This window comes from Azohydromonas aeria, assembly GCF_009760915.1.
Classification (GTDB): Bacteria; Pseudomonadota; Gammaproteobacteria; order Burkholderiales; family Burkholderiaceae_C; genus Azohydromonas; species Azohydromonas aeria.
This window is the reverse complement of record NZ_VIDQ01000002.1, coordinates 226,702-283,501: the sequence shown is the minus strand read 5'-3', so window position 1 is coordinate 283,501 and position 56,800 is coordinate 226,702. Positions and strand designations below refer to the sequence as shown.

Genomic DNA, 56,800 nt, shown 5'->3' with positions numbered 1-56,800 from the left:
GGTGAATCGGTTGCGGTGCGCCTTTGATGGGTTGAATCTTAGGAAGCGCCTTGCTCCAAGTCCAAGACGCATTTAGACTGAATCGATACCTAAAAGGCATGCAATGGAACTGCGCCACCTGCGCTACTTCGTCGCCGTCGCCGACGAGCAAAGCTTCACGCGTGCGGCCGAGCGGCTGCACATCTCGCAGCCGCCGCTGAGCCGCCAGATTCAGGACTTGGAAGAGGAACTGGGCACGCCGCTGTTCGAGCGCGGATCACGGCCTCTGAAGCTGACCGAGCCCGGCCGCTTCTTCTACAGCCACGCCACGCGGCTGCTGGAGCAGGCGGCGCAGGCGGCACGGGCCACGCGGCGCGTCGCGCGCATGGAGCGGCGGCTGGTGATCGGCTTCGTAGGCTCGACGATGTACGGTGCGCTGCCGCGCCTGGTGCGCCTTTTCCGTGCCGAGCGGCCGCAGACCGAGATCGCGTTGGAGGAGATGTCCACCATCGACCAGATCGAGGCCCTCAAGGCCGGGCGCATCGACGTCGGCTTTGGGCGCATCCGGCTCGACGACCCGGCGATCAAGCGCGAGCTGCTGCGCGAGGAGCGCCTGGTGGCTGCCATACCCCAGGAGCATGCACTTGCCATTCCGGATAAACCCTTGGTTCTGGCTGCGCTGGAGAACCAGGAAATACTGGTTTACCCCAAGAGACCCCGGCCCAGTTATGCCGACCAGGTGCTGGCGCTGTTCCGCGACCAGGGCATGCAGCCGGCCGCCGTGCACGAGGTGCAGGAAATCCAGACCGCGCTGGGGCTGGTGGCCGCGGGCATGGGCATTTGCGTGGTGCCGACGGGGGTGAGCCGGCTGCGGCCAGACGAGGTGGTGTACCGGCCGCTGAGCGACGCGCAGGCGGTGTCGCCGATCATCATGAGCACGCGGGTGCACGACCAGAACGAGGACATCGTGCTGTTGCGCGCGCTCATCGAGCGCATCTACCAGGAGCAGGCCGAGGCGCGCCGGCGCGCTGCCGCCGAGGCGGCGGTCCAGGGCGGGGTCAGCGGCTGACGGCCCGGCTGGCCGCTTCGGCGGCGGGCGCCGGCGCGGGGGCCGTCCGTTTCCAGCCCAGCACGGCATGGGCGCAGCCGCCGATCACCACGCCCCAGAACGCGGCGCCCAGGCCCCACAGGCTCATGCCGCTGGCCGTGACGAGGAAGGTGACGATGGCCGCCTCGCGGTGCTCCGGGTCACTGACAGCGCCCTGCACGTTGGCTGTGATGGCGCCGATCAGCGCCAGCCCGGCCAGCACCGCCACGAACGCCGGGGGCAGCACGGTGAAGAGGCCGATGATGGTGCCGGCCAGGCAGCCGCCCACGAGGTAGAAGACGCCGTTGGCGATGCCGGCCACGTAGCGCCGGGCCGGGTCTTCATGCGCCTCCCGCCCCGTGCACAACGCCGCGGTGATGGCGGCCAGCACGGTGGTGATGCCGCCAAACGGCGCCGTGAGCAGCGACGCCGCGCCCGTGGCCACCAGTATCGGCCGGGCCGGCGTCGCGTAGCCAGCGCCGCGCAGGATGGCCATGCCCGGCAGGAACTGGCCCGCCAGGCTCACCACGGCAAGCGGCACGGCCAGGCTCAGCGTCGAGGCCCAGCTCCAGGCGGGCGTGATGAGCACGGGCCGTGTCAGCTCCAGGCGCAGCGCGCTCCAGTCCACGCCGCCCAGGCCGGCGGTGAGCGCGATGCCCAGCGCCAGCACCATCAGCAGGTGGTAGCGCGGCCAGAAGCGCCGCGCCACGAGGTAGGCCCCCACCATGCACAGCGTGGGCAGCGGCATCGCTTCCACGGCCTTGAAGGCGCGAGCGCCGAACTGGAACAGGATGCCGGCCATCATCCCGCAGCACACGCCGCGGGGGATGCGCCGCATCAGCCAGTCGAATCCGCCGGTGAGGCCCACGGCCAGGATCAGCCCCGCCGCCGTGATGTACGCCCCCACCGCCTCGGGCAGCGACAGCGCCGGAAACAGCGTGATGAGCAGCGCCGTGCCCGGGGCCGACCACGCGGTGATGACCGGCACTTTGAGCCACCAGCTCAGTGCGATGCCGGAGACGGCCGCGCCGATCGAGATGGCCCAGACCCAGGACGCCGTCATGTCCGGCGTGACGTGGGCCGCCCGCGCCGCCTGGAAGAAGATCAGCAGTGGGCCGGCGTAGGAGATGAGCACGGCCAGGAAGCCGGCCGTGACGGCGGGAACGGACCAGTCGCGTCGAAGCATGGTGCGGTGTGGTTGGCGTGAAGCAAAACGCCCGCGTGGCGCGGGCGCTGATGGGGTTCGGCCGGGGCCGGCGCTCAGGCCTGCGCCTGGCGCAGCCAGTCGTCCAGCGCGGCGCGGAAGGCCTGCGGCTGCTCCAGCACGCTCAGGTGCGAGGCCTGGGGCAGCACTTTCAACTGCGCGCCGGGAATGCCCCGGGCGATGGTCTGCGCCATCTCCGGCGGCGTGCCCTGGTCCAGAGCGCCGGCGATGACGAGCGTGGGGACCGCGATGCCCGGCAGTCGCGCCGTGGTGTCGATGTCTGCGATCGCCTGGCAGCACGCCACGTAGGCCGCCGCATCGCAGCGGAGCACCCGCGCGCGCCAATGCGCCACGACCTCCGGATGCTCGGCGTGGAAGCCCGTGTGGAACCAGCGCTGCAGCGCGCCGTCCACGATGGCTTCCAGGCCCCCGCGCTCGATGCCGGCGATGCGCTGCGCCCAGCCGGCCTGGGCTTCCTGCGGATACGCAGACGTGGTGTTGGCCAGCACCAGCGCCCGCACCTTGTCCGGGTAGCGCAGCGCCAGCTCCTGGCCGACCATGCCGCCCATCGACAGGCCGACCCAGACCACCGGCCCGGCCACGACCTCGTCGATCAGCCGCGCCGCGTCGTCGGCCAGTTCGGCCATGGTGTAGGGCCCCGGAGGCGCCTCGCTGCCGCCATGGCCGCGCTGGTCGTAGCGCAGCACGCGGCCATGCCGGGCCAGGTGCGGGACCAGCCCGTCCCACATCATCAGGTCGCAACCCAGTGCGTGGGCCAGCACGAAGGTGAGCGGCGACTGCGACGACACGCCATCGCCGGCGGCACGCAATTCGTAGTGCAGGCGGGGCGCGCTGGTCGTGAAGCCCGCCACGGCATTCTTGCCCTGGGCCATCACACCCGCTCCAGCACCACGGCAATGCCCTGGCCCACGCCGACGCACATGGTGCACAGCGCGTAGCGCCCGCCGCGGCTGTGGAGCTGGTTCACGGCGGTGGTCACCAGCCGCGCGCCGCTGGCGCCCAGCGGGTGGCCCAGCGCGATGGCGCCGCCCCACGGGTTCACGCGCGGATCGTCGTCGCGCAGGCCCAGATCGCGCAGCACGGCCAGCCCCTGCGCCGCGAAGGCCTCGTTGAGCTCGATCACGTCCATCTGCGCCAGGCTCAAGCCCGTGAGCGCCAGCACCTTGCGCGTGGCCGGCGCCGGCCCGATGCCCATGATGCGTGGCGCCACGCCGGCCGTGGCCATGCCCACCACGCGCGCCCGCGGCGTCAGGCCCTGGCGGGCGGCGGCCTCTTCCGAAGCCAGGATCAGCGCGCAGGCGCCGTCGTTGACGCCGGAGGCATTGCCCGCCGTCACGGTGCCGTCCGGGCGCACCACGCCCTTGAGCTTGGCCAGCGCCTCCAGGCTGGTCTGGCGTGGGTGCTCGTCCTTCGAGACGACCAGTGCCTCGCCCTTCTTCTGCGGCACCGTCACCGGCGTGATCTCGGCGTCCAGAAGGCCGGCTTCCTGCGCCGCCACGGCCTTGAGCTGGCTGGCCAGCGCCATCTTGTCCTGGTCCTCGCGACCGATACCGAACTCGGTGGCGACGTTCTCCGCCGTTTCGGGCATGGAGTCCACGCCGTAGCGCTCCTTCATGAGCCGGTTGACGAAGCGCCAGCCGATGGTCGTGTCGTACACGGCGTTGTCGCGGCTGAAGGCACTCGTCGCCTTAGGCATCACGAAGGGCGCGCGGCTCATGCTCTCCACGCCGCCGGCGAGCATCAGCTCGGCCTCGCCAGCCTTGATGGCGCGCGCGGCGGTACCGATGGCATCCATGCCCGAGCCGCACAGGCGGTTGAGGGTAGAGCCGGGCAGGCTCTGCGGCAGGCCGGCCAGCAGCAGCGACATGCGCGCGACGTTGCGGTTGTCCTCGCCGGCCTGGTTGGCGCAGCCGTAGATCACGTCAGTGAAGGCCTCCCAGTCGAGGTCGGGATGGCGCGCGGCCAGCGCCTTGAGCGGCACGGCGCCCAGGTCGTCGGCGCGCACGGACGAGAGGCTGCCGCCGTAGCGGCCGAAGGGCGTGCGCAGCGCGTCGCAGATGAAGGCGTGTCGGGTCATGCTTGTCTCCAGGAATGCGGTGGGTCAGGCCTGCTTGAGCGTCACGCCGGGCGTGAGCGCCTGCAGGTCGCGCAGGGTCAGGCCGGGTGCCAGGTCGATCACGGTGGCAACGCCCTCGGCCAGGTCGATCACCGCCAGGTCGGTGTAGAGGCGGCTGACGCAGCCCAGGCCCGTGAGCGGGTAGCTGCATTCGCTCACCAGCTTGGCCTGCCCCCCCTTGGTCAGGTACTCCATCATCACGAAGGTTTTCTTCGCGCCGATGGCCAGGTCCATGGCGCCGCCGACAGCAGGAATCGCGTCGCCGGCGCCGGTGTGCCAGTTGGCGAGGTCACCGCCGGCAGAAACCTGGAATGCACCCAGCACGCACACGTCGAGGTGGCCGCCGCGCATCATCGCGAAGCTGTCGGCATGGTGGAAGAAGCAGCCGCCCGGCAGCAGCGTCACGGGCTGCTTGCCGGCGTTGATGAGGTCGTAGTCCTCCTCGCCGGCGGCGGGCGCGGGCCCCATACCGATGACGCCGTTCTCGGAGTGCAGCACCACTTCCCTGTCTGCCGAGAGGTGGTTCGCCACGGCGGTGGGCAGCCCGATGCCGAGGTTGACGACGGCGCCGTCCGGGATGTCGCGTGCGACGCGCGCGGCCATGTCGTCACGCGTCCAGCGGGAGATGGCGGCAAGGGCAGGAGAGGCTTGTTGGCTCATGGTGGTTCCTTGGTGGCTCAGGCCGCGCGCTTGAAGCCGCCGGCCGTGGTGGCGACACGGTCGATGGGCACGATGCGCTGCACGAACAGGCCCGGCGTGACGACGCTCTCCGGGTCGAGGCTGCCGAGCTCGACGACCTCGTGCACGGTGGCGACGGTGGTCCGGGCCGCCATGGCCATGACGGGCCCGAAGTTGCGCGCCGTCATGCGGTAGCTCAGGTTGCCCCAGCGGTCGCCCTTTTCCGCCTTGATGAGCGCGAAGTCGGCATGGATGGGCGACTCCAGCACGTAGCCGCGGCCGTCGATCACGCGCGTCTCCTTGCCTTCGGCCAGCGCGGTGCCGTAGCCCGTGGGCGTGAAGAAGCCGCCAATGCCCGCCCCCGCGGCGCGGATGCGCTCGGCCAGGTTGCCCTGCGGCACCAACTCCAGCTCGACTTCGCCGGCGCGGTAGAGCGCGTCGAAATGGTGGCTGTCGGCCTGGCGCGGGAAGGAGCAGATGATCCTGCGCACCCGCCTGAGCGCCAGCAGCCGCGCCAGCCCCGCGTCGCCGTTGCCGGCGTTGTTGTTGACGATGACGAGGTCGCGTGCGCCGGTGTCGATGAGCGCGTCGATGAGCTCGTTGGGTTGCCCGGCGGTGCCGAAGCCGCCGACCATGACGGTGGCGCCGTCGCGCACGTCGGCCAGCGCGGCCGCGGCGGAGGAAACGATCTTGTCGATCATGGGAGTGCTCGAAAGGTAGAAGACGGAAGTACAGCCGTCGGCTTGACCTCCGGCTTTCAAGGTGTTCTAATAGCGAACATATATTCGTTAGTCGAACACACGGCGCGAAGGCTACGGCCCTGGAGCCTTGCCTGTCAAGGCATGGCCGCATCGCCCGTGAGCCCGTGAACCGACGAGGAGAACCACCATGGCCACGCGCAAGGCGGCGTCCGGCGCCGAAGAAGGGAGCGAGGATCTCAAGCCCAGCGACAGCTACGTGCAGTCCTTCGCGCGGGGGCTGGAGGTGCTGCGCAGCTTCGGCGCCGGGGTACCGGCGCAGACGCTCTCGGAAGCAGCGGAGCGCGTGGGCCTCACGCGGGCCGGCGCACGCCGCATCCTGCTGACGCTGCAGACGCTGGGCTACGTCGAGCAGGACGCTCGCCAGTTCCGCCTCACGCCCAAGGTGATGGAGCTGGGCTTCGCCTACCTCAGCGCGCAGCCCTGGTGGCACTTGGCGCAGCCGCTGATGGAGGAGCTGACGCAGCAGCTCAAGGAGTCCACCTCGGCGGCCGTGCTAGACGGCGAGCAGATCGTCTACGTGCTGCGCGTGCCCGTGCACAAGATCATGTCGATCAACCTGGGCGTGGGCTCGCGGCTACCAGCGCACTGCACCTCGATGGGCCGCGTGCTGCTGGCCCACCTCCACGAGGACGAGCGCGAGCGCCGCGTGCTGGCGATGGCGCTGGAGCCCCTCACGCCCAAGACCGTCACCGACCCCGAGAAGCTGCTGCGCACCCTGGTACAGGTGCGGCGCCAGGGCTGGGCGCTGGTGAACGAGGAGCTGGAATTGGGGCTGATGTCGATGGCCGTGCCGATCCGCGACCGTGCCGGCCGGGCAGTGGCCGCGATCAACGTCAGCAGCCGGCCCCATCAACAGTCATCCGCGGAGATGCAGAGACGCTGCCTGCCCGCGCTGCAGTCGATGGCCGAGCGCATCAGCGCAATGCTCCCCAGCTAAAAAGAATGCGGTTGCATCGCTGACCGTTGTTTAAGAGTACAAAGGCTGGCCGTGCGATACGGCGCGGCGCCACTGGATGGTAGATACCCGTTGCGGTTCGGAGTCAGTATGCCTTGCTGATCGGTCGCTTGCTTCCCGGGTTTCTCCGTCAGCCAAGCACTCCAACGAACTTTGGATAAACGCATTGCGGTCGTTGACGCAACTCCCGCCCAAGTATTCGCGGTAGACATAGTCGCCATCGAGCAGAACGAGGTCCGACGGAAGCACGCGCTGCGATTCCGTCCGGTTTGCAATGGCATGGCTCATATAGTCTGTCCATACCGGCAATGCCAGCGTGCCGCCGGTGGCCCGGCCCAGGCTGCGGGGTTGGGCATACCCCATCCAGACAACCGTAGCAACCCCGGACGAGTAGCCAGCAAACCAGACATCCCGGGCATCGTTGGATGTTCCTGTCTTGCCCGCCAGATCACTGCGATTGAGCACCGCGGCGCGCCGTCCGGTCCCATCGCGCACCACGTCACGCAGCATGCTATCCATGACGTAGGCGTTGCGTTTCGATATCACCCGTGATCGCCGAGCTTCGGTTGCGGCCTCGTACAGCACACTGCCACTGCGCTGGCTGACCTTGTTGATCAGGCGAGGCTCGATGCGATCGCCGCCGTTGGCGAACACGGCATAAGCCTGCGTGAGCTGTAGAGGGGTGACCGCACCCGCCCCGAGTGCGAGCGGCAGGATCGGCGGATTGAGCTCCGAAATGAATCCGAAACGAGTGGAGAACTGCTGCACGTAGTCCATGCCAGCCGCCTGCATCAGGTTGACGGCGACCACGTTCTTGGAACGGGTCAAACCCCGCCTTGCAGAAATGAAGCCTTCGTAGTTGTCGCCGTAGTTGCGGGGACTCCATGCCTTGCGGCCGCGGGCCTGTGGGGTGACCAGGCGCTGGGTGTCGTCGATAAGCGTGCCCGGAAAGTAACCCTTCTCAAGCGCGGCGGAATAGACGAATGGCTTGAAAGTCGAGCCCGGCTGCCGGATCGCTTGAACTGCATGGTTGAATTCGTTGAGAGCAAAGTCGAAGCCTCCTGCAAGCGCCAGGATCTCGCCAGAATGCACGTCCACGGAAACCAGTGCGCCTTCCATCTGCGGCAGTTGGCTCAAGCTCCACCCTTTGACGTCGTCGTGCGTGGCGCGGATCACGGACCCTGGCGTAATGCGGTTTCGAGCCGGTGTCTCGGGCCTGAGCGCTGCGATAGCGCTGCGTCCCAGCTTCTTGGACGGGATAAAGACTGAAGTGCCGTCACGCAATGCCGCCGTGATGCCGGTGGAAGCGGACGCCTGCAGCACGATGGCCGCACGCAGGTCTCCGCTGTCACGGTGGGATGCGAGCGCTGCCCGGATTCCCAAGCGATCGCCAATGGCGGGAACTTGCTCCACGCGCCCTTCCGGGCCCCCATAGGGTTGCATGCCTTGCGCATTGACCAAGCCGGTGCGCAGGGCGCGGGTTGCAGCATGCTGCTCACCCACACTGATGGTTGTTACCACATCCAGGCCGAGCGCATAGGCATCGTCACCATACCGGTCGACGACCAGCTTTCGCGCCTGCTCGACGGCATAGGCAGCAGCAGGGTCCATCGATCTGTGCTGTTTCCGCAGTGCCAGCTTCTCGGCGCGCGCCTGCTGGTATGCCTGCTCGTCGATATGCCCAAGCTCCCTCATGCGTCTGAGGATATGTTGCTGGCGGGTGATTGCACGGTCTCGGTTGACAACCGGGTTGTAGGCGGAAGGCGCCTTCGGCAGTCCGGCCAGCATTGCCGCCTCGGCCACCGTCAGCTCGTCGAGCGTCTTGGCGAAATAGACGGATGCGGCAGCAGCAAAACCATAGGCCCGCTCTCCCAGATAGACCTGGTTCATGTACAGCTCAAGAATCTTGTCCTTGCTATAGACGGACTCGAGCTTGTAGGCCAGCAGGATCTCCATCATCTTGCGATGGTACGTTTTCTCACGGCTCAAGAAGAAGACACGCGCGACCTGCATGGTGATGGTGCTGCCGCCCTGGGCATGGTGGCCGGCGGCAAAGTTGCTGACAGCCGCACGCACCAGCCCCGTCAAGTCGACGGCACCATGCGTGTAGTAGTCCGAATCCTCGATCGCCAGCAGGGCTTGCCGGAGCTTGAGCGGCATGCGGTCGATCGGCACAACTTCGCGCCGCTCCTCCCCGTATTCCGCGAGCAAGCTGCCGTCCCTGGCGTAGACACGCATCGGCAGCATGGGCTCGTAGTCCGCCAAATGGTTGACGTCGGGCAGCACCCGCCACAGCTGGTAGACGCCATAAGCCGCGCCGACTGTGCCCCCGAGACACAATCCCAGGCCCAAGCCGAGGACGAGTCTGACGCCAGGGCGGAGGCGTGATATCAGGCCCGGCACGGTTTTCTGGCTCATACCTTCAGTTCCTGGCAGTTGGCGACTGCACCTCATTGCGTAAAACATGGCTTGCAGGGATCTCTGCAACGACTTTGGCCTTCACCGGCACTCCTCCAATGGCATGGGTGGGATCGCCGATCGCCTCAGCGCTGGAGCCCGAAGGGAGCAGCCGCCCACCTAGGCGGATTTCGTCGACGGCGCATCTACATCCGTGACGTCCCATGAACATGGCAGTGAATCTTGGGACGGAGCGAATGTCGTTTGCAGCAGCTCGACCGTCAGCCTGCCTTGTTACCAGCTCTGCCGATACGAGAAAACCGGCAGTTGCCAGCCGCGCCAGATGGCCAGAAGGCGAAGTGCCAAACCGGCGGCGAAGCTGATGGCCGTGTTCAGGTCGCAGGCAACCCCAAGCGTGCTCAGGCCGATAAACAGGACACATGTGGCGAGCGAGACGACGGCATAGAGTTCGCGTCTGAACACCACGGGTATTTGATTGCACAGCACATCACGGGCGACTCCGCCACAGATGCCGGTGATCATGCCGGACATGATTATCACGGGGGCGGTATAGCCCATCTCCATGGCAACGCTGCAGCCGATGAGCGAAAAGGCAATTAGGCCCATGGCGTCCAGCGCGAGGAAGAAGCGCTTCAGACGGACCATATATGGCGCCACCACAATGGTCGCCAGTCCGGCGCAGACGACCAGGCCGATGTATTCGGGGTGCTGCGTCCAGCCGACGGGGAAGTGGCCAAGGATCAGGTCGCGGATAGTGCCGCCGCCCAGCGCGGTGACGAAGGCGACCACGGCAACGCCAAAGATGTCCATGTTGCGACGCCCGGCTGCAAGCGCGCCAGACATCGCCTCCGCCGCAATGGCGACAACGTAAATGAAAGTCAGCAAAACTCGGGACGGCTAAAAGCGACGCTCGGCTTGGTCCGAGCATCGAGGCGCCTCTCCCTCTGTCCTTTTACCTGAGAGTTTGGGCTATCGCAGACAGCCTGCCCCTTCGGTGGGCCGACGCTTCAAGAGCGTGTCGTGGCCTCTCTCCAGTTGGCGAATTGCTTCTGCGGTTTGGTGTGCCTGAGCGATTATGGGAGCTTGCGCCTTCGGCGGAGGCGAAGGCCCCTCTCTCCCGCAGAACAAAGCCGATTATCGATGTGGCGAATGCTTCTCGTCAACCGTATGCCCTGGACAGCAGCAATTCCCACGGGCGTGTCGCCAGGGCCTTCATGAATGGCCGATCAAGACACCAACCAACCGCGCGGGATCTCCGCGCAAGCGAATAGCCCGTGCCGATGGCGCTGCGCGCCTGGCATGAAATTTTGTGAGCGCGGGCTCAACGGTACCCGCTGCTTGGTCTGGTTGATGGCGCATCACTGGGTGGCGTGCTCGGCAACGTTTGGGCTGGGCGTGTCGCTCACCAGCGCTGCAGACTTCAGCAGCCGCGGCTCGGCCTGCTGACGCGTCGGGGACTCCTTGCTCGGTGACCGCAGTACACGGGCGATGCGGACTTCCTACTTGGTGAATTGCAGGTCTCTCAACCATCACCTTCCCTTTGAAAGCCGCGTTTGCTCGATCACAACGGACCCAGCAGATCAGCCAATTTACCAAGCTGGTCACAAGTAAAGCCTCATAGACTGAGGCATGCGCTGCAAGAAGAGGATCGACGCCCGGGCCTACTCGCACGAGAGTTGACGCCGAAGCCAGAATGAGCCGCCGTGCCGAAGGGGTACTGCGCCGTCCTGGATCTTGAAATAGCTTGCGGAATCAACGATGTGCATGACCTGTCAGGCTCAGCTGTCGTCGCCAATTTGACAGAAAACGGCTCACTTCTGCCTCGGCGCCAACAGACATGATGGCCCTGGACGCCTCACGGCAGCTATGGAACGCGCGTGTTGATCCACGCCGGCGCACCTACGCCGCGGGCATCTACACCCACCTGCGCGACCGCTGAGGCATTGTCTACGACCAGCCCATCGTGCTCAACGAGCGCCAGGCTGGCGTGGCCATCGAAGACGTCGAGCAGTTCAACCGCGCCGAGGGCCGCATCCGCCTGAGCCTGCTGTGTGTGGACTCGCATAGCCACACTTCGGGGGCCATGGGGCTCGCGAAACTGCTGGGGTTCGATTCGTGCCCGTGCCTGCGTAACCTGACTGAGCGAAACCTGTTTCTACCTCAACCGTTTTCGATTCCCGACGAGCTTGAAAGCGTCGTTGACCAGCGCATTTCGCTGTGCGCCATCGAGCGCGGCTGGGACGAGTTGCTACGGCTGGCGGCCTCCATCCGTACCGTCCGGGTGTCGGCCGCCCTGGCACTGCAGCGCCTCGGGCCCGCCGCACGCGGTGATCCCGTGCACCGCGCAGCCGACCACCTGGGACGGTTGCTTCGCACGATCTACCTGTCGGACTACATGGCCGTGGACGACTTCCGGCGCAAAATTCACACGCTGCTGGACCGTAGTGAATCCGTCCACCAACTCCAGCGCGCCATCTACAACGGCCGGGTGGCCACTGAGCGCGGTGGGCGGCAAGACGAAATGCAGACGATCTCCGGCTCGCACGCCTTGCTGGCTAACCTGGTCCTTGCCTCGAATACCAGCAAGATGCACGACGTGGTCTTCGCGCTGCGCGGCAGTGGCATGCGCATCGAAGACGACTGGCTGCGGCGCATCGGGCCGGCGCACTTCGGGCACATCAACTTCCGCGGGACGATGCGCTTTGGCGTGGAGCGGTACGTCGAGTCCTTGATCCAGGCACGAGGTGAACGATTCTCCAGTCTGCAAGCAGGCTGATCCCAAGGCCTCCGCCGTGCAGACGCCAGTCTGCGCCAATGAAAAGCGACAGGCCTGGGGAGTTGTAACCCCTTTTTTTGCATCCGGAACCCTCTTGACCTTGCCACGGAGGGAAGGTTCACACTACGGTGCTGTAGGCACCTGACAGCCCTGTGCGCTTGACATCGGGCAACTAAACTACCGTCATGTGGCGTGTGTTCCGGATCGCGATGATGTGGCTGCTTGCCGTCGCGCTACCCCTGCAGGGCAGCGTCGCGGCCACGCTGCGCGTGTGCGGTCCGGGCCATGAGCGCATGGCGGCAGTGATGGCCCACGTGGTGCACGACCACGCCTCACATCACCACGACGATGGTGCGGCCCTCTCGCACGACGAGGCCAGCTCCGCCACCCAGGACCTTTACAAGAACGCCCAGCATGCGTGCAGCGCTTGCGCGGCCTGTTGTGTCACGGCTGCCCTGCCCGCCACGGCAATGAGCTTCGAGGCGGCCATCGAGGCTGTTGGGCCTCCGCCTGCCTTTCTCCCCAGTCCTGCTGCTTTCCTGACGGACGGCCCGGACCGTCCACCCCGATTCCTGCTCGTCTGACGCGCCCCCGGCGCGGGTAAGTGTTCGGCCTCCTCACGGAGGTGCGTCGCTCATGGCCCGCCGTCGATCACGTCACTCGCCCTGCCGGCCGCCTTGGCGCAGCCGGTACCGGGCCTCGCTGTAGCGAGCAGTTCCATGAAATCGATCACCCGCACCGCCACACTGGCGGTGCTCATCCTTGCCCCGGCGCTCGCCGTGGCACAAGGCAGCGCCACGCCCGCGGCGCCGCAATCCGTCTACCGCTCCGCCTTCGAGGGCTACCGCCCCTTCGCTGACGAGCCGGTGCGCTCCTGGCGCGAAACCAACGACACCGTCGGTCGCATCGGCGGCTGGAGAGCCTATGCGCGCGAGGCGCAGTCCGGCGACGCCCAACCCACTGCTGCCGGCACCAGCGCACCCGCTGCCGCCTCCACAAGCGGCGCTCATTCGAACCATCACGCTCCGGCCAGGCCATGACGACGCGATCCGCTCAGAACAACGACAGCTTGCGCGCCTGGCCGCGCAAGCGCCTGGCCGCCGCCGTGCTGGCGATGCTTACCCTCGGCGGCTGCTCCAGCACCGCCGTCCAGCAGAACCTGGGCGCGGCCCAGGAGGTCGCCAGCCAGCAGCTGGGCACGCAGCTCAAGTGGCTCGACTCCGAGGAAGCACGCCAGGAGGCTCGTGCCGAGGTCGATCGCCTGCTACAGCAGCCGCTGTCGGGTGACGACGCGGTGCGCATTGCGCTGGCCTACAGCCCGGCGCTGCAGACGCTGCTCTCCGAGTCCGCGGCCTCGTCGCTGAGCGTCACGCAGTCGGCCCGGCTGCCCAACCCGGTCTTCGCCTTCGAGCGCGCCGTGCGCGGCAGTGGCGACCATCGGGAGCTGGAAATCGGCCGTGCGCTGAGCTTCTCGTTGCTGGACGTGCTGCTGCTGCCGGCACGCTCGCGCATCGCCACGGCTCAACAGCAGCAGATCCGCCTGCGCATGGCGGGCGACGTCGTCCAGTCGGCGACGCAGGCGCGCCAGGCCTGGGTGCGCGCGGTGGCCGCCGCCCAGACACAGGTCTACTTCGAGCAGGTCAAGGAGGCGGCCGACGCGGGGGCGGAGCTCGCGCGTCGCATGCAGTCGGCCGGCAACTTCAATCGCCTGCAGCGTGCCCGTGAGCAGGTCTTCAGTGCAGAAGCGGTGGCGCAGCTGGCCCGCGCGCGCCAGGAGGCCCAATCCAGCCGCGAGGCGCTCGTGCGCGCGCTGGGGCTCAACGAGGCCCAGGCCCAGGCGCTGAAGCTGCCCGAGCGGCTGCCGGACCTGCCGGCCGCACCGCGCGAAGAGCAAAGCGTGCTGAAGGCCGCGCTCGACCAGCGCCTGGACATGCGCCAGGCCAGCTCGGAGCTGGAGGCCTCGGCCCGGGCGCAAGGCCTCACCACGGCCACCAGCGTGTTCAACCACGTGGAGCTGGGCATCATGCGCAACAGCGAGACGGGTGAGCCACACCAGCGCGGCTTCGAGCTGACCCTGCCGCTGCCCATCTTCGACGCCGGCGACGCGGTGCGAGGTGCCGCCCGGGCGCGCTACATGGCTGCCGTCAATCGCACGCAGCAGCTGGCCGTGGACGCCGCCTCGCAGGTGCGCGAGAACTACGGCGCCTATCGCACCGCCTACGACCTCGCGCGCCACTGGCGCGACGAGATCGTGCCGCTGCGCAAGACCATCTCCGACGAGAACCTGCTTCGCTACAACGGGATGCTCATCGGCGTGTTCGAGCTGCTGGCCGACGCGCGAGACCAGGTCGCCAGCGTCGCCCAGGCCCTCAACACCCAGCGCGACTTCTGGCTCGCCGACGCGGCGCTGCAGGCAGCGCTCATCGGGCGCCCGGCTGCCTCGGGCATTTCCTTGCAAGCCGCGCCGGCCGCCAGTAGCGGCGGCAGCGCCGGTGGCCACTGACCACCGCGCACGACACTTTTTGGAGCTCTCTCATGACGACGAATCGACGTCGCTTCCTTGCCGGGTCCGCGGCCGTGGCCGCCGCCTCGGTAAGCCAGGTGGCCATGGCCGCATTGCCCGAGCCAGTGCTGCAGACCAAGCCCGACACCATGCCGCCGCTGGTACCCAACACGGGCCGGCCCTACAACCCCGTGGTCACGCTCAACGGCTGGACCTTGCCCTGGCGCATGAATGGCGGCGTCAAGGAGTTCCACCTGGTGGCCGAGCCCGTGGTGCGCGAGATGGCACCAGGCTTCAAGGCGCACCTGTGGGGCTACAACGGCCAGTCGCCCGGGCCGACCATCGAGGTGGTCGAGGGCGACCGGGTGCGCATCTTCGTGACCAACAAGCTGCCCGAGCACACGAGCGTGCACTGGCACGGCCAGCGCCTGCCCAACGGCATGGACGGCGTCACGGGCCTGACGCAGCCCGGCATCCCGCCGGGCAAGACCTTCGTCTACGAGTTCGTGGCGCGCCGGCCCGGCACCTTCATGTACCACCCCCACGCCGACGAGATGACGCAGATGGCCATGGGCATGATGGGCTTCTGGGTCACGCATCCCAAGGCCAGGCACCCGCTCATCGACGAGGTGGACCGGGACTTCTGCTTCCTGCTCTCCGCCTACGACATCGACCCCGGCAGCTACACGCCGCGGATCATGACGATGCTGGACTTCAACCTGTGGACGTTCAACAGCCGCGTCTTCCCCGGCATCGACTCGCTCAACGTCCGCAGGAACGACCGCGTGCGGCTGCGCATCGGCAACCTCACGATGACGAACCACCCGATGCACATCCACGGGCACGAGTTCGCCATCACCGGCACGGACGGCGGCCCCACGCCGCGCAGCACGCGCTGGCAGGAGGTGACGACCGACATCGGCGTGGGCCAGATGCGGCAGCTGGAGTTCATCGCCGACGAGGAGGGCGACTGGGCCTTCCACTGCCACAAGAGCCACCACACGATGAACGCCATGGGCCACAACGTGCCCACGATGATCGGCGTGGACCACAGCGGTGTGGCCGGCAAGATCAGCAAGCTCATCCCCGACTACATGGTCATGGGCGAGCGCGGCATGGCTGACATGTCCGAGATGACCATGCCGCTGCCCGACAACACCGTGCCCATGATGACCGGCGAAGGTCCCTTCGGCTCGGTCGAGATGGGCGGCATGTTCAGCGTCATCAAAGTGCGCCGCGATCAGAAGCCCGGCGACTACTCGGACCCGGGCTGGTTCAAGCACCCCGCAGGCACCGTGGCCTACGAATGGACCGGCGCGCTTGCCGAGCCCGCGCGCTCCAGCGACGCCGGCCGCAGCGCGATGCCCCGCGCCGACAAGGCTGCAGCCCCCACCGAGGTGCAGGTGCGCAAGCCCACCGGCCACGGCGGCCATTGACGACTGCCAGTCAGAAAGCAGGACCCATGAAAGCAGCTCACCGAACCCTTGGCGGCCTCACTCTGGCGCTGGCTTTGTGCGCGGGCCTGGCCTGGAGCCCGGCGCAGGCGCACGGCGACCAGGACCACGCCAAGCCCACCGGCCCCGTGCGCAAGGAGCAAAAGGACTGGGGCATCGCCGGCGAGGCCCGGGACGCCCGCCGCACCATCGAGGTCGCCATGGGCGACGACATGCGATTCACGCCCAGCGCCATCAAGGTGCGCCAGGGCGAGACCGTGCGCTTCGTCGTCCGCAATCGCGGCCAGCTGATGCACGAGTTCGTCATCGGCGACGAGAAGGCCAACGCCGAGCACGCGGCGCTGATGGTCAAGTTTCCCGACATGGAGCATGACGAGCCCTACATGGCGCACGTCGTGCCGGGCAAGCAAGCCCAAGTGGTCTGGACCTTCAACCGCCCGGGCACTTTTCAATTCGCCTGCCTCATTGCCGGCCATTACCAGTCAGGCATGGTGGGCTTCATTGAGGTCACTGCACGATGAAAACGCAACGACGCCGCCTCCTGCTGGCGCTGGCCGTGCTGCATGTTGGTCCACTGGCACACGCCGCCGGCGCGCCGCTCGTGGAGGTCTGGAAGAGCCCGACCTGCGGCTGCTGCAAGGACTGGATCACGCACCTGGAAGCCAACGGCTTTCGTACCAAGGTGCATGACAGCGGCAACAACGCCATGCGCAGCCGTGTGGGAATCGACGTCAAGTACGGCTCCTGCCACACGGCGCTCATAGGCGGCTACGCGCTTGAGGGCCATGTGCCCGCGCGCGAGATCCAGCGCCTGCTCAAGGAGCGCCCCGCCGCCATCGGACTGGCCGTGCCCGGCATGCCCGTGGGCTCGCCCGGCATGGACGGCCCGGATTACGGCGGCCAGAAGGACCCCTATGACGTGCTGCTGCTGCGCAAGGACGGCACGGCCCTCACCTACCAAACCTACCGCTGAAGAAGGGACTCATCCATGAAGAAGCTCATCCTCGCCGCGCTACTGGGCGCTGCCGGCATCCTGCCCGCGGCTGCCCAGACGTCCGACGCCGACCACGCCGCGCACCATCCCGCCGGGGCCGCGTCGGCCGCACCGGCCGCCAACTTGACCGATGGAGAAGTGCGGCGCATCGACAAGGCCAATGGCAAGGTCACCCTCAAGCACGGCGAGATCAGGAACCTGGACATGCCGGGCATGACCATGGTGTTCCAGGCCAAGGACGCCGCGATGCTCGACGCCGTCAAGGTGGGCGACAAGGTGCGCTTCCACGTCGAGAAGCAGGATGACGCCTTTGTCGTCACGGAGATGCAGCCGGCCCAGTGACCGTGGCCGGCCCCGGGATGTGCAAGCTGCCCGGGTCCGCTGGCCCACCTTTCGCTCGCACCAGGCGAGCACCCGGAGAGTCCTCGGTTCTCCTGGGCAACGAGGGTTCCCTCCGGGCCCGGTTCAGGCGGCAAGGAAGGCTGCACTCGCGAATGCGCCGCCGATGGGGAACACGCGTTGCCACGCCAGCGTGCCGGATGACCGGCGCCTGGTCTGGGCAGAGCCATGTGCATGCATGGACCACCGCTGCAATAGCGGCCGGGGAGGCGGATCAGGCCTGTGTGCACTGCCGCATTGCTGGCGGCGTGCCTGTGTGGCTTTGTCGAAAGGTCCGATCCATGCAACCTCCTTCAATGGTTTCCTCGCTCGTGTCGCGTGCTGGCGTGGCCGCTGCCGCTTTGGCGCTGGCTCTGCCGTTTCCTGCCGTCCAGGCCCAGGAAAGTGGGCCTGGCCGCGGCCTCACGGCCACATTCGAGGTTGATTTCCTGAAGTCGATGATTGACCACCACTACTCGGCGCTGCGCATGTCCGAGCTTGCCGCCGGGACCGACACGACGCGCAACCCTGAACTGGGACGCTACGGCGAGGGCACCTCGCCCACGCCGGGCACCGCGGCCACGACGGCCAGGGCCCTCTCGGGCAGCATCCGCTCCATGGCCCGCGAGGAGAACCGCGTGCAGCGCGAGGAGATTGGCAAGGCGCAGATGTTCCTGAGGACGTGGTACGGCCAGACCCACGAGCCGCAGCTCACCGACATGGGACGCCAGCAGATCCAGTTGCTCGAAGGAACGGCCGCCGGCGCCGAGTTCGACCACACCTTCCTGGAAACCATGGCGCGGCACCACTACATGGCCGTGACCATGGCCACCGACTGCCTGGTGGCTGCGGACGTCAAGCATGTCCCGCTGCAGCGCTATTGCAGCGGTATCCAGCACATGCAGATCAACGGCATCAGCGAGATGCGCGACATGCTATGCAACCGCTTCAAGTTCTGCGACTACCAGCCGCTGCAGGGGCTGCGTGGCCGGCACACCGGCAGCGATGGTGAGCCGGGCGCCGGTGGCTGATACACAGCTCGGACGCACCTTGCAGCGCACCCGGACAGCCCATTGATGCGGATCAATCCGGTGGGGGTGGGCTGCCGTAGCATCAAGGCGTCCTTCCTACACGGCTGGTTTTTTCGCACCCATCCATGCGCTGTGCATTGCGGCCTCAACTGAACCGCGTCATCGCCCGGCTGATGTGCTGGGTGATGCTGTTCGGGTGGCTGGCTGGCGCTGCCAATGCCTGCGTACTGCAGGCCACTTTGGCTGCCACGGCGGCACATGCCGCCGCGCATGAGCATGCGGCAGGTGGGGCTGGTGGCCATCATCATCACGAAGCGGCCAGCATCGCGCTCGGGCACGGCGCCTTCGACGCTGAGGCGGCGCCAGGACAAGTGGCATGTAAGAGCCTGTGCGACAGCGAGCAAAGCGCCGTAGCAAAGGCCGGCACGGGCGACGCGCTCTCGTTGGCCTGTACCGCGGCGGCTACGCCCGGCTCGTACCTGATCCTGCCGGCAGTCGCTGTGGCACGTGCACCACGTCCTGATGCCGGCACCCTGCCGGCACCGCCGCCCATTCCCATCGCGTTACTGCGGCTCACGATCTAGAGCCAATCCCTGCCAGCCCGCTTGAGCACGCCATCACGGACCGTGCCCGGCGGGCTGCGCGTCCTGGCCCTGCACGACAGCGCGTCGGCGCGGGCGCCCGATGTCTCGTCCCTACCATCTCCCTTGGAGATCCACACCATGGCACGTCGCCCCCTGGCCATCACGGCCCTCCTGGCCGCCTTCTCGCTTGGCGCTTGCGCCCAACTCAAGCCCGATGAGCACGCCGCGCACCATCCCGAAGGCGCATCCGCACCCGCAGCATCTACCCCGGCGGCGCCGGCGGTGGCGGGCACCGAACAAGCCAGCCCGATGGGCTCGGCGAACCAGATGGCCCGCATGGACCAGCACATGAAGGCCATGCGCGAGATGCACGAGAAGATGGCCCGCGCGAGCACGCCCAAGGAGCGGGAGGCGCTGATGGCCGAGCACATGAAGCTCATGCAGGAGGGGATGGGCAGCATGCGCCCCGGCGCGGGCATGGGCGGCATGGGCGGCATGGGGATGATGGGCGGCGCCACGACGCCTGCCGACCCGACATCGCGCATGCAGATAATGGAAAAGCGCATGGACATGATGCAGTCCATGATGGAGATGATGATGGACCGCATGCCGGCCCCTGCTGCCAAGCCCTGATGCCGACCGCCGCACCTCCTTGCGAAGGAGAGAAGCTGCGGCGGCCAAGGCTTGACCTTCCCACGATGGGAGGGTCTACGTTTCACTTGTTGCCGGCTCGCCGAGCCGACGCCCAAGAAGAAGCCTGGAACATGGACACCTCCCATCACCACGACACCTCTGGCACCGGTCAGGGCGGCGGCTCACGAAGAAGCCCGTGGACCGCGGTCATCGTCATGCTGCTACTCATCGGCGGCTTCTACCTGCTGCGTGAGCATTGGGGCCACGTCGCCGGCTTGTGGCCGTACCTGCTGCTGCTGGCCTGCCCGCTGATGCACTTGTTCGGCCATGGCAGTCACGGCCATGGCCACCACCACGGAGGCTCGAACACACGCAACGGGTCGTCACCGGACGGCAAGTGGTGATGCCATGGATGAACATGTCAACCACCACGCCGGCCACGGCCCTGCGGCGGGCGCCGGGCAGGGCCATGACCATGGGCACCACCACCACGGTACGCAGGCTGCGCTGAAGGATCCGGTGTGCGGCATGGCCGTGACCGAGGCCTCGCCGCACCATCTGGAGCATGCCGGCCGGCCCTACTGGTTCTGCAGCGCGCGCTGCAAGGACAAGTTCGCCGCCGAGCCGCAGCGCTACGCCGTCGCGGACACGACGCCTGCCGCGGCACCGGCCGCTCCAGCGCCCGCGGGCACGATCTACACCTGCCCGATGCACCCGGAGATCCGCCAGGACCGCCCGGGCAACTGTCCCAAGTGCGGCATGGCGCTGGAGCCGCTGCTGCCCGACCTCGACGCCGAGGAGCGCAACCCGGAGCTGGAAGACTTCACGCGGCGCTTCTGGTGGACGCTGCCGCTGACGGTGGTCGTGACGCTGCTGGCGATGGTGGGGCACTGCCTGGGGCTCTTCGACATGGCCGCCCATAGCTGGATCGAGCTGGCGCTCTCCGCCCCGGTGGTGCTGTGGGCGGGCTGGCCCTTCTTCGTGCGCTGGGCGCAGTCGCTGGCCAACCACAGCCCCAACATGTGGACGCTCATCGGCACGGGTGTCGGCGCCGCCTTCCTCTATAGCGTGGTGGCCACCGTGGCGCCGCAGGCCTTCCCCGCGTCCTTCGTCGCCATGGGGCGCGTCGCGGTGTACTTCGAAGCCTCGGCCGTGATCGTCTCGCTCACGCTTCTGGGCCAGATGCTGGAGTTGCGCGCTCGCAGACCTCGGCCGCCATCAAGTCGCTGCTGGGCCTGGCTCCGAAGACCGCGCGGCGCATTCCCCCCGACGGCGGCGAGGAGGACGTGCCACTCACGCACGTGCACGTGGGCGACCTGCTGCGCGTGCGCCCGGGCGAGAAGGTGCCGGTGGACGGCGCCGTCGTCGAAGGCGCCAGCGCCGTGGACGAGTCCATGCTCACCGGCGAGCCCGTGCCCGTGACCAAGCGCGCCGGCGACAAGCTCATCGGCGCCACGCTCAACACCAGCGGGGCCCTCGTGATGCGCTCCGAGCGCGTGGGCGCGCAGACCATGCTGTCGCAGATCGTGCAGATGGTGGCGCAAGCGCAGCGCTCGAAGGCGCCGATGCAGCGCATGGCCGACCAGGTGGCCGGCTGGTTCGTCATCGTGGTGGTGGGCATCGCGCTGCTGACCTTCTTCGCCTGGGGCGTGAGGTGGGCCGCCGCGTGATCAAAGCGGCGTTCGATGGAGGAGACCTTGCCAGTGACGCCGGCGTGGTGTTGCTGCGCCAGGTCGATGAACACCTCGGGCTCACGCGCGCGGCAGCGCGCGTGTTCGACGACCGGCGCCGCCAGGCCAGCGTCACGCACGGCGAGCGCGACATGCTTGCTCAGCGTGTGTACGGGTTGTGCTGTGGCTGGGAGGACATGAGCGACCACAACGTGCTGCGGCACGACTTGGCGCTGCAGACGGCCGTGGGGCGCGTGGACGAACTGGCTTCGGGGCCGACGCTGAGCCGGCTGGAGACGGCGGCCACGCCGGCCCATGCAGCTGCCCTCAATGGCGTGTTGCTGGAGCAGTTCATCGCCGGCCATGCGCGGGCTCCGAAGGAGCTGGTGCTCGACATCGACGCCACGCACGTGCCACTGCACGGTGAGCAATAGCGCGTCCACTTCCATCGCTACTACGACAACTATTGCTACCTGCCGCTGTACGTGTTCTGCGGCCAGGAGATGTTGGCATGCGTGTGCGCCCGAGCAGCCGGAACCCAGCCAGCGTGCTCAGCGCGCTTGTGAAGCTGCTGGTGCGGCGGCTGCGCCAAGCCTGGCCCGATGTGCGCGTGATCGTGTGCGCGGACTCGGGGTTTTACCGCCCGCAGGCATTGCGGCGCTTCGAGCGCTGGGGCGTGGATTACGTCATCGGGCTGCAAAAGAACTCGGCACTGCTGCAGCGCGTGGCGCTGGCCGAGCTGTACCTGGCCGACGCCTACAAGGACAGTGGTATCAAGCAGCGCCTCAGCGGCGAGTTCAGCTATGGCGCCAAGACCTGGGGCCGCGAGCGCCGCGTCATCGCGCGGCTGGAACACTACGCGCGCGGGGCCAACCCGCGCTTCATCGTCACCAGCCTCACCGGCGATGCCGAGCTGCTCTACGAGCGGCTGTACTGCGCCCGCGGCGAAGCCGAGAACCGCATCAAGGAAGCGCAGCTCGACCTCTTCGGCCGGCGCGCGAGCTGCCACAAGTACCAAGCCAACCAGTTGCGGCTGCTGCTCGCAGCGCTGGCCTACACGCTCATGGTGCAACTACGCCGGCTGGCCCTGCAAGGCACGGAGCTGGCCCAGGCCTGTACCGCCACCATCCGCACCCGGCTGCTCAAGATCGGCGGGGTCATCGTGCGCAACACGCGCCGCGTGCGGCTGTTCCTGGCCTCGCACCACCCGCTGTAGCACGTCTTCGCAGCCGCAGCGCGAGCTCTGGCCAGCCCTTGATCTGGTCCGAGTGCTGTCCCCGGCACGCTGATGAACAACGGGGGAAGGGGGTGGTGCGTCCGCCACCTGCAAAAAGCTCCTGTGTCTTGGCTGATCTACCTCATTGCTGGCCCAGCCTGGCCCTCAACCTCACCAACGGCACCGCCTCAGCGCCTTGGTGAAACATCCGGGCTAGACGGGCGAGCGAGCGTTCCAGATTCCGCTGGTGGCGCCCGCGCCGCAGCGGCTGCCTGAGATCCTCTCGCGCGAGGAGTTGCAGCGGGTGTTCGCCGCGGCGTGCCATCTCAAGGCGCGTACCTTCCTGATGGTGGGCTACGGTACGGGGCTGCGCGTGTCCGAGCTGTGCCGCCTGTGCGTGCCGACATCGACAGCGCGGCCGACCGGCTGCGCATCCGCGTCGTGCAGGGCAAGGGCGGCAAGGACCGATACGTGCCGCTGGCGGCGGACGTGCTGGAGGTGCTGCGGGCTTGGTGGCGCCAAGCCCGTCCCCGGCAGTGGCTCTTCACGGCAGCCAGCGACACCTCCCAGGCGCTGGAGCGCCGGGTGGGCCAGCGTTGGTACTACACGGCCTGCACGCGCGCGGGCATCACCAAGCATGGCGGCATCCACACGCTGCGCCACTGCTGCGCGACGCACCTGCCGGAAGCGGGAGTAGATCTGCACATATGTGCTGCCCCCGTACGACGGGAGGGCGGTTCAAGTCGGCCGGGTGTTGCCATGACTGTGTTGCTGCCTGCCAATCCGATAGTCAATTGAAAAATCCTCGCGGCCCCATTTGCACTGTCTCGGCGCGTGAATTCACCAGCGATGCTGAAGCCGTTCGGGCGCTGGAGATGACTTATCCCCCGTAAGAGCCAGTCCAGGGATTTTGAACTTATTGTCCCCTTCGAGGAGCGATCCGCCTTCAGAGGGATGGCATTGGCACACCAGTGCGCCGATATTCCCGTCACTCGCTGCCTTTCGTGAGATCGAAATTCTCCAGAAGGACTTGGATCACTGAAAGTTGCGCCCATGGAGTGCGGCGCCTGGATCTGTGCCGGAGTCGCAGTCGTGCCCGTGGCGCAGGAAGAAGGTTTTGAACCTGCATACGGTGCATTGCAACGGAGCCCTGTCGAGTCCTTCTGGCGACGCCAGCTTCACCCGCTGTCCCAAGTTGGCAATACCGCTGTCATGACTTTTGACATCAAGGAGGAAAGCTCGAATACCACCACCCATATCCCGTGTGCACACGATCCCATGGGCGCGTCCAACAGCGTCGCCCGTTCATACATGCCTGTGCATTTCCCATGCACGACCTCGTCAGGAAGCTCCATGGAAACTACCCAGCAAACGACCGCCGAAACTACACATGACGCCGTCGTGGCGTCGCGAGCCCAGCGCCATGGCAAGGACCAGCGCTATTTCGACCTGATGGCCTATATCGTCTCGAACACCATCTCGGGCGAGATCATGGCGGTAGAAAACTACTCAGAGATGGTGCCGCTGCTGCCCAACACCGACGCCAAGATCGACACCGTCAAGCAGGCGGTTGAGGAGTCCAAGCACATCAAGATGCTTGCGAGCCTGGGCAAGCGGCTCGACTACAACGTCAAGACCGAGATCGTCGAGCCGCAGTGGCGCAACATCCGCCATCATTTCTCCACGGCGGTCAAGAAGAAGAATCTGGCGTCGTGCCTGATCATTCAAGATCTGATGACGGAGACGATGGCCATCGTCCTGTACAAGACGCTGCAGCGGGACACCGACCCCGACACGGCGCAGGTCGCCAAGCTGATCCTCGCCGACGAGATCGAGCACCTGGGCATCGGCGTGCAGCGCATCAAGGAAATGCTTGACGAGGACGCCGACAACGTCCACGACAGTCTGGTCTGGGCGCACCACCGTGTCATGCCCGAGCTCTTCAGCATGATCAGTACCAGCTGCCACTCGCTGTGCGGCGAACTGCAGGTCAACTGCGCCGGCATCGGCCTGGACAGCATCGCTACCGACATCGAGGCGCTGCGCGTGGACGCGCTCGACGCCTACATGGAAACGCTGGACCTGGTCGGCTTCGACACCAAGGTCACGATGCCGCTGATCGCCAGCATGTCGAGCTACGGTGTGCAGCCCCAGGCCGACCTGCGCCTACGCAGCGACGTCGCGCCGAGCTGCAGTTCCTCCGGGTCGAGCTGCAGTACTTCGGCTGCGCCGAACTGCGGCAGCACTCCCAGCCGCTGCTGCTGAACGCCTCCCCTGGCTGACACGGAGGCCACGCCATGAACGGTGTGCAGGCGGTACTCGAATTCATCGTCTACGAGGGAACGCTGCTGGCGCTGCTGTTCTACGGCGTGGCCCTGGCCGTCACGCTGCTGCAGCAAGGCATCGGACGCAAGCTCAACGACGCGCTGGGGCGGACGTCGCTGGAAACCGGCGCGGTGCTCGCTGCCACGGCGGGCGCGGTCACGCCGTTCTGCTCGTGCTCCACGGTGCCGGTCCTCTCAGGGATGCTCAGGTCCCGGGTGCGCTTCGGCGTCTGCTTCACCTTCCTGATCGCCTCGCCCGTGATCAATGAAGGCGTGCTGCTGGTGCTGCTGCGGCAGTACTCGGTGTCCACCGCCGTGGTGTTCCTGCTGGTGGCATCGATGCTGTCGGTGGCCTTCGGACTGCTCGTGGATCGGGCCGGCATGGCGCGCTACGTGCGCCTGGAGGCGCAGCCTGACGTCGACGGCGCGACGCGGATCGACTCGGCGACCGTGTCCCGCGTGCCCTGGCCGTCGCGACTTCGCTTTGCCTCGATGGCGGCCTGGGGCGAGTTGCGTGCATCGGCGCCGTACCTGGCCGTGGGCATCGCTATCGGCGCACTGATCTTCGGCTACGTGCCGCAGGACGCCATCGTGGCGCTGCAGCAGCGGTATCCGGGCATCGTGCTGATTTTCGTGCTGGCCCTGGTGGGCGTGCCGTTCTACGTCAACTCGACGATGGTCGTGCCCATCGCGCTGGCCCTGCTGGAAAAGGGGCTGTCCATCGGACCGGTGACCGCGTTCCTGGTTTCTTCGGCTGGCACCAGCATCCCCGAGATGATCATGCTGTCCCGGCTGTTCAAGGCGCCCCTCCTCGTGTCCCACGTCGTGACGATCGTTGCCTCGGCGACCGTCATCGGTATCGCGCTGGAGTGGGCAGCGCACTTCCTCTGACCACTGGAGAATTGACATGCGAAACCCCCTCTCGATGCTGTGCTGGCTGCTGCCCGGATGCGGCACTGGCACCGGCACCAAGTCCTACGATGCCGAGTCCGTGCGCGCCCTGCTTGACAAGGACAACATCGGCATCCTGTCCGCGTCGTGCTGCGATGCCACGTCATCGCCGCGCGACGAGGAGCTCAAGGCCAACTTGCTGCAGGCGATGCAGCAAGCAGAGATCGAGCGCGCGGTGGTGTGCCAGACCATCACGGCAGCTCAGCGCCACCTGCGCGAGCTATCGACCAGCGCCGACGGCCCTCAGAAGCAGCTCATCGCCAACGTGACCACGCTGTTCCAGTCGCACGGCCTGGGCATCTTCCCGTTGCTGATCATCAACGGCCGCGTCGCCTTCTACGGAGGCGTGCCCAGCGTCGAGCAGATCCGCCAGCGCCTACAGCGCCAACCCCTGACCTCCCTGGGAGCCTGAACATGAGCCGGACCCTGCGCAGCGAGCCGTTCTCGGCCTCGCGGATCCTTGTCACCGGAGCCACCGGCTATGTCGGTGCCCTCATCGTCGCGTCGCTGCTGCGCGACACCAACGCCCGCATCGTCTGCCTCACGCGTGCCGCGCACGATCGCACCGCGCTGCTGGCGCCGATCAAGGAGGAGTGGGAAACACAGGCGCGCTACCGCTGGTCGGCCGCCGTTGACGCGCGCATCGAGCAGGTGGTGCTGCCCAACGACCTGGCCGACGTGCCCAACTTGGCCGCTCGGCTTGAAGGTGTGGACGAGATCGTCCACTGCGCGGGCTGCCTGGACTATTACGACGTGGCCAAGCTGCAGGCGGTGAACGTCTTCTACACGGCGCACCTGCTGGTGCTGGCCAAGCATCTGAAGGTCAAGCGCTTCGTCTACGTGTCCACGGCGTACAGCTCGGGCTACCAGGACCAGCCTACGCCCGAGGATCTGCTGACCGAGCCGCAGGGCGATCCCACGCAGTACACCCGCACCAAGCGCGAGGCCGAGCGCCTGGTGGCCACGAGCCATGTTCCCTTCGTCGTCATCCGGCCCTCCATCCTCATCGGCACCAGCGACACGGGCCGCTACAGCGGCAAGCGCTATGGGCTGTACCAGCAGTGGATGGGGCTGGAGCGTCTGGCCTGCGACCGCTACCACGAGGAGTTCCACACGGTAGCGCCGCGCATGCCGCTCAACGTGCTGCACCAGGACTCGTTCTGCGAAGCCTTCAAGGCGGCCTACCGGTGGATCCCGCATGGCGCATTCATGAACTTGGTGTCCGATCCGCACTGCTCGCCGTCGATGCGCGACCTGTGGGACATGTGGTTCGAGGTCACGCGCCCGGCGCGCGTGTACTACTACCCGACCATCGACGACGTGCCGATGAAGTCGATTCACATGCGCCAGCGCGCCTACCTGACCTTCGCGCAGGTCAACCTGGAGATTGCCTCGCACCACTGGCAGTTCGAGACGGGATGGATCCAGCAGCTGCGCGACAACGGGCTGCGTTTCATCGATACCACCATTGATACGGTACGCATCTGCCAGGACCGCTTCGTGCGCTCTTCGGACCAGATGCAGAAGTACTTCTCGGAGCATGCGCACCGCTTTTCGCAGGCGGCGCGCTGCATCGACATCGACCCGGCGCAGCTGCAGCAACAGCCGGCCATCGCCACTGCCTGAAGAAGGTCATTACCATGAAACCACTCTCCAGCCTCCTCCTGGTTTGCGCGATGGCGACGGCCGCGCTGGCTATGGCACCGGCCGCAATGGCCGACTCCATCGCCGACAAGGTCAAGCAAGCCGGCGTCGTGCGCATCGGCACGGGCAACGACACGCCTCCCATGAACTTCATCGACGACAAGGGCCGCTGGACCGGCTTTGATGTCGAGCTCGGCGACGAGATCGCCAAGCGGCTCGGCGTCAAGGTGGAGCGCGTGGCAGTAAACAACAAGACGCGCATTGCCTTCTTGGCCAACGGCCAGATCGACATGGCCATCTCCAACATCAGCCGCACGCTGGGCCGAGAGGAGCAGGTGGACTTCGTCGATCCGCCGTACCTGTGGACGTCGAAGGTCTTCTATGCCAAGAAGGGCAAGTTCAAGTCGCTGGCAGACCTCGCAGGCAAGCGCATCGGCGTCAACCAGGGCTCCAACGCGTTCACCGCGGCTCCGGCCGAACTGGCCAAGCACAGCAAGGCGGCGCCGCAGATGGTTGCGTTCCAGAAGAATGCGGAAGTGTTCCTCGCTCTCAAGCAGGGGAAGATCGATGCTTTCACCCAGGACAGCCCGATCATCGCGGCCGTGGCTGGCGAGGAAGGGACGGACTACGAAGCCGTGGGCGGCGGCTACTCGCCCGGGCTGTATTCGGTCGGCGTGCCGCAAAACGACAGCAAGTGGCGGCTGAAGGTCAGCATGGCCCTGCAGTCGATGCTCAAGGACGGCAGCTACGAGCAGCTTTACCAGTCCTGGTTCGGCCCCAAGGGCAAGTACCCGCTGCCGCTCAACGCCCGCCCGCGCCTGCCGGCCGAGGTGTTTGGCGAGAACGCGCCCATGGTCTGGCCCGAATAGGTGCAAGAGGGCCACCACAACAAAGTGTCCTCGGCAACCTTTCTGGGAGAACACCATGATCGACTGCAGTTGCGTATTCAAGCGCCTTGCCGGGCGTGACGTGCTCGCCGGCGTGGACCTCCACGTCATGCGCGGTGAGGCACTGGTACTGTGCGGGCCCAGCGGAACGGGCAAGACCACCCTGCTGCGGGCCATCAACGGGCTGGAGCCCATTGACCGGGGCAGCATCACGGTGGGCGGTCACAGCGTGTGGCCCAGCCGCCTGGGCGCCCGCGCCCTGCGGGGCAGGGTCGGAATGCTTTTCCAGCATTTCAACCTGTTCGAGCACCTGAGCGTGCTGGACAACATCTGCCTAGCGCCGCGTCAGGTTCTGGGCCTCACCCGGGGCGAGGCCGAGAAGCGCGCGTGCAGTCTGCTGGCCGATCTGGGCGTGGCCGACAAGGCGAATCACCATCCCTTGCAGCTCTCCGGCGGCGAGAAGCAGCGCGTGGCGCTGGCGCGTTGCCTGGCGATGGAGCCCGGCGTGATGCTGCTGGACGAGCCCACGTCAGCGCTCGATCCCGCCCGGACCCACCAAGTCGCCGCGCTCGTGGAGCGCCTCAAGAAAGGCAACGTGGCCACCGTGATCGTCACGCACGACCGCAGCTTTGCCTACAGCGTGGCCGACCGCATGGTGTCGCTCGAATCGGGACGCCTGGTCGATCTTGAACAGGAGACGTCGTGCTGCGCGTCGCGCACGACGGCGCCTGCCACTGCGCTGCTCCAGGCCGCCTGAGGAGTTGCAGATGTTGCGCTACGAGTTTGACTGGGGGCTGCTGCTGCAGCCGCAGTTCCTGGAGCTGGTGCGAGACGGTCTGGTGCGCACTCTTGCCCTGGCCCTTGCCTCGGGACTGTTGTCCTTCGTCCTCGGCGCGGTGCTTGCACTGGCCCGGCTCTCGGCAGTTGCGCCGCTGCGCATCACAGCCAACGGTCTCGCCGAACTCGTTCGCAACCTGCCGGGTCTGTTCTGGATACTCTTCTTCTACTTCGTGCTGCCGGAACTGCTACCCGCGCCCATCGGCCGTGCGCTGCACGAGTGGCCGACCTACGCCTTCGTGGCCGGCGTCCTCGGTCTCTCGCTGGACAACGGGGCTTACCTGTCGGACATCCTGCGCAACGGCATGGCCCGGATTTCACAGGGACAACGCGACGCGGCGGCCAGTTGCGGGATGTCGCGCTGGCAGGAGTGCATCTGGATCCTGTGCCCGCAGTCGCTGCGCACAATGATGCCGGCCATCTCCAACCGGATGGTGCATAACTTCAAGAACACGTCGCTGTGCGTGGCGATAGCGCTGCCCGAGCTGACATGGGCCACTCAGCAGATCGAGTCGATCACGTTCAGGGGACTGGAGGTGACTGCCGTGTCCACGCTGACCTATGCGCTGGGCTCACTGGCCATTGCCTTCGCGTTGTCTCGAATCTTCCGCCAGCGCGGTGCGGTGTCCCCGGACCACATCGAGGAGGCCTGCCATGGCCGGCGCTGACTTCACCCAGCTGCAGTGGCTGCTCCTGGGCTCTTTCCGGCAAGGCATGCTGGGCGGCCTGGCGCTGAACCTGGCGGTGGCTTGCGTCGCATTCGCCGCGAGCTTCGTGCTGGGCCACCTGCTGGCCCTGGGCCGTACGAGCAGCACGCGCTGGCTGCGCTGGCCCTGCATCGCCTATGTCGAAGCCGTGCGCTCGGTGCCGCTGCTGATCGTCCTGTTCTGGTTCTACTTCTCGCTGCCCATTCTCTTTGCCACCACACCCTCGCCGGTGCTTTCGGCAGTGCTGGCGCTCACGGCCTATGCCTCGGCCTACCAGGCGGAGAACATCCGCGCCGGCATCAACGCGGTGGCACCGGGTGATGTCGAGGCCGCACGCTCCCTGGGCCTGTCACGCTGGACGATCCTGCTGCGCATCGTGCTGGCCCAGGCACACCGCCGGATGCTGCCCACGCATGCGAGCTACTTCACGTCGCTCTTCAAGGACAGCTCGGCCTTGTACATCGTGGGCCTGGTCGAGGTCATGCAGGCAGGGCTCATCGTCGCCGAGCGGCATCCGGGTCGCATGCTGCAGGTCTACCTGACCGTCGGCGCGCTGTTCTTCACCGTCTGCTGGACGGCGTCGCGGGCCGCCCGCCTCATCGAGGCCCGCATGGAATCCCCGAAGGTGCCCCCAGCACCTGTTTGCCAACCGCTCCCACTCCAGGAGAACCACCATGCACATGCGTGATCAGGCCGAGCGTCACTTCGGTGTCCACATCGACTTCACCGGCGGCTTCAAGTTCAAGTCGCAGGCCTACGAGGGCGATGTCCTGCATGGCGCGTCCGTCCTCACCGACGAGCCCGACCCGGTGGGTACCAACGCCGGCCCGTCCACGCCGGCGATGCTGGCCATGGCGGTGGGCCACTGCCTCTCGGCCAGTCTGGTGGAGACGCTACGCCACGCCGGCATCCACGTCCAGGGACTATCTACCGAGGCGATTGCCGTGGTGGCCCTCAACGAGGAAGGGCTGCCCCGGATCAGCCGCATCGACGTGACGATCCGTCCGGTGGTGGACAAGGAGTCGGGCAACATCAAGCGTTGCGTGGACGTGTTCGAGCGATACTGCACGGTCTGCCAGTCCATCCGGCCCGCCATCCCGGTGCACGTCGAGGTGTCGCATGTCGTGCGCCAGCAGGAGGCGGTGTGACGATCCGCCTCTTGTCGAGGGAGCACGCCATGTCGAATCCGGCATCCGCTGTCGTCTCTGTCACCGGGCTGTCCAAGGCCTACTTCCAGGGCGGGCAGAACGTGCCGGTGCTCGATGGCCTGGAGCTCTCGGTCCGGGACGGGGAGACGGTCGCGATCCTGGGCGTGTCGGGCACCGGCAAGTCCACGCTGCTCAACGTCCTCAGCGGCATCGACGCGCCGGACAGCGGCAGCGTCGTCATCGATGGCCAGGACATCGCACGGCTCGATGCCGCAGGCCTGGCGCGCTACCGGCGCGAGAAGGTCGGCTTCGTCTTCCAGTTCTACAACCTGCTGCCCACCCTGACCGCGGCTGAGAACGTGATGACGGGCTGGGAGGCCGCAGGCAAACCCGCCCGCAAAGGGGAGCATGCCGCGATGGAGATCCTGGACGCGCTGGGCCTGCAGCACAAGGCCGACCGCTTTCCCGAGCAGCTCTCCGGCGGCGAGCAGCAGCGCGTGGCGATCGCGCGCGCGCTGGTCAAGCGCCCGGCGCTGTTGCTGGCCGATGAGCCCACCGGCAACCTCGACCCCAAGACGGCCGACGCCACGACGGCACTGCTGCTGGCGCAGGCCAGGGCCTTCGCCCGCGCGTTGATCATCGTCACGCACAACCCTGGTCTTGCCCGCCACACCGACCGAACACTGGTGCTGCGTGACGGCCGGCTCGTGCCGGCCGAGCATGCTGCCGACGTCACGCGGGGGATGGTCGCATGAACTCGCGCCAGCTCTTCACAGCGCTGCGCCGCTCGGCCTGGAAAATGAAGGGCCGGCTGCTAGCGGCGGGGCTGATCATGGGTAGCGCACTGGCCATGTTCGTCGGCGTCTACAGCGCCATCGACAGCCTATTCGACTCGCGCGCTGCCTGGTACCGAGAGCTCAACGTCGCGGACCTCGAACTGCGCATCGTGCCCGAGGACACCATCAACATCCCCTCGCTGCAGGGTCTCGACGGCGTCGCTTCAGTCGAGCAGCGGCTGGTGCTGCCGGGCAACATCGATATCCCCTCGGGCACCAAGCTCTACGCGCTGATGATGGCCACGCAAGGTGTGCCGGCAATCAACCGGCTGCGCATCGAGGAAGGCCGCAACATCGACCCGGCCGACCCGTCCTCGGTGGTGATCGAGCGCTCGATGGCCCAGCACCATGGCTACAAGGTGGGCGACCGTTTCCGTCTCAACATCGGCAAGGATCACTACGACCTCACGGTGCGCGGCATCGCAACCTCGCCCGAGTTCCTGATCGACAGCGCCAACCCCAACTTCTTCCTGCCCAGCAAGGGCTCGCTGGGCGTCGTGTACGTGCCTTATGCGCTGGTGCAGCCGCGCCTGGGCTACCAGCTCGTCAACAGCCTGCTCGTGGACGTGAAGGACGGCGCTGATGTGAGCGCCGTCGAGCAGAAGGTCAGCGCCGCGCTGGGACGCAAGGTAACCATCGACGAAAGCCTGCCGCTGGCGCGCCAGTTCGGCCACCTGTACCTGGAGCTCGACCTGGGCGCCTTCCGCATCTTCGTGCCCGCCATCGTGCTGATCTTCGTCGTCACGGCGCTGGTCATCACGGTGTTCCTGATGGTGCAGTGGATCACGGAGAAGAAGGCCGAGATTGGCGTGATGATGGCGCTGGGCTACGACACGCGGCACATCATGCTGGCGTTTGCCATGCCGGTACTGCTGATCGCCGCCATCGCACTGGTGTCAGGCACCTTGCTGAGTTTCGTGATGCTCTACGGTTTCGGCACCGACTACGCCAAGGCCTTGGGACTGCCAATGCCTATGCTGTCGCTACGCATCGTTCCCGTGATGGAGGGCTACGTCGGCATGCTTGCCATCCTGGCTGCGGCAACGCTGCTGCCCCTGCGCAGCATCATGCGGCTCACGCCGCGCGAGGCGGTGCGCGGCAATACCCAAGACACGCAGGCCGTATCGGGCCGGGCCAGCCGCAAGCTTGGCGGCTCGGTGGCGTGGCGCTATGCCCTGCGCAACCTAGAGCGGGGCAAGGCACTGGCGCTGATGTCCACCGTCGCGGTGGCACTGTCTCTTGGCGCAGCGCTGTCGTACTTCATCTCGCTCACGTCCTTCGAGCAAAGCATCGTCAAGCGCTTCGCGGCCGACGACTGGGATGTGGCGGTGGACTTCCTGGCGCCCATGTGGCGCGACGAGTTGCAGAGCCTGGAGTCCGCACCCGGTGTGGCGCGCAGCGATCCCTACCTGCGCGGCCCCGTGAAGGTGCAGCACGGCCAAGCCGTGGAGCCCTCGTTCCTGCTCGGCGTCGATCCTGCCACCCCGGTGCGCAGCCTGCGCATCATTGAGGGACGCGCGCTGCGCAAGGACGACCGCGGCGTCATCGCCCTGGAGCGCAAGACGGCGGCCACGCTGGGCCTCAAGGTCGGTGACCAGGTCGAGGTGCTTGTGCGCGACAAAGCCTGGCCGGTACAGGTGGTCGGTGTGTTCTCCGGAGTGATGCCGGGCGAGTCCTACGCGCCGCTGGCGGACGCACAGGAGTGGTTCGACATGGCTGACCAGGTTACGGGCACGTTTCTCAAGGCGCAGCCTCAGTTGCAGCCGGACCAGCTGTACCGGTTCGACCGTGTTGGCCGGGTTACGTCCAAGAGCCGCCTGATCCAGGAATTTGTCGATCACCTCAAGGAGATCGCAGGCATCGTCTACCTGGCATTCGGCTTCAGCCTGGCGGTGGCCGTGCTGTTCCTCTTTGCGACCACCGCCTATGGGGTACTGCGGCGGCTGGGCGAGTACTCGACGCTGCGCACCATCGGCTTTGCCGACCGCACCGTACTTGCCATGATCGTGCTGGAGGTCGCGCTGATCGGTGCGGCGGGCGCAGCGCTGGCCGTCGCGGTGGGGGTGGGCATCTCCCACGCGCTCAACAGCGTGCTCAGCCAGGCCTGGTTCCAGGTCGATACGACCGTGACGGTCTCAAACCTGCTGGTCGTGCTGTTGCCTGCATTGGCATTGTTCCCGCTTACGGCGCTGCCGCCGTTTCGCATCATCGTGCGCGCCGGCATGGTGCCGACGCTGCGCAGGAGGGCATTCGGATGAAGTACCGACACTGGATCGCGGCTGCGTTGACCCTTGCATCGGCAACCATGACGACCGTGTCTTTCGGGGCTGACGGAACAAGTGTCATCAAGGAATCCGAGCACCGTATCAAGAGCAGCACCGAGAAGACCGTCTACAAGATGGACCTGATCGACGCCGAGGGGAAGACGACGCAATCGCGCGACATCGAGCTCTACTACAAGAAGCAAGGCGGGGTCGAGTCGACGCTGTTCAAGTTCACGGCCCCGCCGGTCGTTCAGGGCACCGGGCTGCTCATCGTGGACGAGGCCAAACCCGTCAACGACATCTGGATGTACCTGCCCGCTACCCGCCGCATCCGCCGCATCGCCGGGGCGGAGAAGTCAAACTGGTTCATGGGCACGGAGTTCACCCACGAGGACTTCGAGGACTACAAGAGCAACGCCTATAGTTTCCAGCTCGACAAGGAGGGCGAAGCCTGCGGCGCCGAGCAGCAGTGCTTCGTCATCACAGCCACGGCCAGCGCCGCTGCCGAGAAGGATGCCTCGGGCTATTCGCGCAAGGTGTACTGGATCGAGAGGGAGACGATGTACCCGGTGCGCATCGACTACTACGACAAGGCGGGTGCGCAAGCCAAGCGGCTGGACGTGCGCAAGCTGGTCAAGGTGGGCAACTACTGGCGGCCGCAGGTGTACGAGATGCGCAACCTGGCCAACGGGCGCATGACGCGCCTGACGGCGCTGTCGCGGGAGGTCGATTCCTCGCTCGACGATCATTTCGTGTCCCAGCGGTACCTGCGCGCCGAATGAACTGCATGGCAGGGTTTGTCGGCAGCTGGCTGCTGTGGGCAGCATGTCTGGCGGCGAACGCCGCTGACGTGCAGTGGCAAGGCAAGGCCACTGCGCTGGGCGGCGTGCCGGTTGCCGACGGCGATGGCAACTCCTTCAGAATGACGTTGCAGCCCGGGCTGAAGTGGCAGCTCTCCAACGCGCTCTCACTCAAGGCGGAAGTGCGACTGCGTGCGTTGCTGCAGCAGCACGAGCGGCGCAACGACGCGGAGATGCGCGAGCTGACCGTGGCTTGGCGCAGCGGAGACGCCACCCTGACACTGGGTGCCCAGCAGCTCAACTGGGGCAGGATGGACATCCTTAGAGTAACGGACATCGTCAACCCGGTGGACCAGCACGACCTGTTCTACGAGGAAATGCCAGAAGCCAAGCTGGCGCTGTGGATGGCCAACGCCGAGTGGCAGCTGGGATCGGGCTCCTTGCAACTGGTGCTGGCCCCGCATGTGCCTGTAGATCGCCTTCCCCGACGCTTCGAAGGCTTCCCAGTGCGGGTGCGCGAACCTGCCGACTCGCCGCGCAACGCGACCTATGCCGTGCGCTACGGCTTCGAGGCCGCAGGCTGGAACGCCGATGTACTGGCCATCCGGGGCTGGCAATCGCTGCCGTCGCTGCATCCTGTCCTGGGCCCGCAGGGCGTGGCCTTGCAAGGCGTGCCGACCAGACAGGACAGCGTCGGGTTCTCCGCGGACAAACCGCTGGGCACGACGGTGCTGCGCCTGGAAGGCTTGTACGCGCGTACCAGCAACGCGGGCGAGCTGTTGTCCAACGATGCTCACCGACGCACCCTCTCACTGGGCGCCGGGTTGGACGTGCGCAGCGGCCCGTGGTTCGTGGCCGGACAGCTTATCGGCGCCCGCGTGGTGGACGGCGCCAGCGGCGGCGATGATGAGCGAGACCAGCTGTTCGCCAGCCTTATCGTGCAGCGCAAGTGGCTGCAGGATCGGCTCTCTGGGCGCGCCTTGCACATTCGCGAAACGGCTCATGGCTCATCATGGTCATCGCTGCAGCTCTCGTACGAGCTGTCACCCCATCAGATCCTGCTCCTGCAAGGCGACTGGTTCCAAGGGCCGTCCGGGGCAACCTTTGGAGCTTTCAGCGGCAGAAGCCGCATCGCAGCATCCATGCGCTGGCAGTATTGAGTGAAGCGCCATCAACCCGAGCCGGCCCAACTGCCACCGTCGGCAAGGAATCCGTCGGGGCTAACAAAAGCGTCCGGAGAACCGGGGGAAGCCCAGTTTGCTCCGGCCACTTCCAAGTGCACCCGGCGCAGACTCTCAACCACCAGCGACGCTTCCTTCTCTGTGAGCTTGCCGTGCGTCAAGAGTGTTTGCGCCACAGGTCGGCCGCTGTCCTTGCCAACCAGCTCCCCTTGCCGCAAGGTCAGGGACTTGCGAACGAAGTCAGCGGCCGTTCCATGGCATGCGGCGCACCGCTGCGCGAACAGCGCCGGTGTGGTGACTTGCTCCGTGAGCATCGCCATCACAGGAGCCACCAGTTCGTCAGCTAGGTAATGCTGGTGCAGGAATCGCTCCAGGTCGGTGCCATGGTGCAGGTCTGCCAGGCGCCCGTCGCGCAGTTGCAGGAAGCGACGTGAAAAAGCGCCCGAGTGCCCATGGCAGTCCTGGCAGCGCTGTTCCCAGTAAAGGTGCAGGTCTCTGTCGTTTGGAGCTGCTCGGACCGGCCCGCTGAGCAGCAGCGAAGCGACAAGGATGGCCAGCTTGAGCAGAAAGGGATGAGGTTGCTGGTCTAGCCATGCACCAGTGACGACACCGCGCTGGCGCCAGCCTACGGTACGGCAGAACTTGGTGAACATGGCTGTCATGGCTGCCGCGATAACGGGACCACCGTTAGCAAACATAAAAAGTTGCGGACTCTACCATGTGGCTACGAAAAACAGGAGCCACAACAAGCAACTGCACGCTGTTCAAAGGTTGTAGCCGTGCCTCGCAGGGTCCACACCAGAGGGAGTTGGCCCTACTTCTTGAAGCCTGCGCAGGCATCACGGCGCGGTTTCGGCAGCGGCCTGGCGCCGCGCTCCTTGGCGCGTGCAGCCATCTCCTCGTGGTGCTTGTCCATGTAGGCCTTGCATTCCTCGTAGCTCTTGAAGCCTTGCATGCGCTCGCGGTGATCCTTGCGCTCAGCCTCGCTCATCATGGACCAGCCGGGTGTGTAGTCGCGGCCCCAGTGGCCCTGGGGACCACCGTGCGTCGGCCCGCTGCCCTGCCTGGGCATGCTGGCCGCACTGGCAGGCGGGCCGGGCTGGCTCCAGGAAGGAAGGCCGGCACTGGCGAGCATGGTTGCGATGAGGGCTGCGTACAGGTTGCGCATGACGCTCTCTCCAAGGTCACTCCACGCGATGCATGGTGGTGCAAGTGCGCTTGCCGAATTTGCGTTGCGTCAAGCAACCGATCGCCTCCCTCAGCGCTTCAGCGGACAACCAGCACCGGTGTCTTTGTCGAAGCCAGCACCTTCTGTACCACTGAGCCCAGCACAGCCTCACCCGCGGCGCCACGCCCGTGGCTGCCCATGACCACCAGGTCGAACTTGTCCGAGCTGGCCAGACGGGCAATTTCCCGCGCCGGCGGGCAGACCTTGTGCACGAAAGTGGGCTCGATGCCGTGCCGCTTGAGGAAGGTGCGCACCGGGCGCAGCACGCGCTCGGCATCGCTGGCGTAGTAATCCTCGACGCGGTCCGCATCCGCCAGGGCCGCCGCGCGGTGCGGTACGGGCGGCACGGCGTGAAAGATCGTCCATGCCTGCCCCTGGCCACACCAGCGCTCGTGCGACACCAGGTAAGCCAGCATGCGCTTGCTGCAGTCGCTGTCGTCCACGGCAATCAGCATCCTCACGTCGAAGTCTCCTCGTTCATGACCCATCAGGTCCCCGCGGCGCATGACTGCGGCACCGCCGCCGACACCGCTCACCGGATGAGCGTTCATCGCCGGTTCAGGTCACGCGGCGCACCATGCAATTGCCGCTGCATCGAGGCACTGTTGCCGACATGCCGGCAGGAGGCTTGTCACATGAACCCGGATCTCAAGAACTTTGTCAGCTCGCTCGCGCACGTACTGCTGCCCGTTGCCCTTGCCGTGGCGACCACCGCTTTCATCTCCATTCCCATGGCGCTTGGGCATGTTTTAGCCGACCCAGCGGTTGCGCGCGTACCCGCCGATGGACACGTCAGCTGACTCCCGCTCGCGGACGATTGCAACCCTACTCATCCGCGCTGGGCTTGGGCGAAGCCGCCATGGTGGTCCGGCCCCAGCCAGCGCCGAGCCAGCTCGAACGGCACGGCCATCGTCAGTCCTGCCACCACGCAGCACAGCCAAGTGTGTAGCGGCAAAGCCGCAAAGCCGAACAGTGACGCTATGGCAGGCACGCCGGTGGCAACGAACAGTGCCGTGATCGTGGCGGCGATGACGAGGCGGCTCACGGGCGCCAGGCCCGTGAATAGCTGCGACCAGCGGCGGCTGCCGGTGCGGCTGGGCAAGATCAGCGCGGCATTGGCCGCCACCAGCGCCGTGAAAGTCGCCGCGGGTGCCAGCGGTGCCAGCGTGGCGCTGGCGTGCATCCACGCGTACAGTCCCATGACCAGCGCCGTGGCAAGCGCTCCCTGCAGCAGTGACTGCAGCACCGAGGCCAAGGGCAGCAGCGACTCGGCACGCTGGCGCGGTGGCTGGCCCATCAGATCGTCGCCCCCCTCCTCCGCCTCGAACACCAGCGAGCACGCCGGGTCGATCACCAGTTCCAGGAAGGCGATTGTGCATGGGCGCCAGCACCACGGGCAGGCCGAGCATCACCGGCAGCAGCGCCAGGCCAACGATGGGCACGTGCACGGCCACCGTGTAGGTCAGCGCCCGGCGCAGGTTGACGTAGGTGCGCCGCCCGCGCTGGATGGCCGTGACGATGGAGGCGAAGTCGTCCTGCAGCAGCACCAGCGACGCCGCCTCGCGCGCCACGTCGGTGCCACGCTGGCCCATGGCGATGCCGATGTGCGCGGCCTTGAGCGCCGGAGCATCGTTGACGCCGTCGCCCGTCATTGCCACCACCTCGCCACGCGCCTTGAGCGCCTCGACCAGCGCCAGCTTCTGCCGCGGACGCATGCGCGCGAACACGCTGGCCTCACCCGCCACGCGCGCCAGCGCCTCGGCATCGAGCGCCTCCAGATCCTCGCCGGTGATGACCCGGCCAGCGTCCAGCCCGGCTTGGCGGGCGATGGCCTGGGCGGTGCGGGGATGGTCGCCCGTGATCATCAGCACCCGGATGCCGGCGCGGCGGCAGGTCGCCACGGCCTGCGGCACTTCGGAGCGCAGCGGATCGGCCAGGGCCAGCAGTCCCAGCCATTCGAAGTCGAAGTCGTGCTGTGCCGCCGGCCAGTCACGCTGCGCCGGGTGGCGCGCCCTGGCCACGGCCAGCACGCGCAGGCCCTGGTCGGCCAGCGCGGCCGCCTCGGTCCGGACCTTCTCCAGTGCGGGCGTGTCCAGGTGGCACAGCTCCGCGATGGCCTCCGGCGCGCCCTTGGCCGCGACCGTGTCGTCGCCACGGCCGTGCTCGCGCCACAGGTGGCTCATGGCCAGCAGGTCCGGCGCCAGCTCGTACTCGCGCGCCAGCGCCCAGGACGGATGCAGGTGCTCGGTGCCCGCGAGCTGCGCCGCGGCCAGGCGGTGAAAGGCCTGCTCCATCGGGTCGTGCGGCTCGATCTCGCTGGCCAGCACCGCGAACTCCAGCAGCTCGTGGAAGGCCTCGGGCAACGCGGCGTCGCGCATGCCACGCACGTCGAGCGTCTTCCCGTTCGCCGACACCGCGGCCACGGCCATGCGGTTGAGCGTAAGGGTGCCGGTCTTGTCCACGGCCAGCACGGTGGTCTGGCCCAGCGTCTCGATGGCATTGAGCCGCCGCGTGAGCACCTGCTGCGCGGCCAGGCGCCGCGCGGCCAGCGCCAGGAACACGATCATGATGACCGGGAACTCCTGCGGCAGCACGCCCATCGCCAGCGTGATGCCGGCCAGCAGCGCCTGCAGGGCGCCACCGCGCAGCAGCCAGAACAGCGCCACCTGTAGCGCGCACAGTGCCAAGCCCACGGCCAGCAGCCGCCGCGTCAACCGCGCCACATCGTCGCGCAGCGGCGAGGCTTGCAGCCCGATGTCCTGCAGCGAGGCGCCGATGCGGCCCAGCTCGGTGTGCCTTCCGGTGGCCTCGACGCGCATCGCGCCCTGGCCGCTGACCACCAGCGTGCCGGCAAACACCCGTTCGCCCGCGGCCGGCTTGGGCACCGGCTCAGACTCGCCGGTGAGCAGTGACTCGTCGGCGGCCAACTCGTGCACCTGCAGCAGCACGCCGTCGGCCGGGATGCGGTCGCCCTCGGCCAGCAGCAGCAGGTCGCCACGCACCACCTCGCGCCCGGGGATGCGCAGCGCCTCACCGCCGCGCAGGGCCAGCGCCCGCGGGCTGGAGAGGTCGCGCAGCGCATCCAGCGCACGGTCGGTGCGGCGCTCCTGCAGCACCGTCACGGCCATGATGACGACCACGAAGCCCAGCAGCACCAGCGCCTCGCGCACGTCGCCCATGACGGCGTAGATGCCGCCGGCTCCCAGGAGCAACAAGAACATCGGCTCGCGCACGACCTCGCCCACGATGCCTGCCAGCCCACGGCGCTGGCTGGTGCCCAGCTCGTTGGCGCCGTCCCGGCGCAGCCGCTCGGCGGCTTCGCCGGGCGTCAGGCCGGTGGAGGTGTCGTTGGGCATGTGTGCTTGGGCCAGGCCGTGTGCCGGTGCAACGCCACAGCATAAGCACAAGCGCCCATCGTGGGCCCGCTGCGCAGCGTCAGTGCTCCATCGGTACGAAATCCTGCTTGCCAATGTTGCAATGGAGACAGCGCCAGTTCTCAGGAACTTGCGCCCAGGGTGTCCCGGCCGGAATGCCGTGCTCCGGCAGACCAGCTACCTCGTCGTAAACCAGCCCGCACACGGGACAGACGTAGACCTTCATGTCGACTCCTTGGCAGTGACGGCTTGCAGGGTTGGGAGGGGTCAGCCGTCGCCGTCGTGCGACTGTCCCGAGAACGCCGAGCCGGCCGCCGGCAGCAGCCCGTTGGGCGAGAGCTGCCATTGCCACGCACCGAAGGCCAGCACCGTCAGCAGCAGCACGGCAGCCAGCCAGCGCCGGTCCTTGCGCACGAGGTCGGGCCCCGCGCCGGCAACACGGCCGGTGAGCATGGGCAGCGCCAGGTTGCGGCGTCGCACCAGACTCAGCACGGCGAGCAGCGCCAGGTGGCCCAGCACCAGGGCCAGGAACGCGTTGGCGAAGAACTCGTGCAGCTCCTCCAGCCATTCGCCACCCCAGTCGCTGTAGGTCGCGTAGCCGCTCAGGGACAGCGGGATGACCAGCAGCAGCATCGCGGCCAGCGCGCCGGCCAGGAGCAGGTTCTGGCCCTGGCTCCAGTTGACGCGCGTGCTGGAGCCACTGCCCAGGGTACCGCGCAGCCACGCCGGCGCGCCGGCGACCCGGCGCCACAGCAGCGACAGCCGCGCGTGGCGCGGGCCGACCACCCCGTACACCAGGCGAAAGCCCAGCAGCCCGGCCATCGTGTAGCCCAGCGTCACGTGCAGCGCGCGCCAGTGCTCGGAGTCTCCGGTGAGCCAGCCCAGTGCGAAGCTCAGGGCGAAGAGCGCGTGGAACATGCGCGTCGGGGCGTCCATGACGCGCCGGCCAGGGGCTGCCGGTCTCGCCGCCACGCCCGGGGCGGCCAGTGAATCGATGTGTGCCATGAGTGCTCCTATGGAAAGGTCAGTCGTCCCAGGCGCGGCGGTAGCGCGCATCGAGCCCGGCCGGAAAACGCAAGCTCCGCTCGCTGAAGCTGCCGCGCTCGGCGCCGCTGTGGCAGGCGGCGCAGTTGGCAGCACTTTTGACGCTGGCGTGGCTCCAGACGGCGGCATCGATGCTGCGGTGCTCGCGCTTGAACCACGCCGCCTGGGTGATGCGGTCCTGCGGCGGCGCCTCGCTCACGCGCTTGTAGGTACCGGCATTGGCCTGCAGCCAAGCGGCGAGTTGCCGGACCGTGGCCTCGTCGAGCGCCGCGTCGGTGCCGAAATGCCTCTCCAGCCCGGTCATGAGCCGCTGCCACGACGCGGACGGCAGCAGGCCGGGTGGGTAGGCGGTGTGGCAGGCGCCGCACTCCTGCGTGTAGGCCTTGGGAACGCCGGCCGGCATGAGCTGTTTCTCGCCGGCCCGGGCGGGCAATACGGCCGCCAGAGACAGAAGGCCGGCAGCCATCCAGGCCGCCAGCGGCCACGGGCCGAGCGTTGAAGGAGTCGATGTGTGCATGAAGCTGCTCCAGGCGGTGGGGTAAAGAGGTCAGCGCTTGAGGCTGATGAGGTAGGCCAGCACGTCGGCCTTTTCCGCGGCGGAGCATTCGCGCTGCGCCACGTCCTTGCAATTGCGACGCAGCCACTTATCCACCCGGGCGGTATCGGTGAAGGCCTGCGGGTTGAAGGCCGGTGCCAGCGGCTCGATGGCCTTGCCGGTGGCGGCATGCTTGCCGGCCCCCGTCGGCGGGCTGCCGTGGCAGGACGCGCACGACCACTCGGCGCCATGGCGGCTGGTGAAGAAGATGCGTCCGCGCTCGGCCTGGCCCGCGGCGCCAGCCTGCGTGCTGAAGCGTTCGAGCTGCTGCGCCGGCGTGGTGTCGCCAGCCTGCGCGGCCAGGGCGGCCGCGGCCAGGGCCGTCGCCAATGGCATGGTGCGCAAATGCTTGATCCAGGTCAGCGCGGGTTTCATCGCGGGCTCCTCGGTGGGTCGGGATGGCGGGTGTTGGAGGCATTCTTGGAAAGCCCGCTTGAACGAAACCTGAACCAGCCGTTCATCTGCCGTTCAGCCAAGGCGCCCGAGACTGGTTGCATGAAGTGCCCGCGCTGCCCACGCCCAATCGCGCCCCGACGCCATGCCGGCTGCTCCCCGGCCCGGACTTGCCTGCGGGGGCTGCTGCTGGCATGCGCGGCGTGGCTGGCCGCGCCGCCGACCCATGCGGAGGACGGCGACCACGAGCGTGCCCGGGCGGCCGTGCGCGCGGGCGAGGTGCTGCCTCTGGCCGAGCTGCTGAGCCGGCTGCAGCCGGCGTGGCCGGGCCAGGTGCTGGAGCTGGAGCTTGAGCGCGAGGACGGGCGCTGGATCTACGAGATCAAGCTGCTGCAGCCGGGTGGCCAGGTGGTGAAGCTCGACGTCGATGCCCTCACCGCCGCCGTGCTCAAGCAGCGGCGCAAGGGAGAACGCCGGGACGACGCACCGCCGCGCTGAGCGCCGCCATGGAGAGGAGCGAGGACCGATGAAGATCCTGCTGGTTGAGGACGAACCCACGCTGCGGGCCCAGCTGCGCGCCGGGCTGCAGGAGGCCGGCTATGCCGTGGACGAGGCCGACAACGGACGTGATGCCCAGCACCTGGGCGAAACAGAGTCTTTCGACGCGGTCGTGCTCGACCTGGGGCTGCCCGTGATTGACGGGTTGACGGTGCTACAGCGCTGGCGCGCCGCCGGCCGGACCTTGCCCGTGCTCATCCTCACCGCGCGCGACAGCTGGCACGAGAAGGTGGCCGGCATCGATGCCGGCGCCGACGACTACCTAGCCAAGCCCTTTCACATGGAGGAGCTGCTGGCGCGCGTGCGTGCCCTCATCCGCCGCGCGCAGGGGCTGGCGTCTTCACTGTTGCACTGCGGCGCGCTGTCCCTGGACACGCGCAGCGGCCGCGTCACCGTCGCGGGCCAGCCGGTGAGCCTGACGTCCCACGAGTACCGGCTGCTGGCCTACCTGATGCACCGCCCGGGCCAGGTGGTGTCGCGGGCCGAGCTCACTGAGCACCTGTACGCGCAGGCCTTCGACCGCGACTCCAACACCATCGAGGTCTTCATCGGCCGGCTGCGCCGCAAGCTGCCGCCAGACGCGATCGAAACCGTGCGCGGCCTGGGCTACCGGCTGGTGGCCGCAGCGTGATGCGGTGCCCGGCGCTGCTGCGCTCGTTGCGCTGGCGGCTGCTGGCGGCCACCTGCGTGGCGGTGTTGGCGGCCGTCGTGATGGCCGGCGCGGTGCTGTCCGGGCTGTTTCGCGAGCACGTCACGCGCCAGTTCGCCGCCACGCTGACGGCCGAGCTCGACCAGGTCACGGCCCGCTTCGAGATGGATGCCGCGGGAAGTCCCCGGCTGGATCCGGCCGGCCTGAGCGACCCGCGCTGGACGCGGCCGTACTCCGGGCTGTACTGGCAGGTGGACCGGATGGGCGGCGCCACGCCGCGGCGCGGCGTGCTGCGCTCGCGCTCGCTGTGGGATGCCGAGCTGCAGGCGCCGGCTGACCAGCCGCCCGATGGGCAGGTGCACGTGCACGAGGTGGTCGGCCCGGGCGGCGCGGCGCTGCTGCTCGTCGAGCGCACGGTGCGCGTCGCGGCCGACGGCCCTGCCGCATGGCGGCTGCTGGTCGCGGCGGACCGCCACGAGACGGCCGAGGCCGTTGAGCGCTTCAACGGCGTGCTGGCCTGGTCGCTGGCGGCGCTGCTGGGGCTGCTGCTGCTGGCCGCGGCCACGCAGGTGTCCATCGGGCTGGCGCCTCTGCAGGCGCTGCAGCAGGCGCTGGCCGCCGTCAGGGAAGGTCGCCGACCGCGCCTGCAGGGCCGCTTCCCGTTGGAAGTGCAGCCGCTGGCGGACGACTTCAACGGCGTGCTGGAGCGCAATGCCGAGGTCGTGGCCCGCGCCCGCACGCAGGCGGGCAACCTGGCGCACGCCCTCAAGACCCCGCTGGCCGCGATGGCGCAGGCGGCGGACTCCGCGCAGCGGCATCCGGACGAGCTTGCCGCGCTGCCGGCCCTGGTGGCGGAGCAGGTCGAGATTGCGCGGCGTCACGTCCACTGGCACCTGGCCCGATCGCGTGCCGCCGCGGCGCAGGGCGTGCCGGGCATGCGCGCCGAGGTCGCCCCCGTCGTGACCGGGCTGGTACGAGTGATGTCGCGGGTGCATGGCGAGCGCGGCCTGCGCATCGAGGCCCAGGCCGTGCCGCCCGGACTGGCTTTCGCCGGCGAAGTCCAGGACCTGCAGGAGATGCTGGGCAACCTGCTGGACAATGCCTGCAAGTGGGCGCGCAGCGTGATCCGCATCTCGGCCCTGCCCGAGCAGGGCGGCGGCGCACCGCGGCTGCGGGTGCTTATCGAGGACGACGGGCCTGGCATTGCCGCCGACCAGCGCGAGCGGGCCCTCGCGCGCGGCGGCCGGCTGGATGAGGCTACTCCGGGCAGCGGTCTGGGACTGGCCATCGTGCGCGAGCTGGCCGACCTCTACGGCGGCCAGCTGTCGCTCACTCGCGCCAAGTCAGGCGGGCTTGCAGTGGAGCTGATGCTGCCCATGGCCTCAGCGTGAAGTGGCCTGCCGTGTCGGCAGAAGGGAGCAAGGCGTTGAACGCGTCCAGCGGCGGCTTCACGGTAGACGCCTTGGTGCTCCGGCAGACCAGCGGCAGCCGCCCTCCTCAAGGCTGCACCGTGCTCAGGAACACGTCTCCAGCGTCTCCAGCGGCCGGGCGGGACTGCACGAAGATGGCCTTGAAGCCGCCCGCAGCGTCGGCAGCCAGCCCCATGTAGTCGCCCAGGAAGAAGCCCCGCGCCACCGGCGCCTGGCGCATGTCCAAGAACTGCGGCGTGATGCGCTGCTCGCTGCCGCTCCAGTGCTCGGGCTGTGTGCAGTCATGGTCAGGTGCGGGCCTGCAGCTCACCAGGAAGTAGTCGGTGGGCAGCGTGGCCGGGTCGGGTGTGTTGTGACGGAAGTCGTAATAGCTCACGCCAATGGTTCCGTCCGTGGCCACACGCACCGAGGCCGTGAAGGCTTGGCGATTGCCTTCAAGCACCGTCTCCGGTGTCTGGTTGATTTGGATCGGTGTGGACCAGGTCAGCCCGCCGTCGGTCGAGCGCGAGAAGGCGATCTGGTCGTAGCGCATGCTGTTGAAGCTGGCGTCCTGCCAAACGGCATAGACATGACCCCAGCCGGTGGTGTCCGGGCGCCGGTTAACGGCCACCTGCGGAATGATGTCGCCGGTGCGCACGGCCGACACGGTGCCGGGAAGCGCATCCGGGTCCACCACGCTGGAGGCGCGCACCTGCGACATCGGCTGCATCCTCGGCCCGCGCAGCGCCGGGCCGCGAGTCCAGGTCGCGCCCTTGTCGAAGGAGCGCACCAGCGCCAAGTTGGAGTCGAACTGCGCGCCGTGGTTGCTGTTCTTGAAGTTCAGGATCTCGTTGAACACGTTGAGCAGCGTGCCGTCGCGCAGCACCACGATCTGGTTGCCGATAGTCTGGTTGTTGGCGCCCGGGTCGTAGATCTTGCGGGCGGGCTCCCAAGTGGCGCCGCCGTCGGTGGTGCGCGTGAAAGTGGCCGGGCCCTTGAAGCCCAGGCCGATGGCGTTCTCAGGATTGATCACCGAGCCCAGTGGCGCCTGCAGCCGGCCCCATACGGCATAGACGTAGCGGCTGTCCTCGGGGTCAGCGGTAATGGTGTTCTTGTCGTTGAGGAAACGCGGGTTGTCGTCGCGGATCAGCGTCACCGGCGGCCCCCAGCTCTGCCCCCTGTCAGTGGACTTGCTCACCAGCATGGCGTTCTTGCCGTTGCCGCCGCTGCGGTTGGGCGGCGTGGTGATGTCCAGCGCCAGGCTCATGAAGTAGACGCTGCCGTCGGGCGAGAAGCTGACCCAGGGGTCGGTGGCGCGCTGGAACTCGCCCCCGGTGCACAGCGTGATGCCGGGGATGGCACCCACGGTCCACGTGGCGCCACCGTTGAGGGTGCTGGCGTAGCCCAGCGTGCGCGAACCGCCGTTGGACCAGCGGTCCTGCTGGAAGCCAGCCACGAAGTTGCCCTCGGAGCCGGCATGTGGGTTGGCGTCTACCCAGGGCTCGGCCTGGCTGCCGGGATAGTAGGTGCCGGGCTGGGTCGCGGCCGCATCGGCCGTGCAGCCAGGAATCACGCTGGGCCCGGCCACCACCGTCGGCACGCTGGCAGCAGCCCAGGCCAGCGACCCAGCCAGGAGGAGAAACGCGCCCGGCGCCACGGCAACGATGCTTCGCATGCTTGCTCTCCTTCACGCATCCGCCCGGCACACCGGCTCCGGCCAAGCGGCGCCCGGCGCGGGCAGGTGAGGCATCGTAGGCAACAGGGTCGGCACAACTACCCCGCGACGGGGGACAGTGGGAATCTTGAAATTTCGACGTCTGTTGCATGTGCTCAAGACGCCATCGCCCTGTCGCGGGTCGGCAAGCCAGCCGGTCAAACATGGACTATTTGGAGATCGAGCGAGCACTGGACAGGCGTCATGGCACAGCCGGCCGTGATGCGCCTACCCCGGTTCCTAAGCAGCATTTGCCCCGCCTGCACTGAAACCGGCCTTCTGCAGGGCGTGATCGCCTCCGCCTGCTCAACGTTGGGTTGATAACGCCAATTATCATTACCTTATAAAATCCGTTTGATATCGTCCGATGGCAGATCACCTCAAGCTCTTTCCAAGGCTGACAAGGACTTGAAAGCGCCACCCGCGGAGTCCTCTGGCCCGCTGCATCTTTACAGCGCAGCCGCTTGGCATGCGGATAAGCCGATTTGGCAGATGTCTCGCAGCCTGTCGCAATTGCACCCGCCCCACGGCGATCAGCGTCGGTTGAGCTCCTATCTAAGCCGAGGCGCCCATGCGGCGGCGAGTACCCAAGCCGGCTACAGGAGCCCATCTTTCTTCCCAGACCGGTAGGTGCCGCAGCGCCTACCCTGCACGGCGCCTGGGGAAAAACACCTCGATCCTTTCCGAGATGGGTTGCGGGCAGGTTCTCTTCTGAGGAAACCGTCCTTGCAGGACGCTTCAGCGTCTGCACGGTCCTGGCACGCGCGCCGAGTAGCTTTGGGCGTCCGTGCCAGCGCCACCTACGCGCCCTCCTCCGGCGCAACGCCGAGTCACTGCGGTGGCCCCGGGCCACCACTGCGGCTGGAGCATCACCAGAGCTTCACGGCGGTGAAGCCGAGACTGCTCAGTCGACAGCACTCCTTGATTGATGCCCTTTGCGGATTGTTTGCACGCTGTGAGCGGCAGCGGGAGAGATGCGGCCAGGCGCTGTCCTCGGGCTCAAGGCAGCAACCCGGGTTCAGCGGCGCGGGTGTGCAGGCGCTCACTCACGAAACGGCATTGGTGTTCCACGGGAGGTCAGTACCTCCAGTCAACCGGCGCGCGAGCAGCATCTCTGGGTTTGGCTACAAGCTCTTCAAGCTTGGCGTTAAGGTCAAGCACAGCAACTTGCCCTGCACCGCTTGGCACGCTTGACTCGCGCTGCGTGGTGGCCGCGGTCCACCACGCAGCGCGCAGGGGCCAAACTATCCGAGGCGGCTGGCGGCACAGCCCAGCTGCCGCGAAGCAATGGAGAACACGGTACTTCACATGGCAGGAACACCCTACTGGCCCACCAGCTCGGCCTGCACTTGTTCGCTCACAGAGGCTTCACGCCGCGAACTATCGCGACCATGGGACTGATGCGTGACAGGGGAAAACTGAGATAGGTGACGGCTACGTTGCGTTGCCGCGCCGCGTGCTGGCGTTCGAAAACGATGAGCCGGGCTCAGAGCATTGTTCTGCTAGAACATAACGCGCGGATCGCCCACGAAGTTGGTGGCGCGGCTCGATGACAACGTGCCGCCGTGAGGAGTCAGTTCAGGGCCACCCCAGACCGCACGCTTCGCTACTGGAATGCTGTTAGTCTGTTGGTCGGCGAGACTTAGCAACCAGGCCGGAGCGTGTCGGGCGCAGGGTGCGGAGAAACAAGATACGCACATTCTTAGGGACCCGTGGTCCGAACTACAGCGTTCACCGCGGCGCAAGGTTGTTGGCGCATGGCTGTTGCGCGACATCTTTATTCAACGATTTCTTGGCACGGTGGACTGGGGCCACCGTGCCCAATGCACCGCGGACTTTGGACAGCGATGCCAAGGATCCGGCTCACCAATCGCCGCCGACCACACAAACGCCTGCGGGCGTGGGCGAAGTCAGCAAGCGGGCTGGGAATCCCTGGAGCGGGCGCGGATTGCACTGGAAAACTTTGAGTGGAACGCCCTGACGGCATCTGCCAAGCCGATGCCGCTCTCCACACCAGAGCTGCGCGCGGCTTGTTTGGCTGGACGCGCCGCTCGTTTGCCGGCTGGCTGCCCAGAACTGCTGCATGTGGCTCGCCCCCGCCTGTCGCCCGAAGATCTGGGGTTAGATCAGTCACCGGGGTGAAAGCCTGCAGGATTCTGCACAGCGGCCCGCGGCGGACTCTGGCGAGGGTGGTGGCCTGGGGCCACCGCCCCACGGAACAAGAAGCAATGGCAAGTCATGGCGGGATAGGCTCCATGACGGCGATGTAGCTTGGGGCGTGGCCATGTGGGAGGAAAAGGTGGCCCCGGGCCACCACTGGTCGGCGATATCTTGGATCGGAAGGCTTAATTCATGGCATGAGATGAGAAGACCGGGTCGAGCATCCGCAGCGCTGGGCCGCCGGCAGACCACTTCCCGCCAAAAAGTGGCCCGAGGCCACCTTTCGCGGCCGTGCGAGGCAGCGCGGCGGCACGCTTGGCACAGTGTCTTGGTCGCCGCAGAAGTTCTTCAGTGCCGGGCTGGCTGCTTCCCCCAACAAAGGGCGACGACTGACTTCTTGCCGATGCGTTGACTCTGCGCAGGGTCCGCGTGCCCAACCTCCTCGTTCCGTGCACCGCGCAAAGCGCTCCTCGCCACAGGCAACGCAGATATGCAGGGCATGTCTGCACGGACCGGGCCTGCTGCGCCGGGGCAAAGGCAACGCATCGGATGCGGGCCATGGAGCGCGCATGTACGAGCACCATGCACCTGCAAGGCTGAGGCAGCATGTTTCTGGGGGCCAGACAAGCAGGAGCCTTGGAGTTGCTACAGGTCTGTCGCCCGCAAGCCCGAAGGAAGTTTTGGGCCTCGCCGGAGTCCCCTAGATGGTCACCGGCTGTCAACACGTGGTGTGGAGATGCCCTTTCAACATAAGAAAAGTCGGCTGTGGCAAAGCGCTCTTCAGCGGTCTATGCACGATAGTCAACTGCCGGTACACCTGCGCCGGTGGAAATCCATGAGCCGATTCAGTGACCGAACTCACATCACCTCCCCGGGTGGTTTGGGGCCACTTTCGGTAGCGCCAAGGATCCGGACGTGCCGTAACGGGAAGCCGGGACTTAACTTGCAGCGGCAAAGGCCCCTGCCCTTGGCAGAAAAACGGAATGGAAGTGAACCGGCGCGCAGTCAGGCTGACGCGCAGAGACACGCGCCGTGATGCCGCGCTAGCAACGATCCAGGGTGTGCGCTTGCCAAGAGAAAAGATGGTGGCCCGAGGCCACCGCGGACGATTCAATGCGCCCTGCGCAAACGTAGAGCCACCTCAGTACGCAACGCCGGCAGCCGCGCCGCCACGGCAACATCCATACGGCTGTCATGATCCGACTACTAGGGTCGTGGAATGGCTATGCCGGAAGCATCCTGGGCCAATAGGCAAGCGCCGGGGAAAGATTGCAGGCCGACAGACCGGCATCGACCACTTGGAATCGGTGTGATCACGGACTGCAACATGAGCGGGCGGCTGCCACACTCGCCGTTCGCGCAAGTTGACATAGCAGCGCACGTCAAGAACTACGCACGGCAGCGTTTTCAATGGAATGGTGTTCTGCGTAAGAACCTTGGTGGCCCCAGGCCACCGAGGCACGCGGCAGGGGGCTTCGACATGTTGTGCTCCGCCAGAATTCTTGAGCCGACATCAGCGCAATAGTCCAGAGCAACCCGGTTCCGTGCGGCACCACGCGGGTGTCTGTCTACGAATTTGCAGGCAACCTCGATTACTCAACTCGGGCAGGAGCGTGCAACGCGGCGCTGTTAGCGGTCGTACCTGTTAGTCCGAGATTCGTCGGTTTGCCTGCATTTGACTCCTCGACGGTTACTAGCCGCTGTTTGAGCCAGACCCCAGTTACCACCGGGCTCTTGGAGCCTTTCGCGCACTTCAGCTCTTCCCCGCAGCCAGGCCCGTAGTATCGGCTTGCGTCCTGACGATATGCGGCCCTGCCAGTTCATGTCCGGTCGCCCGAGGCCATGGAGCGGCCCGCAAGAGACAGCGCGATCGCCGTCGCCTCCTCCAATGCACCCAGGCCGCTCCTGATTCGTGCCGCTGGAAACGGCCTCCCTGCGGGTGTCTCGGGAATCCGCACTCCACTGCGGCAGACACGCGCTGCTGCGCTCAGCCGGGGAAGAAGCCCTTCAGCAGGTGCCGACCCATCCTGATCTGGCCACCTCCCGGTGCTGCCTGTCTCTCCTCGGTTGACGTACGTCGGCAAGCCGATCTGCTTTGCCCGTCCGGCGCACTTGGCCGTGGCCTTGCTGCCGGTGGACCGGGGCCACCAGCAGCACTGCGCCCACCGGTATTTCTGAGGACCATAGCGTTGCCTCGGCGAACGAGGTCAGCCCAGGGTCGCCTGCCAGCGGTATGCCGGCCTGGGAATGCGTTCAGAGTAGCTGCGATAGCGCGGTGCGCCACTGACTCAGACCGCGAACTGAAAGAGGCCTGCGCAAGCCAACTGCCATGCCGACGCGCATTCCCGCAACCAGCTTGAGCGCCACCATGCGCCAAAGTTACCGCCCAGCACCGCTTGGCCAGTTGACGAGCATTCCATGGTCACTTTCTGCCTGAGCGGCGTTCTCAACGCAGACTCGGATCGCCCACGATCTCGCCGTTCGCAAGGCAAAAGCGGGGTGAGGCGTGGCGCGGCAGCGGAGAAACGTCATGCCTGCTGTCTCGATCGAGTTGTAGCTTGAGCCAGGAGTCTTGGCCGGATAGGCACTTGCCTCATGCGTTCGGCGTGGCCTGCGAAACGCCATTGGATTGGCCTGCAATCACCCTTCTCTAAGGGTTGCCAGGAGAATCGGCAAGCCGTTGTCACTTGGTGGCCCCGGGCCACCGCAGGCGCGCCATCAACCAGTGGCATGCGTCAATCAGGAGCCAACAAAAAGGGCTCCTTGAATGGAGCCCGAGTTCTGAAGCTGTTGTGCAGTGCGCTACTGCTTGTGCAGCTTGTCGCGCTCTTTCTCCAGAAGCGTCTGGATGGCCTCGACCAAGCGCGGAGTCATCCGCATCTCCTTGGACAGCTTGACGGAGAGCCACCGATCCGCACATTCGAGCGTGGCGACCGGGCGTCCATGGCTGCCTGCAATCTCGATACGCTGCGGCCGCGCATTGGCCGACACCGTCAGAGCCTCGAAAACGTCCCGTGCACCAAGCCGGCCTTTATCTTCCCGTGCCTTCTGGGCACGCTGGGCGACGCCGTCCGGATCCTTCTGGACCGCGTCGGCAAGCTTCTCCGCCCAACCCTTCTGGATGCTGCGCTTGCTCGGAAAGGCCTCGAGCACTTCGGTCGGCAGTGATGCAAGAAGCAGGTATCGACGCACCAGGCCCTTGTCCTTGCCAATCCTGTTGGCCAGGGCCGTCGGCGACGTGAACAGACCTGCATCCAGCGCCAGCTTGTAGCTGCGTCCCTGCTCGTATGGCGACGGATTGGCACGCCCGGCGTTCTCGTACTCCATGGCCTCCCACAAGGCCATGTCGGTCATGCCCGTGACGACCACGGCCAGCACCTTCAGCCCGAGCTCTGCACAGGCACGGGTACGGCGCCGACCGAACACCATTTCGTATTCGCCTTCCTGCGCGGCATGGGCTCTGACTAGGATCGGCTGCACGTTGCCGCGCGTCTTCTCAATGGTGGCCTTGAACTCTTCCCATTCGGGGCCCTCGAAGCTTTCGGCGTCACGGTTGGGAAATGGGCCGGGCGCGATGCTGGCAGGATCCAAAGGCAAGGTGGGCTGGGCACCGATCCATTTTTCGAGCTGCTTTCGCAGACTTGCCAGTTCCCGCTCGGTGTCCTTCTGGACACCCATCATGGCCAACAAGGTTCCTGGTGCCGTACGTGGCTGCTGGGTCAGAGGCGGAGTCGAAGTGGCCCCAGGCACCGTCTCCACAGGACGTGCCGCGCCTGCCGCCGAGGCCGAGGGCTGAATCTTTTCGACCGCAGCAGTCGCCTGCGCGATCCGGTCCTTCATCTTGCTCACAGTGCGGCCTCCCGGGTCTCAACGCCGAACAGGGCGCGCTGAGCGGTCTGGTTGGCCCAGGCCTTCCCGATCGATGACTCCAACATGTCGACCACCCGGTTTGCCGCATCGACCGCGCGCGTGAACGTGGCCCTGGACCCCTCGTAGGTTGTCACGTCGAACACGGTGCCAAACGACAGCGATGTCGTGCCGGCTGCCTTGGAATCGGGAATCTCCACCGGAAGCACGAACTCGCCGTAGGCCTTCGCGATCCATGTTGCCACGGTGGTTGCGTTGTCGTCGCCCGCCTTGACCTTGGACAGCAGCACATGGACGAAATCAAACTCGGACCGACCGCCGTTGTACGCGGCGTTCTGGGCCAGTTCCGAGAACAAACCGAAGAACTGGGCCGAGGACGCGAAGTCGAGATTGTTTGGCGGCAGAGGGATCAGGAGTCCGTCAGCCGCGTTGAACGCATTCATCACCGTAAAGCTCAGCGACGGGCTCGTGTCGATCAAGATCACGTCGTACTGATCACGCAACTCCTCCAGGCCGGCATCGAGCACCATGTAGAAGACCAGCCCTTCGGTGCCCTCGCGCATTTGGCGGGCAGGCAGGAGGAACTCGGCGTTGTAGAGGTTGGGATTGCTCGGGATCAGGTCGATGTTGGGCCAGTAGGTCTTTCTCACGGCGTAAGCCGCGCTGTCCTTCTCACCTGCAAACAGCGGCACCAGCGTGTCGTCCATCGGCAGCGTGCTGATCTCATGCCCGAAGCCAAACAGCGTCGTGAGGCTGCCCTGCGGGTCCAGGTCGATAGCCAGTACCTTGTGCCCGCGAAGAGCTAAGCCCTGAGCCAGGGTCATTGATGTCGTTGTCTTGCTGACCCCGCCCTTGAAGTTGCCAACCGCAATGGTCACGGCCCTGCATCCCTGGGGGCGTAGCTTGTCCGATCGGTACGCGCGGGCCCAGGTCGATGCTTCCTCCACGGTAAAGAAGCGGCGGTTGTTGCCCCGGGCCACTTCACCCTTGGGAAGGTCACCACGCGACACACGGTAGAGCACCTGGTCGTTGGTGATGCCGCACAGCGCAGCCAGCTTCCCGGTGGACAGCGTAGGGGGCGTCTTGACCCTGTCCGGCGCGAAGATCGCACCGCGTACCGTTTCCAGTGTGGTTGCTGCAACCTCAGCAGCCTGGGAAATTCGGCTGAGAGGGACCTTGGGATAGGGAAGGGCACGTGTGCTCACTGTGGATGCTCGCTCGATGACGGAGTCCGTGAAAATTAGCGGATTCGATCATAAATCACGGACTCTCCGAGGCGCACCAACTACGTGGATACAGAAATACAACTCAACTACCAATACCAATACAGGAGAGAAAAAACCTTTTTATATCAATGCGTTAGCTCACTTTGAGTGAGTTGAAACCGGAAGACGGATGAGTTGAAAACGGGCTGTGGTGTGTTGATAGCTGAGGACTGGTGAGGCCGTTACGGGGACTAGGGTGAGTTGAATCCGGGGGCTGGCCCAGAAAAGAGTCGGCGCTCACCTCCTTTGCGGTGCTGCTGCACCGTGCTACCCGTCTTCATCAGCACTGACCCCAGGAAACATCTCACCTTTGGGCCTTCTGGGGGCCCGTTTCAAGAGGATGGTTCCCTTGGTCCAACCGTCCTGCGTCACACGGCAAGACCAAAAACGCATCACGACCGCAGGACAGGAGCGCCACAACGGCAAAGCAACGCAGGCTCACCGGAAACGTCTCACCTTTCGAACTCTTCCGGTTAACGGTCTTTTGTCCTGGCAGGAATTTGCAGACTCGCGGGCAGTAGACCACCGGGGTCCGGAAACGTCTCACCTTTGGGTCCCTGCACCAGCACCTTCCCTGCCGCGCAACGCTCGGAACCGTTTGCGTCCGCTTTGCCAGCAACGCAGCGACAGAGGCTGGGGCGACGTGCGCACGCTGGCCGAGCGCCGACACAAGTAAGCGCTTTTGCCTCGGGGGACGTCGCTGTACTCAATATGAGTCTGGCGTCCTCCCGCTCGGACAAAATACGAGGGCAGAGTGCTTGGCGGAAGCCAGTCAGCGCATGCGGCTTTTCTCCGCAATGGCTGCTCGCGCATCAGAACGCGTCTGTGCTGTCGGCAAGGTGTGCCACGGCTGTCTCGCGTGGCGTCGTCGTGGCGTACCGGCAGCAGGCAACATCGCCATACCGGACGGGCCAACAACAGGGCGGTAAGCAAGCGGGTCTAGTGAGGACTGGATCCTGTCTAGCGCACGGTTGGTCCCAGGCAGTCGCCGCTCCGCCGGCGATGGTCTTGAGCTTGAGGTGAGATACTGTTCGCAGGAGACTCACCGATGCCCCCCGTCCCCAGGAAGATCAGCAGCAATAGCGGTGAGCCGCAGCAGCTGCGCAAGTCCGAACGCATGCTGGTGCTGCGTGCCTCGTCCGTATCGCTCACCCTGATCGCGCGCAAGATGTACAACGCCATGCTCTACGTCGCGCAGCGCCAGGGGCTGGAGCGGCCACGCTACTCCGCGCCACTGTCGAAGCTGGCCAAGATCATCGACTACGGCGGCAACGACAACGCGGCCCTGAAGCAAATCGTTCGCGAGATGCAGACTTGCCTGATCCAGTGGGAGTCCCCGGTCGGGCGGGGCGGTGTTGGCTGGTCGTCGTCGCAGCTGATCGGCGGCGTCGAGGTCGGCGTGGTTGCCGGCCAGAACGTCATCTGGTGGGAGTACAGCAGCATCTTCAAGCGCGACATCCTGGAGCCGATGCCCTACGCCACCATTTCGCTGGTAACCAACGCGCGGCTGCGATCGATCTCGGCACTCGCGCTCTACGAGATCTGCTCGCGCTACAAGAACTCGATGCTCACGACGAGGCATCACTGGCGGTGGTGGCGTGATGCCCTGAGCCTGCAGCCCGGCACGATGAAGGAGGGCGGCGAATACAAGACGTTCCATCGCGATGTTCTCAAGCGCGCCATCAGCGAGATCAACAGCCAGTCGGAGATCGAGATTGAGCTTGTGACCCACAAGGAGGGACGGGCGATCAGCGAGATCCAATTCAAGGTGCGCCCCAATACCAGCGTGCAGCGCGAGGTTCAGGTACCGAGCATCGAGCCGGTCGACCTGATGCTGTATGACCGGGCAGCCGCGCTGGGCATAGGCGTCAGATGGTCAGAGCGCCTCATCGAGCTCCATGGCGATGCGGCCTTCAGCAGTGGCTTGGACCTGCTTGAGGCCCGCATGAAAAACGCAGCGGCCGAGCCCGTCGCATCTCCGCATCGCTGGCTGGAAGAGGTTCTCGACAGGCGGTCACTGCCCTCGTCGATGGCGAGCCAACCTACAGTGGTCGAGGCCCAACTCGTGCCAGCGACGTCCCTACCGTCCGCGCCCGTCCTGTCCACCTCGATGTCCGTCGCCGACTTGGAGACCCGGGAGAGGCGCAACGCCGAGGCGATCAGCCTTTACGCGCAGTGCAGCGAGGAAGTCAAGCTGGCGTATCGGCAGGCCTTCGCCAGTGCGGTTCTGCCTGGCTTGCATCGCAGCTACAAGACGGATTGGGAGCGCAACGGTCCAACCGGACGCATGGTCGGTCCAGTCTTTGTCCGCTATCTCAGCGAACGGCTTTCCGGGAATTCCGCACTGTCCGCCCCGTAAGGTAAGCCGCCTGCACCCGGCGCCTCGGATGGCCGGGAGGCGCGGTGCAGCCAGGACGCGCTCAGACCGACCGGGCCGTGCCGTTTGCCATCGACGCGGCAGCCGAACTCTCCGCCGCGCGACTTGCCAGCTCGGGCAGCGTCGGCTC

50 protein-coding genes, 4 pseudogenes and 1 riboswitch (1 of these 55 cut by a window edge) are annotated in these 56,800 nt (G+C 66.6%); of the genes and pseudogenes, 34 read left to right on the top strand and 20 right to left on the bottom strand.

Annotated elements, in window-relative coordinates:
- Positions 1–103: 103 nt before the first annotated feature.
- Positions 104–1,048 (top strand): LysR family transcriptional regulator, encoded by a 945-nt coding sequence (locus FJ694_RS03085; RefSeq protein WP_157264230.1) that lies wholly within the window; start codon positions 104–106, stop codon positions 1,046–1,048.
- On the opposite strand, the gene FJ694_RS03080 is transcribed toward FJ694_RS03085, so the two are convergent.
- The 5 genes from FJ694_RS03080 to FJ694_RS03060 all read right to left on the bottom strand — a co-directional run bounded on the left by FJ694_RS03080 (position 1,038) and on the right by FJ694_RS03060 (position 5,786).
- Positions 1,038–2,252 (bottom strand): benzoate/H(+) symporter BenE family transporter, encoded by a 1,215-nt coding sequence (locus FJ694_RS03080; protein ID WP_157264228.1) that lies wholly within the window; start codon positions 2,250–2,252, stop codon positions 1,038–1,040. The two genes, FJ694_RS03085 and FJ694_RS03080, sit on opposite strands and share 11 nt — an antisense overlap.
- Before the next feature lie 74 nt (positions 2,253–2,326).
- Positions 2,327–3,163 (bottom strand): 3-oxoadipate enol-lactonase, encoded by an 837-nt coding sequence (gene pcaD / locus FJ694_RS03075; RefSeq protein ID WP_157264226.1) that lies wholly within the window; start codon positions 3,161–3,163, stop codon positions 2,327–2,329.
- Positions 3,163–4,368, bottom strand: coding sequence for a 3-oxoadipyl-CoA thiolase (gene pcaF, locus FJ694_RS03070; RefSeq protein ID WP_157264224.1), 1,206 nt, complete (start codon positions 4,366–4,368; stop codon positions 3,163–3,165). The genes pcaD and pcaF overlap by 1 nt, the downstream gene beginning before the upstream one ends.
- A 24-nt stretch (positions 4,369–4,392) precedes the next feature.
- Entirely contained in the window at positions 4,393–5,067 is a 675-nt protein-coding gene (locus FJ694_RS03065; protein WP_157264222.1) for a 3-oxoacid CoA-transferase subunit B, read from the bottom strand.
- 17 nt (positions 5,068–5,084) lie between these two features.
- Complete coding sequence (locus FJ694_RS03060) at positions 5,085–5,786, bottom strand: 3-oxoacid CoA-transferase subunit A (RefSeq protein ID WP_157264220.1); 702 nt, start codon at positions 5,784–5,786, stop codon at positions 5,085–5,087.
- Positions 5,787–5,973: 187 nt separating this feature from the next.
- On the opposite strand from FJ694_RS03060, the gene FJ694_RS03055 reads away from it, so the two are divergent.
- On the top strand, positions 5,974–6,783 hold the full coding sequence (locus FJ694_RS03055) for an IclR family transcriptional regulator domain-containing protein (protein ID WP_157264218.1): 810 nt from the start codon (positions 5,974–5,976) through the stop codon (positions 6,781–6,783).
- A 30-nt stretch (positions 6,784–6,813) separates the two neighbouring features.
- On the opposite strand, the gene FJ694_RS03050 is transcribed toward FJ694_RS03055, so the two are convergent.
- Together FJ694_RS03050 and FJ694_RS03045 are read right to left on the bottom strand one after the other, a co-directional pair.
- Entirely contained in the window at positions 6,814–9,219 is a 2,406-nt protein-coding gene (locus FJ694_RS03050; RefSeq protein WP_157264216.1) for a penicillin-binding protein 1A, read from the bottom strand.
- A 273-nt stretch (positions 9,220–9,492) separates the two neighbouring features.
- A complete protein-coding gene (locus tag FJ694_RS03045; protein WP_232539878.1) occupies positions 9,493–10,062 on the bottom strand; it encodes a trimeric intracellular cation channel family protein in 570 nt (189 codons plus the stop codon).
- 199 nt (positions 10,063–10,261) lie between these two features.
- Positions 10,262–10,349, bottom strand: a riboswitch (glycine riboswitch).
- A gap of 683 nt (positions 10,350–11,032) precedes the next feature.
- On the opposite strand from FJ694_RS03045, the pseudogene FJ694_RS03035 reads away from it, so the two are divergent.
- The 28 genes and pseudogenes from FJ694_RS03035 to FJ694_RS02900 all read left to right on the top strand — a co-directional run.
- Positions 11,033–11,995: pseudogene (locus FJ694_RS03035) on the top strand (Tn3 family transposase); the annotation flags it as partial.
- Positions 11,996–12,180: 185 nt separating this feature from the next.
- Positions 12,181–12,579, top strand: coding sequence for a hypothetical protein (locus tag FJ694_RS03030; RefSeq protein WP_157264208.1), 399 nt, complete (start codon positions 12,181–12,183; stop codon positions 12,577–12,579).
- Positions 12,580–12,714: 135 nt separating this feature from the next.
- A complete protein-coding gene (locus FJ694_RS03025) occupies positions 12,715–13,035 on the top strand; it encodes a hypothetical protein (RefSeq protein ID WP_157264206.1) in 321 nt (106 codons plus the stop codon).
- Entirely contained in the window at positions 13,032–14,498 is a 1,467-nt protein-coding gene (locus FJ694_RS03020) for a TolC family protein (protein ID WP_198320700.1), read from the top strand. The genes FJ694_RS03025 and FJ694_RS03020 overlap by 4 nt, the downstream gene beginning before the upstream one ends.
- Before the next feature lie 32 nt (positions 14,499–14,530).
- Positions 14,531–15,934 (top strand): multicopper oxidase family protein, encoded by a 1,404-nt coding sequence (locus tag FJ694_RS03015; protein ID WP_157264204.1) that lies wholly within the window; start codon positions 14,531–14,533, stop codon positions 15,932–15,934.
- A 26-nt stretch (positions 15,935–15,960) separates the two neighbouring features.
- A complete protein-coding gene (locus FJ694_RS03010; RefSeq protein WP_157264202.1) occupies positions 15,961–16,473 on the top strand; it encodes a cupredoxin domain-containing protein in 513 nt (170 codons plus the stop codon).
- Positions 16,470–16,925, top strand: a complete 456-nt coding sequence (locus FJ694_RS03005; protein ID WP_157264200.1) for a DUF411 domain-containing protein — start codon at positions 16,470–16,472, stop codon at positions 16,923–16,925. Before FJ694_RS03010 ends, FJ694_RS03005 begins: the two co-directional genes overlap by 4 nt.
- Before the next feature lie 15 nt (positions 16,926–16,940).
- Positions 16,941–17,288, top strand: coding sequence for a copper-binding protein (locus tag FJ694_RS03000; RefSeq protein ID WP_157264198.1), 348 nt, complete (start codon positions 16,941–16,943; stop codon positions 17,286–17,288).
- 494 nt (positions 17,289–17,782) lie between these two features.
- Complete coding sequence (locus FJ694_RS02995; RefSeq protein ID WP_157264196.1) at positions 17,783–18,355, top strand: DUF305 domain-containing protein; 573 nt, start codon at positions 17,783–17,785, stop codon at positions 18,353–18,355.
- A gap of 125 nt (positions 18,356–18,480) precedes the next feature.
- On the top strand, positions 18,481–18,939 hold the full coding sequence (locus tag FJ694_RS02990) for a hypothetical protein (RefSeq protein ID WP_157264194.1): 459 nt from the start codon (positions 18,481–18,483) through the stop codon (positions 18,937–18,939).
- A gap of 138 nt (positions 18,940–19,077) precedes the next feature.
- Positions 19,078–19,572, top strand: coding sequence for a hypothetical protein (locus FJ694_RS02985; RefSeq protein WP_157264192.1), 495 nt, complete (start codon positions 19,078–19,080; stop codon positions 19,570–19,572).
- A 131-nt stretch (positions 19,573–19,703) separates the two neighbouring features.
- The gene (locus FJ694_RS02980) at positions 19,704–19,976 is read left to right on the top strand and encodes a DUF2933 domain-containing protein (RefSeq protein ID WP_232539873.1); all 273 of its coding nucleotides are present in this window, start codon (positions 19,704–19,706) and stop codon (positions 19,974–19,976) included.
- 4 nt (positions 19,977–19,980) lie between these two features.
- Positions 19,981–21,224, top strand: a pseudogene (locus FJ694_RS02975) (HAD-IC family P-type ATPase); the annotation flags it as partial.
- Positions 21,215–22,458 (top strand): annotated as a pseudogene (locus tag FJ694_RS02970) (IS1380 family transposase). The pseudogenes FJ694_RS02975 and FJ694_RS02970, both read left to right, overlap by 10 nt.
- 393 nt (positions 22,459–22,851) lie before the next feature.
- Positions 22,852–23,256 carry a tyrosine-type recombinase/integrase gene (locus FJ694_RS02965; RefSeq protein WP_198320699.1) on the top strand — a complete coding sequence of 135 codons (405 nt, stop codon included), beginning with the start codon at positions 22,852–22,854 and terminating at the stop codon, positions 23,254–23,256.
- Positions 23,257–23,811: 555 nt separating this feature from the next.
- Positions 23,812–24,723, top strand: coding sequence for a ferritin-like fold-containing protein (locus FJ694_RS02960; protein ID WP_157264190.1), 912 nt, complete (start codon positions 23,812–23,814; stop codon positions 24,721–24,723).
- 32 nt (positions 24,724–24,755) lie between these two features.
- A complete protein-coding gene (locus FJ694_RS02955) occupies positions 24,756–25,673 on the top strand; it encodes a permease (protein WP_157264188.1) in 918 nt (305 codons plus the stop codon).
- Between the two features lie 16 nt (positions 25,674–25,689).
- Positions 25,690–26,145: a thioredoxin domain-containing protein gene (locus FJ694_RS02950; protein ID WP_157264186.1), complete on the top strand. Its 456-nt coding sequence runs from the start codon at positions 25,690–25,692 to the stop codon at positions 26,143–26,145.
- A gap of 2 nt (positions 26,146–26,147) precedes the next feature.
- Positions 26,148–27,359, top strand: coding sequence for an SDR family oxidoreductase (locus FJ694_RS02945; RefSeq protein WP_157264184.1), 1,212 nt, complete (start codon positions 26,148–26,150; stop codon positions 27,357–27,359).
- Positions 27,360–27,409: 50 nt separating this feature from the next.
- A complete protein-coding gene (locus FJ694_RS02940; protein WP_157264182.1) occupies positions 27,410–28,246 on the top strand; it encodes a transporter substrate-binding domain-containing protein in 837 nt (278 codons plus the stop codon).
- Positions 28,247–28,301: 55 nt separating this feature from the next.
- The gene (locus FJ694_RS02935) at positions 28,302–29,021 is read left to right on the top strand and encodes an amino acid ABC transporter ATP-binding protein (RefSeq protein ID WP_157264180.1); all 720 of its coding nucleotides are present in this window, start codon (positions 28,302–28,304) and stop codon (positions 29,019–29,021) included.
- Between the two features lie 10 nt (positions 29,022–29,031).
- A complete protein-coding gene (locus tag FJ694_RS02930; RefSeq protein WP_157264178.1) occupies positions 29,032–29,769 on the top strand; it encodes an amino acid ABC transporter permease in 738 nt (245 codons plus the stop codon).
- Positions 29,756–30,496 carry an amino acid ABC transporter permease gene (locus tag FJ694_RS02925; RefSeq protein ID WP_157264176.1) on the top strand — a complete coding sequence of 247 codons (741 nt, stop codon included), beginning with the start codon at positions 29,756–29,758 and terminating at the stop codon, positions 30,494–30,496. Before FJ694_RS02930 ends, FJ694_RS02925 begins: the two co-directional genes overlap by 14 nt.
- Complete coding sequence (locus tag FJ694_RS02920; RefSeq protein WP_157264174.1) at positions 30,483–30,956, top strand: OsmC family protein; 474 nt, start codon at positions 30,483–30,485, stop codon at positions 30,954–30,956. Before FJ694_RS02925 ends, FJ694_RS02920 begins: the two co-directional genes overlap by 14 nt.
- Positions 30,957–30,985: 29 nt before the next feature.
- The gene (locus tag FJ694_RS02915) at positions 30,986–31,711 is read left to right on the top strand and encodes an ABC transporter ATP-binding protein (protein WP_157264172.1); all 726 of its coding nucleotides are present in this window, start codon (positions 30,986–30,988) and stop codon (positions 31,709–31,711) included.
- Entirely contained in the window at positions 31,708–34,050 is a 2,343-nt protein-coding gene (locus tag FJ694_RS02910; RefSeq protein WP_157264170.1) for an ABC transporter permease, read from the top strand. Before FJ694_RS02915 ends, FJ694_RS02910 begins: the two co-directional genes overlap by 4 nt.
- 47 nt (positions 34,051–34,097) lie before the next feature.
- Positions 34,098–34,838: an outer membrane lipoprotein-sorting protein gene (locus tag FJ694_RS02905; protein WP_157264168.1), complete on the top strand. Its 741-nt coding sequence runs from the start codon at positions 34,098–34,100 to the stop codon at positions 34,836–34,838.
- The gene (locus FJ694_RS02900; RefSeq protein ID WP_157264166.1) at positions 34,835–36,016 is read left to right on the top strand and encodes a hypothetical protein; all 1,182 of its coding nucleotides are present in this window, start codon (positions 34,835–34,837) and stop codon (positions 36,014–36,016) included. The genes FJ694_RS02905 and FJ694_RS02900 overlap by 4 nt, the downstream gene beginning before the upstream one ends.
- An 11-nt stretch (positions 36,017–36,027) precedes the next feature.
- Here the strand turns inward: FJ694_RS02900 and FJ694_RS02895 are convergent, their stop codons facing one another.
- From FJ694_RS02895 to FJ694_RS02855, 9 genes and pseudogenes are all read right to left on the bottom strand, one after another.
- Positions 36,028–36,690, bottom strand: a complete 663-nt coding sequence (locus FJ694_RS02895; RefSeq protein WP_157264164.1) for a hypothetical protein — start codon at positions 36,688–36,690, stop codon at positions 36,028–36,030.
- Positions 36,691–36,851: 161 nt separating this feature from the next.
- The gene (locus tag FJ694_RS02890) at positions 36,852–37,205 is read right to left on the bottom strand and encodes a hypothetical protein (protein ID WP_157264162.1); all 354 of its coding nucleotides are present in this window, start codon (positions 37,203–37,205) and stop codon (positions 36,852–36,854) included.
- A 98-nt stretch (positions 37,206–37,303) separates the two neighbouring features.
- Positions 37,304–37,720, bottom strand: a complete 417-nt coding sequence (locus FJ694_RS02885) for a universal stress protein (protein ID WP_232539877.1) — start codon at positions 37,718–37,720, stop codon at positions 37,304–37,306.
- A gap of 374 nt (positions 37,721–38,094) precedes the next feature.
- The gene (locus FJ694_RS37005) at positions 38,095–38,595 is read right to left on the bottom strand and encodes a cation transporting ATPase C-terminal domain-containing protein (protein ID WP_232539876.1); all 501 of its coding nucleotides are present in this window, start codon (positions 38,593–38,595) and stop codon (positions 38,095–38,097) included.
- A gap of 133 nt (positions 38,596–38,728) precedes the next feature.
- A pseudogene (locus FJ694_RS02875) lies at positions 38,729–40,621 on the bottom strand (cation-translocating P-type ATPase); the annotation flags it as partial.
- A gap of 79 nt (positions 40,622–40,700) precedes the next feature.
- Positions 40,701–40,865: a rubredoxin gene (locus tag FJ694_RS02870; RefSeq protein WP_157264156.1), complete on the bottom strand. Its 165-nt coding sequence runs from the start codon at positions 40,863–40,865 to the stop codon at positions 40,701–40,703.
- A gap of 41 nt (positions 40,866–40,906) precedes the next feature.
- The gene (locus FJ694_RS02865; RefSeq protein ID WP_157264154.1) at positions 40,907–41,644 is read right to left on the bottom strand and encodes a cytochrome b/b6 domain-containing protein; all 738 of its coding nucleotides are present in this window, start codon (positions 41,642–41,644) and stop codon (positions 40,907–40,909) included.
- A 19-nt stretch (positions 41,645–41,663) separates the two neighbouring features.
- On the bottom strand, positions 41,664–42,086 hold the full coding sequence (locus FJ694_RS02860; protein WP_232539872.1) for a diheme cytochrome c: 423 nt from the start codon (positions 42,084–42,086) through the stop codon (positions 41,664–41,666).
- Positions 42,087–42,230: 144 nt separating this feature from the next.
- Positions 42,231–42,653, bottom strand: coding sequence for a DUF1924 domain-containing protein (locus FJ694_RS02855; RefSeq protein ID WP_157264150.1), 423 nt, complete (start codon positions 42,651–42,653; stop codon positions 42,231–42,233).
- Between the two features lie 120 nt (positions 42,654–42,773).
- Between FJ694_RS02855 and FJ694_RS02850 the strand changes: the two genes are divergently transcribed.
- The 3 genes from FJ694_RS02850 to FJ694_RS02840 are packed head-to-tail and all read left to right on the top strand — an operon-like array spanning position 42,774 to position 45,269.
- Positions 42,774–43,169: a PepSY domain-containing protein gene (locus FJ694_RS02850; protein WP_157264148.1), complete on the top strand. Its 396-nt coding sequence runs from the start codon at positions 42,774–42,776 to the stop codon at positions 43,167–43,169.
- Between the two features lie 28 nt (positions 43,170–43,197).
- Complete coding sequence (locus FJ694_RS02845) at positions 43,198–43,860, top strand: response regulator (protein ID WP_157264146.1); 663 nt, start codon at positions 43,198–43,200, stop codon at positions 43,858–43,860.
- Complete coding sequence (locus FJ694_RS02840; protein ID WP_157264276.1) at positions 43,860–45,269, top strand: sensor histidine kinase; 1,410 nt, start codon at positions 43,860–43,862, stop codon at positions 45,267–45,269. Before FJ694_RS02845 ends, FJ694_RS02840 begins: the two co-directional genes overlap by 1 nt.
- Before the next feature lie 106 nt (positions 45,270–45,375).
- On the opposite strand, the gene FJ694_RS02835 is transcribed toward FJ694_RS02840, so the two are convergent.
- From FJ694_RS02835 to FJ694_RS02825, 3 genes are all read right to left on the bottom strand, one after another.
- A complete protein-coding gene (locus FJ694_RS02835; RefSeq protein ID WP_157264144.1) occupies positions 45,376–46,962 on the bottom strand; it encodes a sialidase family protein in 1,587 nt (528 codons plus the stop codon).
- Between the two features lie 5,001 nt (positions 46,963–51,963).
- On the bottom strand, positions 51,964–53,001 hold the full coding sequence (locus FJ694_RS02830; protein ID WP_232539875.1) for a ParB/RepB/Spo0J family partition protein: 1,038 nt from the start codon (positions 52,999–53,001) through the stop codon (positions 51,964–51,966).
- 5 nt (positions 53,002–53,006) lie between these two features.
- Positions 53,007–54,233, bottom strand: a complete 1,227-nt coding sequence (locus FJ694_RS02825; protein WP_198320698.1) for an AAA family ATPase — start codon at positions 54,231–54,233, stop codon at positions 53,007–53,009.
- A 1,108-nt stretch (positions 54,234–55,341) separates the two neighbouring features.
- On the opposite strand from FJ694_RS02825, the gene FJ694_RS02820 reads away from it, so the two are divergent.
- Positions 55,342–56,652, top strand: coding sequence for a replication initiation protein (locus tag FJ694_RS02820; RefSeq protein ID WP_157264140.1), 1,311 nt, complete (start codon positions 55,342–55,344; stop codon positions 56,650–56,652).
- A 61-nt stretch (positions 56,653–56,713) separates the two neighbouring features.
- On the opposite strand, the gene FJ694_RS02815 is transcribed toward FJ694_RS02820, so the two are convergent.
- Positions 56,714–56,800, bottom strand: the end of a protein-coding gene (locus FJ694_RS02815) for an AcaB family transcriptional regulator (protein WP_157264138.1). It continues 750 nt past the right edge of the window; 87 of the gene's 837 nt are visible here — the last part of the coding sequence; the start codon falls outside the window, past its right edge; its stop codon occupies positions 56,714–56,716.

Bases quoted from the DNA above. Each gene is read 5' to 3' on its own strand.
- FJ694_RS03085 (WP_157264230.1), top strand. From the start codon at position 104: ATGGAACTGCGCCACCTGCGCTACTTCGTCGCCGTCGCCGACGAGCAA.
- FJ694_RS03080 (WP_157264228.1), bottom strand. From the start codon at position 2,252: ATGCTTCGACGCGACTGGTCCGTTCCCGCCGTCACGGCCGGCTTCCTG.
- pcaD (WP_157264226.1), bottom strand. From the start codon at position 3,163: ATGGCCCAGGGCAAGAATGCCGTGGCGGGCTTCACGACCAGCGCGCCC.
- pcaF (WP_157264224.1), bottom strand. From the start codon at position 4,368: ATGACCCGACACGCCTTCATCTGCGACGCGCTGCGCACGCCCTTCGGC.
- FJ694_RS03065 (WP_157264222.1), bottom strand. From the start codon at position 5,067: ATGAGCCAACAAGCCTCTCCTGCCCTTGCCGCCATCTCCCGCTGGACG.
- FJ694_RS03060 (WP_157264220.1), bottom strand. From the start codon at position 5,786: ATGATCGACAAGATCGTTTCCTCCGCCGCGGCCGCGCTGGCCGACGTG.
- FJ694_RS03055 (WP_157264218.1), top strand. From the start codon at position 5,974: ATGGCCACGCGCAAGGCGGCGTCCGGCGCCGAAGAAGGGAGCGAGGAT.
- FJ694_RS03050 (WP_157264216.1), bottom strand. From the start codon at position 9,219: ATGAGCCAGAAAACCGTGCCGGGCCTGATATCACGCCTCCGCCCTGGC.
- FJ694_RS03045 (WP_232539878.1), bottom strand. From the start codon at position 10,062: ATGTCTGGCGCGCTTGCAGCCGGGCGTCGCAACATGGACATCTTTGGC.
- FJ694_RS03030 (WP_157264208.1), top strand. From the start codon at position 12,181: ATGTGGCGTGTGTTCCGGATCGCGATGATGTGGCTGCTTGCCGTCGCG.
- FJ694_RS03025 (WP_157264206.1), top strand. From the start codon at position 12,715: ATGAAATCGATCACCCGCACCGCCACACTGGCGGTGCTCATCCTTGCC.
- FJ694_RS03020 (WP_198320700.1), top strand. From the start codon at position 13,032: ATGACGACGCGATCCGCTCAGAACAACGACAGCTTGCGCGCCTGGCCG.
- FJ694_RS03015 (WP_157264204.1), top strand. From the start codon at position 14,531: ATGACGACGAATCGACGTCGCTTCCTTGCCGGGTCCGCGGCCGTGGCC.
- FJ694_RS03010 (WP_157264202.1), top strand. From the start codon at position 15,961: ATGAAAGCAGCTCACCGAACCCTTGGCGGCCTCACTCTGGCGCTGGCT.
- FJ694_RS03005 (WP_157264200.1), top strand. From the start codon at position 16,470: ATGAAAACGCAACGACGCCGCCTCCTGCTGGCGCTGGCCGTGCTGCAT.
- FJ694_RS03000 (WP_157264198.1), top strand. From the start codon at position 16,941: ATGAAGAAGCTCATCCTCGCCGCGCTACTGGGCGCTGCCGGCATCCTG.
- FJ694_RS02995 (WP_157264196.1), top strand. From the start codon at position 17,783: ATGATTGACCACCACTACTCGGCGCTGCGCATGTCCGAGCTTGCCGCC.
- FJ694_RS02990 (WP_157264194.1), top strand. From the start codon at position 18,481: ATGCGCTGTGCATTGCGGCCTCAACTGAACCGCGTCATCGCCCGGCTG.
- FJ694_RS02985 (WP_157264192.1), top strand. From the start codon at position 19,078: ATGGCACGTCGCCCCCTGGCCATCACGGCCCTCCTGGCCGCCTTCTCG.
- FJ694_RS02980 (WP_232539873.1), top strand. From the start codon at position 19,704: ATGGACACCTCCCATCACCACGACACCTCTGGCACCGGTCAGGGCGGC.
- FJ694_RS02960 (WP_157264190.1), top strand. From the start codon at position 23,812: ATGGAAACTACCCAGCAAACGACCGCCGAAACTACACATGACGCCGTC.
- FJ694_RS02955 (WP_157264188.1), top strand. From the start codon at position 24,756: ATGAACGGTGTGCAGGCGGTACTCGAATTCATCGTCTACGAGGGAACG.
- FJ694_RS02950 (WP_157264186.1), top strand. From the start codon at position 25,690: ATGCGAAACCCCCTCTCGATGCTGTGCTGGCTGCTGCCCGGATGCGGC.
- FJ694_RS02945 (WP_157264184.1), top strand. From the start codon at position 26,148: ATGAGCCGGACCCTGCGCAGCGAGCCGTTCTCGGCCTCGCGGATCCTT.
- FJ694_RS02940 (WP_157264182.1), top strand. From the start codon at position 27,410: ATGGCGACGGCCGCGCTGGCTATGGCACCGGCCGCAATGGCCGACTCC.
- FJ694_RS02935 (WP_157264180.1), top strand. From the start codon at position 28,302: ATGATCGACTGCAGTTGCGTATTCAAGCGCCTTGCCGGGCGTGACGTG.
- FJ694_RS02930 (WP_157264178.1), top strand. From the start codon at position 29,032: ATGTTGCGCTACGAGTTTGACTGGGGGCTGCTGCTGCAGCCGCAGTTC.
- FJ694_RS02925 (WP_157264176.1), top strand. From the start codon at position 29,756: ATGGCCGGCGCTGACTTCACCCAGCTGCAGTGGCTGCTCCTGGGCTCT.
- FJ694_RS02920 (WP_157264174.1), top strand. From the start codon at position 30,483: ATGCACATGCGTGATCAGGCCGAGCGTCACTTCGGTGTCCACATCGAC.
- FJ694_RS02915 (WP_157264172.1), top strand. From the start codon at position 30,986: ATGTCGAATCCGGCATCCGCTGTCGTCTCTGTCACCGGGCTGTCCAAG.
- FJ694_RS02910 (WP_157264170.1), top strand. From the start codon at position 31,708: ATGAACTCGCGCCAGCTCTTCACAGCGCTGCGCCGCTCGGCCTGGAAA.
- FJ694_RS02905 (WP_157264168.1), top strand. From the start codon at position 34,098: ATGACGACCGTGTCTTTCGGGGCTGACGGAACAAGTGTCATCAAGGAA.
- FJ694_RS02900 (WP_157264166.1), top strand. From the start codon at position 34,835: ATGAACTGCATGGCAGGGTTTGTCGGCAGCTGGCTGCTGTGGGCAGCA.
- FJ694_RS02895 (WP_157264164.1), bottom strand. From the start codon at position 36,690: ATGTTCACCAAGTTCTGCCGTACCGTAGGCTGGCGCCAGCGCGGTGTC.
- FJ694_RS02890 (WP_157264162.1), bottom strand. From the start codon at position 37,205: ATGCGCAACCTGTACGCAGCCCTCATCGCAACCATGCTCGCCAGTGCC.
- FJ694_RS02885 (WP_232539877.1), bottom strand. From the start codon at position 37,720: ATGCTGATTGCCGTGGACGACAGCGACTGCAGCAAGCGCATGCTGGCT.
- FJ694_RS02870 (WP_157264156.1), bottom strand. From the start codon at position 40,865: ATGAAGGTCTACGTCTGTCCCGTGTGCGGGCTGGTTTACGACGAGGTA.
- FJ694_RS02865 (WP_157264154.1), bottom strand. From the start codon at position 41,644: ATGGCACACATCGATTCACTGGCCGCCCCGGGCGTGGCGGCGAGACCG.
- FJ694_RS02860 (WP_232539872.1), bottom strand. From the start codon at position 42,086: ATGCCGGCCGGCGTTCCCAAGGCCTACACGCAGGAGTGCGGCGCCTGC.
- FJ694_RS02855 (WP_157264150.1), bottom strand. From the start codon at position 42,653: ATGAAACCCGCGCTGACCTGGATCAAGCATTTGCGCACCATGCCATTG.
- FJ694_RS02850 (WP_157264148.1), top strand. From the start codon at position 42,774: ATGAAGTGCCCGCGCTGCCCACGCCCAATCGCGCCCCGACGCCATGCC.
- FJ694_RS02845 (WP_157264146.1), top strand. From the start codon at position 43,198: ATGAAGATCCTGCTGGTTGAGGACGAACCCACGCTGCGGGCCCAGCTG.
- FJ694_RS02840 (WP_157264276.1), top strand. From the start codon at position 43,860: ATGCGGTGCCCGGCGCTGCTGCGCTCGTTGCGCTGGCGGCTGCTGGCG.
- FJ694_RS02835 (WP_157264144.1), bottom strand. From the start codon at position 46,962: ATGCGAAGCATCGTTGCCGTGGCGCCGGGCGCGTTTCTCCTCCTGGCT.
- FJ694_RS02830 (WP_232539875.1), bottom strand. From the start codon at position 53,001: ATGAAGGACCGGATCGCGCAGGCGACTGCTGCGGTCGAAAAGATTCAG.
- FJ694_RS02820 (WP_157264140.1), top strand. From the start codon at position 55,342: ATGCCCCCCGTCCCCAGGAAGATCAGCAGCAATAGCGGTGAGCCGCAG.